General features: G+C 64.7%; 44 protein-coding genes. 21 read left to right on the top strand and 23 right to left on the bottom strand.

Annotated features, from left to right (window positions below; genetic code table 11):
* The first annotated feature begins 381 nt into the window (after positions 1-381).
* From ACNFG0_RS18140 to ACNFG0_RS18130, 3 genes are all read left to right on the top strand, one after another.
* Entirely contained in the window at positions 382-822 is a 441-nt protein-coding gene (locus tag ACNFG0_RS18140) for a YkvA family protein (protein WP_196167217.1), read from the top strand.
* Positions 823-921: 99 nt separating this feature from the next.
* A complete protein-coding gene (locus ACNFG0_RS18135) occupies positions 922-1260 on the top strand; it encodes a helix-turn-helix domain-containing protein (protein WP_196156349.1) in 339 nt (112 codons plus the stop codon).
* Positions 1257-1625, top strand: coding sequence for a hypothetical protein (locus ACNFG0_RS18130; RefSeq protein WP_084854862.1), 369 nt, complete (start codon positions 1257-1259; stop codon positions 1623-1625). Before ACNFG0_RS18135 ends, ACNFG0_RS18130 begins: the two co-directional genes overlap by 4 nt.
* A 168-nt stretch (positions 1626-1793) precedes the next feature.
* Here the strand turns inward: ACNFG0_RS18130 and ACNFG0_RS18125 are convergent, their stop codons facing one another.
* Positions 1794-3875, bottom strand: a complete 2082-nt coding sequence (locus ACNFG0_RS18125; protein WP_196146059.1) for a carboxy terminal-processing peptidase — start codon at positions 3873-3875, stop codon at positions 1794-1796.
* A gap of 142 nt (positions 3876-4017) precedes the next feature.
* Here ACNFG0_RS18125 and ACNFG0_RS18120 point away from each other — a divergent pair, with 142 nt between their 5' ends.
* Positions 4018-4980 carry an NAD(P)H-quinone oxidoreductase gene (locus ACNFG0_RS18120; protein WP_196156348.1) on the top strand — a complete coding sequence of 321 codons (963 nt, stop codon included), beginning with the start codon at positions 4018-4020 and terminating at the stop codon, positions 4978-4980.
* A 108-nt stretch (positions 4981-5088) separates the two neighbouring features.
* Here the strand turns inward: ACNFG0_RS18120 and ACNFG0_RS18115 are convergent, their stop codons facing one another.
* From ACNFG0_RS18115 to ACNFG0_RS18090, 6 genes are all read right to left on the bottom strand, one after another.
* Entirely contained in the window at positions 5089-5742 is a 654-nt protein-coding gene (locus tag ACNFG0_RS18115; RefSeq protein ID WP_196156347.1) for an HAD family hydrolase, read from the bottom strand.
* Positions 5743-5843: 101 nt separating this feature from the next.
* The gene (locus ACNFG0_RS18110; protein WP_416765901.1) at positions 5844-6833 is read right to left on the bottom strand and encodes an ABC transporter ATP-binding protein; all 990 of its coding nucleotides are present in this window, start codon (positions 6831-6833) and stop codon (positions 5844-5846) included.
* Position 6834: 1 nt separating this feature from the next.
* Positions 6835-7626 (bottom strand): ABC transporter permease, encoded by a 792-nt coding sequence (locus tag ACNFG0_RS18105; RefSeq protein WP_416765900.1) that lies wholly within the window; start codon positions 7624-7626, stop codon positions 6835-6837.
* Positions 7616-8455, bottom strand: a complete 840-nt coding sequence (locus ACNFG0_RS18100; protein WP_196146064.1) for an ABC transporter permease — start codon at positions 8453-8455, stop codon at positions 7616-7618. Before ACNFG0_RS18100 ends, ACNFG0_RS18105 begins: the two co-directional genes overlap by 11 nt.
* Positions 8452-9258, bottom strand: a complete 807-nt coding sequence (locus ACNFG0_RS18095) for an alkaline phosphatase family protein (protein ID WP_196146065.1) — start codon at positions 9256-9258, stop codon at positions 8452-8454. Before ACNFG0_RS18095 ends, ACNFG0_RS18100 begins: the two co-directional genes overlap by 4 nt.
* A gap of 144 nt (positions 9259-9402) precedes the next feature.
* Positions 9403-10467, bottom strand: coding sequence for an ABC transporter substrate-binding protein (locus ACNFG0_RS18090; RefSeq protein WP_416765898.1), 1065 nt, complete (start codon positions 10465-10467; stop codon positions 9403-9405).
* A gap of 324 nt (positions 10468-10791) precedes the next feature.
* Between ACNFG0_RS18090 and ACNFG0_RS18085 the strand changes: the two genes are divergently transcribed.
* Positions 10792-11505, top strand: a complete 714-nt coding sequence (locus ACNFG0_RS18085; protein ID WP_196146067.1) for a UTRA domain-containing protein — start codon at positions 10792-10794, stop codon at positions 11503-11505.
* Between the two features lie 114 nt (positions 11506-11619).
* Here the strand turns inward: ACNFG0_RS18085 and ACNFG0_RS18080 are convergent, their stop codons facing one another.
* The 7 genes from ACNFG0_RS18080 to minC form a co-directional block, all read right to left on the bottom strand.
* Entirely contained in the window at positions 11620-13773 is a 2154-nt protein-coding gene (locus ACNFG0_RS18080) for a mechanosensitive ion channel family protein (RefSeq protein ID WP_416765897.1), read from the bottom strand.
* Between the two features lie 47 nt (positions 13774-13820).
* The gene (locus ACNFG0_RS18075) at positions 13821-13985 is read right to left on the bottom strand and encodes a hypothetical protein (protein ID WP_196146069.1); all 165 of its coding nucleotides are present in this window, start codon (positions 13983-13985) and stop codon (positions 13821-13823) included.
* Between the two features lie 174 nt (positions 13986-14159).
* A complete protein-coding gene (locus ACNFG0_RS18070) occupies positions 14160-15449 on the bottom strand; it encodes a M18 family aminopeptidase (protein ID WP_196146070.1) in 1290 nt (429 codons plus the stop codon).
* A gap of 149 nt (positions 15450-15598) precedes the next feature.
* The gene (locus ACNFG0_RS18065; protein ID WP_416765896.1) at positions 15599-16234 is read right to left on the bottom strand and encodes an RluA family pseudouridine synthase; all 636 of its coding nucleotides are present in this window, start codon (positions 16232-16234) and stop codon (positions 15599-15601) included.
* 117 nt (positions 16235-16351) lie between these two features.
* Positions 16352-16606, bottom strand: coding sequence for a cell division topological specificity factor MinE (gene minE, locus ACNFG0_RS18060; protein ID WP_043206650.1), 255 nt, complete (start codon positions 16604-16606; stop codon positions 16352-16354).
* A 3-nt stretch (positions 16607-16609) separates the two neighbouring features.
* A complete protein-coding gene (minD, locus tag ACNFG0_RS18055) occupies positions 16610-17422 on the bottom strand; it encodes a septum site-determining protein MinD (RefSeq protein ID WP_028690866.1) in 813 nt (270 codons plus the stop codon).
* 98 nt (positions 17423-17520) lie between these two features.
* Positions 17521-18279, bottom strand: a complete 759-nt coding sequence (minC, locus tag ACNFG0_RS18050; protein ID WP_196146072.1) for a septum site-determining protein MinC — start codon at positions 18277-18279, stop codon at positions 17521-17523.
* 110 nt (positions 18280-18389) lie between these two features.
* Here minC and ACNFG0_RS18045 point away from each other — a divergent pair, with 110 nt between their 5' ends.
* Both ACNFG0_RS18045 and ACNFG0_RS18040 read left to right on the top strand, forming a co-directional pair.
* Positions 18390-19325 (top strand): lipid A biosynthesis lauroyl acyltransferase, encoded by a 936-nt coding sequence (locus ACNFG0_RS18045; RefSeq protein WP_196146073.1) that lies wholly within the window; start codon positions 18390-18392, stop codon positions 19323-19325.
* Positions 19326-19454: 129 nt separating this feature from the next.
* Entirely contained in the window at positions 19455-20603 is a 1149-nt protein-coding gene (locus tag ACNFG0_RS18040; protein ID WP_196146074.1) for a patatin-like phospholipase family protein, read from the top strand.
* 505 nt (positions 20604-21108) lie between these two features.
* Here ACNFG0_RS18040 and ACNFG0_RS18035 read toward each other — a convergent pair.
* Positions 21109-21921, bottom strand: coding sequence for a VacJ family lipoprotein (locus ACNFG0_RS18035; RefSeq protein WP_196156422.1), 813 nt, complete (start codon positions 21919-21921; stop codon positions 21109-21111).
* Positions 21914-23212: a serine/threonine protein kinase gene (locus tag ACNFG0_RS18030; RefSeq protein ID WP_084854880.1), complete on the bottom strand. Its 1299-nt coding sequence runs from the start codon at positions 23210-23212 to the stop codon at positions 21914-21916. The genes ACNFG0_RS18035 and ACNFG0_RS18030 overlap by 8 nt, the downstream gene beginning before the upstream one ends.
* Before the next feature lie 223 nt (positions 23213-23435).
* Here ACNFG0_RS18030 and ACNFG0_RS18025 point away from each other — a divergent pair, with 223 nt between their 5' ends.
* The gene (locus tag ACNFG0_RS18025; RefSeq protein WP_416765893.1) at positions 23436-23798 is read left to right on the top strand and encodes a hypothetical protein; all 363 of its coding nucleotides are present in this window, start codon (positions 23436-23438) and stop codon (positions 23796-23798) included.
* Between the two features lie 146 nt (positions 23799-23944).
* Here ACNFG0_RS18025 and ACNFG0_RS18020 read toward each other — a convergent pair whose 3' ends face one another.
* A complete protein-coding gene (locus ACNFG0_RS18020; protein ID WP_416765902.1) occupies positions 23945-25501 on the bottom strand; it encodes a beta (1-6) glucans synthase in 1557 nt (518 codons plus the stop codon).
* A 205-nt stretch (positions 25502-25706) separates the two neighbouring features.
* Here ACNFG0_RS18020 and ACNFG0_RS18015 point away from each other — a divergent pair, with 205 nt between their 5' ends.
* Positions 25707-26555 carry a glycine betaine ABC transporter substrate-binding protein gene (locus ACNFG0_RS18015; protein WP_196146078.1) on the top strand — a complete coding sequence of 283 codons (849 nt, stop codon included), beginning with the start codon at positions 25707-25709 and terminating at the stop codon, positions 26553-26555.
* A gap of 94 nt (positions 26556-26649) precedes the next feature.
* Here ACNFG0_RS18015 and ACNFG0_RS18010 read toward each other — a convergent pair whose 3' ends face one another.
* The gene (locus ACNFG0_RS18010) at positions 26650-27102 is read right to left on the bottom strand and encodes an REP-associated tyrosine transposase (protein ID WP_196156420.1); all 453 of its coding nucleotides are present in this window, start codon (positions 27100-27102) and stop codon (positions 26650-26652) included.
* 323 nt (positions 27103-27425) lie between these two features.
* Between ACNFG0_RS18010 and ACNFG0_RS18005 the strand changes: the two genes are divergently transcribed.
* From ACNFG0_RS18005 to csrA, 10 genes are all read left to right on the top strand, one after another.
* On the top strand, positions 27426-27737 hold the full coding sequence (locus ACNFG0_RS18005; RefSeq protein WP_196146079.1) for a DUF485 domain-containing protein: 312 nt from the start codon (positions 27426-27428) through the stop codon (positions 27735-27737).
* Positions 27734-29401 carry a cation acetate symporter gene (locus ACNFG0_RS18000; protein WP_416765890.1) on the top strand — a complete coding sequence of 556 codons (1668 nt, stop codon included), beginning with the start codon at positions 27734-27736 and terminating at the stop codon, positions 29399-29401. Before ACNFG0_RS18005 ends, ACNFG0_RS18000 begins: the two co-directional genes overlap by 4 nt.
* 270 nt (positions 29402-29671) lie before the next feature.
* A complete protein-coding gene (locus ACNFG0_RS17995; protein WP_416765889.1) occupies positions 29672-30883 on the top strand; it encodes a hypothetical protein in 1212 nt (403 codons plus the stop codon).
* A 163-nt stretch (positions 30884-31046) separates the two neighbouring features.
* A complete protein-coding gene (locus ACNFG0_RS17990) occupies positions 31047-31529 on the top strand; it encodes a CS1 type fimbrial major subunit (protein ID WP_416765888.1) in 483 nt (160 codons plus the stop codon).
* Between the two features lie 99 nt (positions 31530-31628).
* Entirely contained in the window at positions 31629-34130 is a 2502-nt protein-coding gene (locus tag ACNFG0_RS17985; RefSeq protein WP_416765886.1) for a TcfC E-set like domain-containing protein, read from the top strand.
* A gap of 162 nt (positions 34131-34292) precedes the next feature.
* On the top strand, positions 34293-35027 hold the full coding sequence (locus ACNFG0_RS17980) for a molecular chaperone (RefSeq protein ID WP_196156415.1): 735 nt from the start codon (positions 34293-34295) through the stop codon (positions 35025-35027).
* Positions 35028-35060: 33 nt separating this feature from the next.
* Positions 35061-35684, top strand: a complete 624-nt coding sequence (locus tag ACNFG0_RS17975; protein ID WP_196156414.1) for a response regulator transcription factor — start codon at positions 35061-35063, stop codon at positions 35682-35684.
* A 14-nt stretch (positions 35685-35698) separates the two neighbouring features.
* Positions 35699-38887, top strand: coding sequence for a transporter substrate-binding domain-containing protein (locus ACNFG0_RS17970; protein ID WP_416765883.1), 3189 nt, complete (start codon positions 35699-35701; stop codon positions 38885-38887).
* A gap of 100 nt (positions 38888-38987) precedes the next feature.
* On the top strand, positions 38988-39320 hold the full coding sequence (locus ACNFG0_RS17965) for a YnfA family protein (protein ID WP_416765882.1): 333 nt from the start codon (positions 38988-38990) through the stop codon (positions 39318-39320).
* Between the two features lie 117 nt (positions 39321-39437).
* Positions 39438-39614, top strand: coding sequence for a carbon storage regulator CsrA (gene csrA / locus ACNFG0_RS17960; protein WP_416765881.1), 177 nt, complete (start codon positions 39438-39440; stop codon positions 39612-39614).
* 11 nt (positions 39615-39625) lie between these two features.
* On the opposite strand, the gene ACNFG0_RS17955 is transcribed toward csrA, so the two are convergent.
* From ACNFG0_RS17955 to mnmC, 5 genes are all read right to left on the bottom strand, one after another.
* Entirely contained in the window at positions 39626-39853 is a 228-nt protein-coding gene (locus tag ACNFG0_RS17955; protein ID WP_196156410.1) for a YheU family protein, read from the bottom strand.
* 160 nt (positions 39854-40013) lie between these two features.
* Positions 40014-41195, bottom strand: coding sequence for an osmoprotectant NAGGN system M42 family peptidase (locus tag ACNFG0_RS17950; protein ID WP_416765879.1), 1182 nt, complete (start codon positions 41193-41195; stop codon positions 40014-40016).
* Between the two features lie 134 nt (positions 41196-41329).
* Positions 41330-43072 (bottom strand): N-acetylglutaminylglutamine synthetase, encoded by a 1743-nt coding sequence (ngg, locus tag ACNFG0_RS17945; RefSeq protein WP_196146091.1) that lies wholly within the window; start codon positions 43070-43072, stop codon positions 41330-41332.
* Between the two features lie 3 nt (positions 43073-43075).
* On the bottom strand, positions 43076-44863 hold the full coding sequence (locus ACNFG0_RS17940) for an N-acetylglutaminylglutamine amidotransferase (RefSeq protein ID WP_416765877.1): 1788 nt from the start codon (positions 44861-44863) through the stop codon (positions 43076-43078).
* Between the two features lie 239 nt (positions 44864-45102).
* On the bottom strand, positions 45103-47079 hold the full coding sequence (gene mnmC, locus ACNFG0_RS17935; RefSeq protein ID WP_416765875.1) for a bifunctional tRNA (5-methylaminomethyl-2-thiouridine)(34)-methyltransferase MnmD/FAD-dependent 5-carboxymethylaminomethyl-2-thiouridine(34) oxidoreductase MnmC: 1977 nt from the start codon (positions 47077-47079) through the stop codon (positions 45103-45105).
* 181 nt (positions 47080-47260) lie between these two features.
* Between mnmC and pap the strand changes: the two genes are divergently transcribed.
* Together pap and ACNFG0_RS17925 are read left to right on the top strand one after the other, a co-directional pair.
* On the top strand, positions 47261-48754 hold the full coding sequence (pap, locus tag ACNFG0_RS17930) for a polyphosphate:AMP phosphotransferase (RefSeq protein ID WP_416765873.1): 1494 nt from the start codon (positions 47261-47263) through the stop codon (positions 48752-48754).
* A gap of 283 nt (positions 48755-49037) precedes the next feature.
* A complete protein-coding gene (locus ACNFG0_RS17925) occupies positions 49038-50000 on the top strand; it encodes a DMT family transporter (RefSeq protein WP_196146095.1) in 963 nt (320 codons plus the stop codon).
* Positions 50001-50082 lie beyond the last annotated feature (82 nt).

The raw sequence follows: 50082 nt of genomic DNA, 5'->3' as shown, positions 1-50082 counted from the left end.
TACTCGATACGATCAACAGGCTTAGCCGCATAACCTGAACCGCCGTGTACGGAACCGTACGCACGGTGGTGTGAGAGGACGACGGGTGAGAGCCCGTCTCCTACTCGATCCCAAAACACTTCCCTCTGTAGGAGCGGCCTTGTGCCGCGATGGGCCGCAAAGCGGCCCCTTTGTCACGAACGAACCCCACACTTCCAATGGTGTCGGAGAAAGAGCAGCCCGCCGACGCAAAACGTTTGCGATTCTGAAACAGCTGTGTAAAAAACGCCCGATCTGAGCGAGACCCTTGCCCGGTGGGCACCTCGCGTCGGAAACTGCTCCCTGTTCACAAGGTTATCCACAATAAATGTGGATAACCTTCCCTGCCGATATGGAGGCCCCATGAGCGCACCCTGGAATTTCGCCCGCTTCCTGCCCCTGGCCGAGCGCCTGCTCAGCCGCGGTCGGCTGCCGGCCTTGCTGTTCGCCGTGGCCCGCAAAGGGCCCAAGCTCGGCAAGCTACGTGAGGACGTTCATCTGCTCCAGGGCTTGTGCCTGGCCTGGTGGCGTGGCGAATACCGCGCTATCAGCCCCAAGGCGCTGGTCACCGTGGTAGCGGGCCTGCTGTATTTCGTCAGCCCCCTGGATGCCATTCCCGACTGGCTGCTGGGCGTTGGCTTTCTGGACGACATCGCCGTATTGGGCTGGGTACTCAAGGCTGTGGGCGACGAACTGAGCCGCTTCAAGGCCTGGCGCGACAGCCAGGCACCCGAGCGCCTGCGGGTGGTCGAACGCTTGCCGGACACCCCTGAAACACTGCGCCTGGAGCGCGGAGCGCCCTGAAATTGCCCTGGCCTGCGCATACGCCCGCGCTTGGACATATAATTGGCATAAGGATTATGCCTATGGATTACATGCAGTAATCCTACGTAAGGGGGTTGTATGGGTATTCAGGTCATCAGCCGGGACGGTCAGCCCGAGTATGCCGTGGTTCCGTGGGAACAGTACCAGGCATTGCTCAAGGCCGCGGGGCAGGCACCTGCCGAGGCACCAACGAACGAACCTGCAGTCGCCGCCGAGGCCCCGGTTCTGGCGGCATTGAGCGAATTGACGCACTTGCGCCAGGCCAAGGGCCTGGCGCCCGAGCAATTGGCGCGCAGCGTCGGCATCAGCCCGGCCTACCTGGCGATGATCGAGGCTGGCGAGCGCCAGCCGGATGCGGCGATCCTGCGCAGCCTGGCCTGGCACCTGGGCATCGCTGGCTGGAGCGAGCCGTCATGAGCCAGGTCAGGATCAGCCGCCAACACTGGGACAACCTGTTGAACGAGCTCGATCTGGCTCGCCGCCAACGCCATTTGCTCACTTACCGGGCGCTGATCGAACGCCTGCAATTGCCCAGCCCGGCGATGCAGACCCTTACCGCAGCCCTGGAATACCTGGCCGTGCTCGATGCTCGTGCCGAGCAGCCGCTGCGCAGCTCGCTGGTGATCAGCCAGGGCGCCAGCCGCCTGCCGCGTACCGGTTTCTTCGAATGCGTCGAGCGCCTGGGGCGTTTCTCCGGCCCGGTGGACGGGCTCGAGGCGGCGTCCTGGCATGCTTCGGAAGTGGTGCGGGTGTTCGAGTACAGTTACCCGGAACAGGCCTGAGCCAGGGGCTGCTGCGCAGGCCGATCGCGGCACAAAGCCGCTCCTGCAGGCCGACGCTCAACCCTGTAGGAGCGGCCTTGTGCCGCGATGGGCCGTAAAGCGGCCCCCATACGAAAAAGGGGCGAACATCTCGATGTCCGCCCCTTTCCCTTACCGCTCGATGTGCCTTCAGTGCTTGGCCACCTGCGAGTTCAAGCTCAGGTAGTCGAGCAGGATGCGCCCGGTCTCGGCCAGGTAGGCGTCGTCCTCGGGCTTGGTGTCCTCGTCCTCGATCGGCAGGGCATCCTCGTCTTCTTTCTTCAGCTCCTTGAGCGGCTCCTCGCCCTTGGCCTTGCGGCGAACGTTCTCCAGCGCCAGTTGCTTGGCCTCGATCGCATCGTGGCGTGCACGGCGTTCCTGCTCGTTGAGGCTGACGGTCTTCTCGTTCATCAGCTTCTGAGTCAAGGCCAGGCGGTCACGGATGTAGGCGAACTCCGGGTCCTTGGCGCTGCGTGCGTCATGACGGGCCTTGAGCTCGGCCAGGAACGGCTTGAACGGGTCGACCGCAGGGCGTACCACCGGGCGGATGGTATCCCATGGCATGGCCTCGGGCAGGGCGCTCTCGCCGATTTCCTTGGTGTCGATGATCGACGGGTAGTCGATGTCCGGCAACACGCCCTGGTGTTGGGTGCTCTGCCCGGACACCCGGTAGAACTTGGCCAGGGTCAGCTTCAGCTCGCCATGGTTGAGCGGCTGGATGGTCTGCACGGTGCCTTTGCCGAAGGTCTGGCCGCCGATGATCAGCGCGCGGTGGTAGTCCTGCATGGCACCGGCGAAGATCTCCGAGGCCGAGGCCGAGAGGCGGTTGACCAGCAATGCCAGTGGGCCCTTGTAGAAGGCGCCGGGGTTCTCGTCCTCGAGCACGTCGACGCGGCCGTCGCTGTTGCGCACCAGCACCGTCGGGCCTTTCTCGATGAACAGGCTGGTCAGTTCGGTGGCCTCCTGCAGGGAGCCGCCGCCGTTGTTGCGCAGGTCGATGACCACGCCGTCGACTTTTTCCTTCTGCAGCTCGGTGAGCAGTTTCTTCACGTCGCGCGTGGTGCTCTTGTAGTCAGGGTCGCCCGCGCGGTAGGCCTTGAAGTCCAGGTAGAAGGCCGGGATCTCGATGATGCCCAGCTTGTAGTCGCGCCCGTCCTGCTTGAGCTTGAGCACCGACTTCTTGGCCGCCTGCTCCTCGAGCTTGACCGCTTCGCGGGTGATCGACACGATCTTGCTGGTCTGGTCGTTCGGCGCATTGCTGGCCGGGATGATTTCCAGGCGTACCACCGAGCCTTTCGGGCCACGGATCAGCTTGACCACTTCGTCCAGGCGCCAGCCGACCACGTCGACCATTTCCTTGTCGCCCTGGGCCACGCCGATGATCTTGTCGGCCGGTGCCACCTGCTTGGTCTTGGCGGCCGGGCCTGCCGGCACCAGGCGCACGATCTTGACCTGGTCGTTGTCGCTCTGCAGCACCGCACCGATGCCTTCGAGCGACAGGCTCATGTTGATGTCGAAGTTTTCCGCGTTGTCCGGCGACAGGTAGTTGGTGTGCGGGTCGTAGGACTGGGCGAAGGTATTGATATAGGCCTGGAAGATATCCTCGGCACGGGTCTGGTCCAGGCGCGACAGCTGGTTCTTGTAGCGCTTGGTCAGGGTTTCCTGGATCTGCTTGGGATCCTTGCCGGCGAGCTTCTGGCGCAGCACTTCGTCCTTGACGCGTTTGCGCCACAGGTCATCGAGCTCGGCCTCGTTCTTCATCCACGGCGCATCCTCGCGGTCGACCAGCAAGGTTTCCTTGGTGGTGAAGTCCATCTTGTCCACGCCCTTGGCCAGCTCGGCCAGGGCGAAGTCCAGGCGCGACTTCACGCGGTCCAGGTAGCGCTTGTAGATGGTGAAGCCAGGTTCGAGGTTACCACTCTTGAGGAAGTCGTCGAACTGTGTCTTCCACTTATCGAACTGGGCGATGTCAGCGGCGGTGAAATAGCTGCGCGAGGGGTCGAGCAGCTTGATGTAGCTGTCGTAGATGATGATCGAACGGGCATCGTCCAACGGCGGCTTGCTGTAGTGGTGGCGCTTGAGCAGCTCCACCACGTTCAGGCTGGCGACGATCTCGTCACGGTCAGGCTGCAGGCTGTCCCACTTGTTGGCGGCCGCCGCATTACCACCGAGCGTGAGGCTGCCGAGGCCGATCAGGAGGGCGAGGGCAGTGCTGGGCAGGAAATGCTTCATGCTGATTCGACGTAAAGGCAATTGATCACGCATAGTAGGCCGTCTTTTCCGTTCGCCGGTTCCACAAGAGCCGGACGCATACTGCAAAAAGCCCGGGACATGGCGATCCCGGGCTCAGTCATGACTCAACTATGGAGGCACTGTGAAGGCATTGCAAGGCGTTGACGGACATGTGGCCTGGGTCGAAGCCGAGCGCCCGACCTGTGACGCGGGCCAGGTGCGCATTCGTGTGGCTGCTGCGGGACTCAACCGCGCCGACCTGCTGCAGATGAAAGGTCTTTATCCACCGCCGCCAGGCGCCAGCCCCTACATGGGCCTGGAGTGCGCGGGGGTGATCGAGGAAGTGGGCGCCGGTGCCGACTGGCGCGTGGGCGACCGGGTCTGCGCGCTGCTGGCCAGTGGCGCCATGGCCGAGGAAGTGGTGGTCGATGCCCGTCACGTGCTGCCGGTGCCCGAGGGCCTGAGCTTGCACGAGGCGGCGGGGCTGCCCGAGGTGTATGCCACGGCCTGGCTGAACATCTTCCAGCTCGGCGCGGTGAAGGCCGGCGAGAAGGTGCTGGTGCACGCCGGGGCCAGCGGCGTCGGCTCGGCGGCGATCCAGCTGTGCAAGGCGTTCGGCAATCCGGTGTGGGTCAGTGTCGGCTCGCAGGATCGCCTGGCGTACTGCCAGGCACTCGGGGCTGCCGGTGGCGTGGTGCGCAACGAGAACCTGGACGACCTGAAAGCGTTCGGGCCCTTCGACGTGATCCTCGACCCGGTGGGCGCCAGCTACGGGGAGTTGAACCTCGAGCTGCTGGCCCGCGACGGGCGCTGGGTGATCATCGGCCTGATGGGCGGGCGCAAGTTCGAACTGGACCTGGCGCAAGTGCTGGCCAAACGCGCGCAGGTCACCGGCTCGACCTTGCGTAATCGCGATGATGCGTTCAAGGGCGAGTTGCTGCGCGAGCTGATGCAGCAGGTATGGCCGTTGTTCGGCGAAGGGCGGTTGTCGCCGCAGTTGGTCGACACCTACCCGGTGGCGTTTGCCGAAGCGGCGTATGCGGAGCTTGCGAGCAACCAGGTGTCGGGCAAGCTGGTGCTGGTGATCGACCAGAGCTTGGTTTGAGGCTGCGGGGGGCTGCTTTGCAGCCCTTTCGCGGCGCAAGGCCGCTCCTACAGGCGACCCCGCACTTTCTGTAGGCCGCGAATGGGGCGCAAAGCGCCCCCGGGAATCTCAGCTCCAGCTCAGAATCGGCCAGCCATTGATCTCGGCATGCTCGCGCAACACCGGGTCCGGGTTGACTACATGGGGGTAGTCCACCTTCAGCAGCAACGGCAGGTCATTGCGCGAGTCGGAATAGAAACTCGCCCCCTCCAGGTTCTCTTGCTCCTGGTCCAGCCATTCCATCAACCGGGTGATCTTGCCTTCGCGGTACGTCAGCACCCCATGGGTCTTGCCGGTATACACCCCGTTCACCGCCTCCAGTTCGATCGCCAGGTATTCATCCACCCCCAGCCGCGCCGCGATCGGCCCGACCAGGTGGGTGCCCGAGGCGGAAATGATCAGGATCCGGTCACCGCGCTTGCGGTGTTCGGCGATGCAGCGGCAGGCGTCACCGTAGATGATCGGCTCGATCACATCCTCGACCCAGGGTTCGACCAGGTGCTCCACCTCCTCGAGGGTGCGCCCAGCGATCGGCTCCAGGCTGAAGGCCATGTACTCCTCCATCTTCAGGTGACCCTTGCCGTAGGCCTCCATCAGCTCCTGGTCGCGGCGCAGGAAGTCCTTGCCGTCCACCCAGCCCAACTGGGCCATCTGTTTGCTCCACAACGAGGCGCAGTCGCCGTGGATGAGGGTTTCGTCCAGATCGAAAATTGCCAATGCCATTGCGTGTTCTCCTAATGCCCTGTCTTCTCTATTTGGCGAGTGACTTGGATGTTCGGCCAAGGCGCCGCCCAAAGTGAACAGCTTATTTCCGAGACAGGACACTAGGCCACTTCTCGTAGCGCCGTGGGGTCGATCGACAAGGATACCCGTTGCCCGTCGGCGTGCAGGTCGGCCGAGGAGCGATTGAGCACGTCCACGACCAGCTCCACGCCGCGTATTTCCACACGATAACGGATGACGTTGCCCAGCAGGCTGTGGCCGCGCACCTGGGCTTCGAGGTTGCCTTCCAGGTGCAGGCTGATGGCCTCCGGGCGGATCGCCAGACGGCTGGCCACGGGGCGCTGCAACAGGCGGCTGGCGGTGTCCGGCTCGAGCAGGTTGTAGTTGCCGATGAAGCCTGCGGCGAACAGGTCGACGGGCGCGGTGTAGAGGGTTTCGGCATCGCCACTCTGGACGATGCGGCCCTGGTTCATCAGGAAGATGCGGTCGGACATCGTCAGCGCTTCCTCCTGGTCATGGGTGACGAAGATGGTGGTCAGCCCCAGCTCGCGCTGGATGGCGCGGATCTGCTCGCGCAGGTGTTTGCGGATGCGTGCATCGAGGGCCGACAGCGGCTCGTCGAGCAGCAGCAGGCGCGGGCGGGTGACCAGCGAGCGGGCCAGGGCCACGCGTTGGCATTGCCCGCCCGACAGCTGGTGTGGGTAGCGCCCGGCGAAGCTGGACAGTTCCACCAGCTCCAGGGCTTCGCGCACCCGCGCCTGGCTCTCGTCGGCCTTGGTCTTCTGCATGCGCAGGCCGAAGGCGACGTTCTGCTCCACGGTCATGTTAGGGAACAGCGCATAGCTCTGGAACACCATGCCGATGCCGCGTTTCTGTGGGCTGAGCGGTACCAGGTCCTGGCCGTCGAGCAGGATGCGGCCGCTGTCCACCGGGGTCAGCCCGGCGATGCAGCGCAGCAGGGTCGACTTGCCGCAACCGGAAGGGCCGAGCAGGGTGACGAACTCGCCGCGTTCGATCTGGCAGTCGATGTCATGGAACACCGGGCTGCCGGCATAGCTTTTGTGCAGTTTCTGTACGCTGACGAAGCTCATGTCAGGATTTGTCCTTGTTCAGGCGATTGGCGACCCAGGTCAGCACCAGCACGAAGGAGAAGTAGGAGATTACCAGCGCGCTGTTGAAATGACCGCTGCTGTTGCGCATGTTGTTCAGGTACACCTGCAAGGTCTCGTAGCGGGTCCCCACCAGCAGGTTGGCGAAGACGAACTCGCCGAACAGGAACGAAAACGACAGCAGCAGCGCCACCATCAGGCCCTTGCGCAGGTTGGGCAGCACCACCAGCAAGGCTGCTTGCCAGGTGCTGGCGCCCAGCAGCTGGGCGGCGTCCATCAAGTCGCGCAGGTTGATCGCCTGCAGGTTATTGGTGATGGCCCGGTACATGAACGGCAAGGCGATGGTGAAGTAGCAGCCGATGAGGATCCACGGTGTGCCGACCATGGCCATCGGCCCGCTGCCGTACAGCTGCAAAAGGCCCACCGAGGACACCACCGGCGGCACCGCGAAGGGCAGCAGGATGAGGATGTTCATCAACGCGTCCAGGCGCGGGAAGTGGTAGTGCACCACGAACAACAGCGGCAGGATCAGCACCACCGACAGCACCAGCGCGCCGACGCATACCAGCAGCGACTGGCCGAAGGCCGCCAGGAAGCGCGGCTCGCTCCACAACGCCAGGTACCACTTGAAGGTCAGGCCGCTGGGCAGCAGGCTCGCCGACCAACTGGTGGCCAGGGAGTAGAGCAGGGTGCCGGCCAAAGGCAGCAGCAGGATGATGAACAGCAGGTACACCACCATACGGTGGTAGAGGCTGCCGCGAGGTTCAGCGCGCATGGTAGCTCCTCTTCAGCAACCATTGATGGACCACCGTGACCAGCGTCATCAGCCCCACCAGCACCATTGCCAGGGCGCTGGCCAGGTTCGGGTCGAGGGTGATGTCGCCGGCCACCAGGGCGGCGATGCGGATCGGCAGCACGTTGAAGTTGCCGGTGGTCAGGGCATAGACCGTGGCATAGGCGCCCAAGGCGTTGGCCAGCAGGATGACGAAAGTGCCCAGCAATGCCGGCGCCAGCACCGGCAGGCCGATATGCCGCCAGTACTGCCAGTGGCTGGCGCCCAGCAATGCCGCGGACTCGCGCCAGTCTTCACGCAGGGCATCGAACGCCGGGTAGAGCAGCAATACCCCCAGGGGGATCTGGAAGTAGGTGTACACCAGGATCAGCCCGCTCTTGGAATAGATGCTGAAGTCTTCCAGCAGGCCGGCCTGCTTGAGCAGCAAGGTCAGCGCGCCGTTGAAACCCAGCAGGATGATGAAGGCGAACGCCAGCGGTACCCCGGAAAAATTGCTGGTCATGTTGGCGAAGGCGCTGACGAAGTCGCGCAAGCGCGAGTCCACCTGGCGCAGGGAGTAGGCGCCGAGGGTGGCGATGACGATGCCGAACAGGCTCGACCAGAAGCTGATCTCCAGGCTGCGCTGCAGTGCCTGCAGGTAGAACTTGGAGGCGAACACCTTGCTGAAGTTGGCCAGCCCCCAGCCGCTGTCGCTCTGCAGGCTGTTGATGGCCACCCAGGCCAGCGGGGCGATCTGGAACACGAGGAAGAACAGGGCGAACGGCAGCAGGCAGAGCAGGGCCAGGTAGCGGCCGCGAGGGCGGGCATTCACTTGAGCAGCTCCCGGCAGACCGCTTTGTCGTGGGCAGCGCCCAGCAGTTCGCAGATCGTGCCGCACAGCTCGGTCTGCAAGGGCTTGGCCGCCGGGTCCAGGCTGAACGCCTCGCCGAACACGAACAGCGGCACTTCGCGCTCCTCGGCCAGCAGGCCGTTGTGCGAACGGTCGTTGTTCATGCCGTGGTCGGCGGTCACCAGCACCTGGTAGCCCTCTTCGAGCCAGCGCGGCAGGTAGTCGGCCAGAAGAATGTCGGCGCTGCGCGCGGCGTTGCGGTACTGGCTGCTGTCCAGGCCATGGCGATGGCCGGCGTCGTCGATGTTCATCGGGTGTACCAGCAGGAAGTTGGGGGCGTGGCGACGGCGCAGGTACTCGGCATCGGCCAACAGGTGCGAGTCGGGGTAGTGGTCGGCGTAGTAGAACAGCCCATGCTGGATGGGCAGCTTCGGCGCATGGGTGTGGCGGTCGCGCAGCGGGTCGAAGGGCGAGCGGTTGTACAGCTCGCTGATCCAGTGGTAGGCCGCTGCCGCAGTGCCCAGGCCCGCTTCGCGGGCATAGTGGAACACGCTGCGTTGGGTGGACAGGCGGCTGACGTTGTTGTGCACGATGCCGCTGTCGATGGGGGCCACGCCGGTGAGGATGCATTCGTACAGCGGCCGCGACAGCGAGGGTAGCTCGCATTCGACACGGTACAGCGCGGCACGGTCGGCCTCGACGTAGGCATGCAGATGGCCCATGGCGTGGTGGGCGACCTGGTGGTTGAGGCCATCGAGCAGGACCAGGATGACGTTGTGGTTCATGTATAGCTCCGAAGAACGTTTGTGGGGCCGCCGTGCGGCCCATCGCGGGACAAGCCCGCTCCCACAGAACAACGCATAACGGTTTGATGTTGCGGACCCTTGTGGGAGCGGGCTTGCCCCGCGATCGAGGGCGCAGCCCTCGCTTCATTCCATCTCGATGATCACTTGCTCCTGCCACATCTGCGGCAGTTTCTTCGATGTGGCCTCCCAAGCCTCGGCATTCTTGATCGGCTGCGCCGCGCCGTATTGCTCGTTGGGCAGCAGCTTGGCCTGCACCTCGGCCGGCAGCTTCAGGTGCTCGGCGCGGATCGGCCGGGCGTGGCCGATGGCCAGGTTGGTCTGGCCGGCGTCGCTGAAGATGTACTCGCGGGTGAGCTTGGCGGCGTTGGGGTGCTTGGCGTACTTGTTGATGATGGTGGTGTAGCCGGAGATCACCGAGCCATCGGAAGGGATCAGCACTTCGAAGCGCTTGGGATCGATCTGCTCGCGGTAGCTCAGGCCGTTGAAGTCCCACACCACGCCGACTTCCACCTCACCCTTCTCCAGGGTCTGGATGGTCGGGTTGGCCAGCGACAGGCGCTTTTGCTGGGCCAGTTTGGTGAACAGCTGCAGGCCCGGCTCGATGTTGCTTTCGTCGCCCTTGTAGGCAATGGCGGCGGCCAGCACGCCGTTGGCGGCCTGGGCGGCGGTGCCGACGTCACCGATGGCGACCTTGTACTTGCCTTTTTCCAGGTCGTGCCAGGTCTTCGGGCGTTCGCTTTCCTTGACCAGGTCCTTGTTGATGATGAAAGCGATGGTGCCGGTATAGGCCAGGGCCCAATGGCCATCCTGGTCCTTGGCCCAGGTCGGTACCTGGTCCCAGGTGCTGGGCTTGTAGGGCTGGGTCACGCCCTTGGCGGCGGCGATGGGGCCGAAGGCGGCGCCCACATCACCGATGTCGGCGCTGGCGTTGTCCTTCTCGGCGTCGAACTTGGCGATTTCCTGGGCCGAACTCATGTCGGTGTCGCTGTGCTTGAGGCCGTACTTATTGGCCAGGTCCGCCCAGGTGCCTTTCCAGTTGGCCCAGGCATCGGGCATGCCCACGCTGTTGATCACTCCTTCCTTGCGGGCGGCCTCTTCCAGGGCCTTGAGGTCGGTACCGGCGGCCATGGCCGAGGTGCACAGGGCGATGGTCGAACCGAGCAGTGACGCCATGAAGAACGTTTTCATCCGAAGCTCCTTTGTAGGGCCTTGCAATGGGTGATGAAGGAAACCTTTGCTTGCGAACGTTTGGTCTAGGTCAGCAAACCTCGAGCCAAGGTAGGCCGGTTGCGTGACAGTTTGATGTAAGGCCTGGGCGGACAGGCGCCTCCCGAGGCCCTGGAAGTACAGCGTAGACCAGATCCCAGGCCTTGATTCCCAAGGCCTTGCCCTGTCCTGGCTGGTGCTGGCACGAGGGCTTTGTCACAGGATGTTCATGGGCTGTGCCTAGGCTTGCGCTAATCTCCAATGGCCCTTTTCTGGGGCTGGACTAGTCCAGATAGGTAACCTTCGATGCAGTCGACGCCACCGCGCGCGGTAACAGCCATCTGCCATGCCTTGCAGGAGCAGATCGAACACGGCCTGCTGGCGCCGGGCGGTAAGCTGCCGGCCGAGCGCAAGTTGAGCGAGGTGTTCGATACCACGCGTATCACGTTGCGCGAGGCGCTGGTGCAGTTGGAGGCACAGGGGCTGATCTACCGCGAGGAACGCCGGGGCTGGTTCGTGGCGCCCGAGCGGCTGACCTACGACCTGGTCGAGCGCAGCCATTTCCATGCCATGGTGCGCGACCAGGGGCGGGTGCCCGGCACCGAGCTGTTGTCGGCGCGGTTGCAGCCGGCGCCGGCGGCGATCTGTGCGCGGCTGGGGTTGCCGGCGCTGTCGAGCGTGGTGCGTATCTGCCGCTTGCGGCGCATCGATGGGCGGGCGGTGCTGTATGCCGAGCACTACCTCAACCCGCGGTTTTTCCCCGGCATCCTGGAACAGGACCTGGGGCAGTCGCTGACCGAGATCTATGGGCGGGTGTATGGCATCCAGTATGGGCAAGTATGCTTCGAGATCTTGCCGACGGCATTGCCGGTGGAGGCGGCCAGTGCCTTGAAGGTGTCGGCGGGAAGCCCCGGGTTGCATATCACCCGAGTCAACAGTGACCAGCATGGGCACCTGATCGACTGCGACCTGGAGTACTGGCGGCATGATGCCATTCGCATCCGCGCCCAGGCGGGTTGATCAGGGTTTTTGGGGCTGCTTTGCAGCCCATCGCCGGCAAGCCCCACCACCCCGAACGCATCGGCCTAGCGTCATAGGCTATCCCTGTGGGAGCTGGCTTGCCGGCGATAGGCCCTAACTGGCGGAACCGGCTTCTGCCATCCCGCCACCCCCGGCCGTCACCACCTGCACCGACAACCGCGGGGTCGCCAGATCCAGCCCGGCTTCATCCAGCTGTCGCTTCAAGGCCAGGTTGAACGCCCGCGACACCTCCCATTGCTTGATCGGCGCTGTCTTGAACCGTGCCCGCAAGATCGCCGAGCCCGACTCGAAGCTCTCCACCCCCTGCAGTTCCAGCGGCGACCAGATATTGCGCCGCATCAGCGGGTCGTTGCGCAGCTTTTGCCCCACCTCGCGGATCAGCGTGATGGCCTGGTCGATGTTCATGCTGTGCGGGATCGCCACGCGGAAGATCGCGTAGCCGAACTCGCGCGAGTAGTTCTTGATGCTCTTGATCTCGCTGAAGGGAATGGTGTGCACGATCCCGTCGATATCCCGCAGGCGCACGGTGCGGATGGTCAGCCCCTCCACCGTGCCCAGGTGGCCGCCGACATCCACGTAGTCGTCGATGGCCAGGGAGTCCTCGATGATGATGAACAGCCCCGTGATCAGGTCCGCCACCAGCGACTGGGCGCCGAAACCGATGGCAAGGCCGATGACACCGGCACCGGCCAGCAGCGGCGTGACGTTCATGCCCATGTTGGCCAGGGCGACGATCACCGCGATGATGAAGATCGCCACGAACATCACGTTGCGAATCAGCGGCATCATCGTCTGCGCGCGGGCATTGGCCAGGCCGCGGCGCGAGCGCACCAGGGCATGGTGCACGGCGGTGTCGGCGAGGATCCACACCAGCCAGGCGGCGATCAAGGTCCCGGCCAGGCCCAGCACGCGCACGCTGACCTCATGCCCGCTGCCCTCGGCGAAATTGATCATCGACAGCCCCCAGACCCGCAGGCCCAGTTCGATGAATACCAGCCAGATGAACAGGTGCACCAGCGCATAGGCAAAGTTGCGCAGGCGTTCGGCATAGACTTCCTGGCGCCGGCTGGCCCGCTTCGGGTTGGCGGCGTGGCGGCGCACCAGGCCGTTGAGCACCATGCACACCACCACCAGCACCGTGCACATCAGCGACTGACGCAGGGCCGTGCTGGTGTCCCCGGCGGAGACGAAGGTGGCGAACAGCGAAATCGCCACCAGGATCAACGCCGGCACGAACCAGAAGCTGCCGAGGATCTCGATGGTGTCGCTCAGGGTGCGGCGGGTCAGGCGACGCGACAGCGGTTGGTTGCGGATCAGGTGGGCGATGGGCCGGCGAAAGCGCAGGATGAACAGGCCTGTGCATACCGCCGCCACCACGTTGGCCAGGGTCGCCAGGGCATGGGCCAGGTGGCTGCCCAGGGCGGTGGTCATGCGCGGGTCGCTCATCGCCTCGCCGAACGCGGCGAAGCTGCCGATCAACCACAACGGGCGGAATGCCTGGTGTCGCAGGATGTGCAAGGCCCGGTGGCGATGGGGGCCATCGAGCAGCGAGAAGGCGATCACGCAGATCGCCGAGAACAGCGTGCCCACCACCAGGGCATAGGCCAGCACCATGGCCAGCGACTTGCCCAGCGAGGAGGGCAGGGCGAAGCTCAGGTACACGGTGAACACCAGGGCAACCAGCCACGGGCCCAGCTTGCGCAAGGCGAAACGCACCAGGTCCCAGGTCCGCGGGTGCTGGGGCAGCTCTTCGGTGAGGCCGAAACGCAGGCGCACCCGATGGCCGATCCAGTTGAAGACATAGGCCAGCAGGCTCCAGACCGCGATGATCGCGGCAAAGCCGAACAGGATCGCCGGCCATTGATGCACCGGCACCACTAGCGCTGCCAACTCGTCCTGGGCCTGGTCGATTTCCATCGACCAGCGCCGGAACGGGCTGGCCTCGCCGCTGAACTGTTTCTCCAGGTCATGCAGTGCGCCGCCGATCAGCCCCAGCACGCCTTGCTCGGCGCTGGGCTGCGACTGTTTGGCGGCATCGCGCAGCTTCTTCAGGTCATTGAGCAACTGGGTACGCTGTTGGTCGTTCTCCAGGCTCTTGATCACCTCGTCCAGCGATTGGCCCAGAGGCTCCGTGGCCTGCGGCTGCGCAGGCTTGCCCGCACCGAGCAGGCCGGGCAGGCCGGCGGCCTGTACGGGGGCGATGAAGAGAAACAGCAACAGGGCAAGGCAACGCAGGAGGGCAGGCACCGAAAATCTACCTCAGGGCAAACGATTGCCGGAGTGTAGAGGATTTTTCAGGCCAGTTTCGCGAGGATCTTCCAGCACATGATGCCGAAGATGCCGAGGGTGCCGACCCACATCATCAGCACGCCGACATTGCGTTCGCGCAGGCTGAAGCCGATGGTCAGCAACAGCAGGCCGACGAACACCGGCAGGAACAGGGAAAGGAACGGCGACATGGACAGGCATCCTTCTGCATCAGGGCTATGTAACAAGCATAGCGGGTTGGGCTGCAGGAGGATTGATCAATGGCAGGGTTTGGCGTTTGCCTGGTCCGGCCCTATCGCCGGCAAGCCGGCTCCCACGGGTGGGGCAGCGGTGACGATAGGGCCCGGTCAGGCAAACCCAAAAGCTTACGGCAACTCGCGACTGCGATAGAACGCCGTCAACACCTTCACCAGATGCGCCAGGTCCTGGCTGCCGCACAGCTCGCGAATCGAGTGCATGGCGAAGGTCGGCAGGCCGATGTCGACGGTGCGCACGCCCAGGTGGCTGGCGGTGATCGGGCCGATGGTCGAGCCGCAGCCCATGTCGCTGCGCACCACGAAGCTTTGCACCGGCACTTCCTCGGCCATGCACAGGTGGCGGAAGAACCCGGCGGTCTCGCTGTTGGTGGCGTAGCGCTGGTTGTTGTTGACCTTGATCACGGGCCCGGCGTTGAGCTTGGGCCCATGGTTGCCGTCATGCTTGTCGGCGTAGTTGGGATGCACGCCGTGGGCGTTGTCGGCCGACACCAGCAGCGAACGCTGGATAGTGCGCACGTAGTCGTCGCCGTCGGGCAACAGGCGTTGCAGGGTCTGTTCGAGCATCGGCCCGTCGGCGCCACAGGCCGAGCAGGAGCCGACCTCTTCGTGGTCGTTGCACACCAGCACGCAGGTCTCGTCGCTGTCGGCGGTCAGCAGCGCCTGCAGGCCGGCGTAGCACGACAGCAGGTTGTCCAGGCGGGCACCGGCGATGAAGTCGCCGTTCAGGCCGATCAGTGCGGCGTCCTGGGTGTCGTAGAAGCTCAGCTCGTAGTCCAGCACCACGTCGGCATTGAGGTCGTGCTCGCGGGCCAGCTGCTCGGTGAGCAGGGCGCGGAAGTCGACCCGCTCGTCACCGGCGACCTGGGCCAGGATCGGCGGCAGCTCGGTCTGCGGGTTGATCATCCAGCCTTCGTTGGCGGTGCGGTTGAGGTGGATGGCCAGGTTGGGGATCACCGCGATCGGCAGCTTGAAGTCCACCAGCTGGCTTTCGACCTTGCCGTCGCGGCGGAAGGTGACCCGACCGGCCAGGGACAGGTCGCGGTCGAACCAGGGCGCCAGCAGGGCGCCGCCGTAGACTTCGACGCCCAGTTGCAGGAAGCCGTGGCGCTGCAACTCGGGCTGCGGCTTGACCCGCAGGCACGGGCTGTCGGTATGGGCGCCGACCATGCGGATGCCACCGAGCAGGGGCGATTGCTTGCCCAGCTTGATGGCGATGATCGAGGAGTCGTTGCGGGTGACGTAGTAGCGGCCACCGGGCACCGTGGCCCAGCTGTCGCGTTCGTCCAGGCGCTGGTAGCCGGCGGCCTCCAGGCGCTGGGCGAGGCTCGCGGTGGCATGGAAGGGCGTCGGGGAGGCCTTGAGGAAATCGATCAGGCCAGCATTCAGGGAATCGCGCATAACTCACTCCAGACAGCAGTGGCGCGAGTTTAGCGCAGTTGCCTGAAGATTTGTGTCGGCCTCATCGCGGGACAAGCGCCCACAGAGGAAGTGCTATCCCTCTGGGGGCCGGCTTGCCGGCGATTGGGCTGATGCAGGCCGCAGAAGCCTCAGAACGGCGCCGGGCACTCGAACTTCAGGCGCTCCCCGGATACCGGGTGGGTAAAGCTCAGCATCGAGGCATGCAGGCATAGCCGTTCATGGGCCGCCAGCGCCTCGGGGTTGGCATACAGCCGGTCGCCCAGCAACGGGTGGCCGATCGACAACATGTGCACGCGCAACTGGTGCGAACGCCCGGTGATCGGGGTCAGCTCTACTCGGCAGTGGTCGGCGCAACGCTCGAGCACACGCCAGAAGGTCAGGGCATGCTTGCCTTGTTCGTGGTCCACCACATGGCGAGGCTTGGTCGGCGGGTCGTAGCGCAGGGGCAGGTCGATGCTGCCGCTGTCCAACGCCGGCTGGCCCCAGCACAGGGCGGTGTAGGCCTTCTCGGTCTCGCGGTCATGGAACTGGCGCGACAGCTCACGATGGCTGTCGGCGTCGCGGGCCAGCAGGATGATGCCGGAGGTCTCCCAGTCCAGGCGGTGGACGATCAGGGCATCGGGGTAGCCGTTTTCCTGCAGGCGGGTGATCAGGCAGTCCTTGTTGTCTTCGGCGCGACCAGGCACCGACAGCAGCAGGGTGGGCTTGTTGATCACCAGGATGGCGGCGTCCTCGAAGAGGATCTGGATGTTCGACAACGGCATTGTGGCGTGTTCTCGATAAACACTGTGGGAGCGGGCTTGTCCCGCGATTGCGTCAGCCGGGGCTTGCGCAATCGCGGGACAAGGCTGCTCCCACAGGGGTGACCCGATATGGCTGGATCAGCGATCAGGCAGGGTGATGTTCAGCTCCAGGATCGAGCAGCTACCCTGGTTCTCGAGTTCGATATGCACGTCGTCGCTGCCGATGTTCACGTACTTGCGGATCACTTCCAGCAGCTCTTTCTGCAGGGCAGGCAGGTAATCCGGTTCGCTGCGCTGGCCGCGTTCGTGCGCCACGATGATCTGTAGACGCTCTTTCGCTACCGACGCGCTGCTTTGTTTCTGTCTGCCACGAAAGAAGTCAAAAAGGTTCATGGTTTACTTGCCTCCAAACAGGCGCGCGAAGAATCCTTGCTTCTGCACATCGATGAACCGCAGTGGCTTCTCTTTGCCCAGCAGGCGGTCGACGGTGTCGCTGTACGCCTGGCCGGCATCGCTCTGGTCGTCGAGGATGACCGGGATGCCCTGGTTGGAGGCCTTGAGCACGGCCTGGGATTCGGGAATCACACCCTTGAGCTTGATCGCCAGGATCTCTTCGACGTCGGCGATGCTGAGCATCTCGCCTTTCTCGACGCGCTCGGGGTGGTAGCGGGTGATCAGCAGGTGCTCCTTGATCGGCTCCTCGCCGTTCTCGGAGCGGCGCGACTTGCTCGACAGGATGCCCAGCATGCGGTCGGAGTCACGTACCGAGGACACTTCCGGGTTGGTCACCACGATGGCTTCGTCGGCGAAGTACATCGCCAGGTGCGCGCCTTTCTCGATACCGGCCGGGGAGTCGCAGATGACGTAGTCGAAGGTTTCCTTGAGCTCCATCAGCACCTTCTCGACGCCTTCCTGGGTCAGGGCGTCCTTGTCGCGGGTCTGGCTGGCGGCCAGCACGAACAGGTTCTCCAGGCGCTTGTCCTTGATCAGGGCCTGCTGCAGGTTGGCCTCGCCGTTGACCACGTTGACGAAGTCGTACACCACGCGGCGCTCGCAGCCCATGATCAGGTCGAGGTTACGCAGGCCGACGTCGAAGTCGACGATGACAGTCTTGTAGCCGCGCAGAGCGAGGCCGGTACCGATGGCGGCGCTGGTGGTGGTCTTGCCCACACCCCCCTTGCCGGAAGTAACCACGAGAATCTTGGCCAAGGTGTTTCACCCCTAAATAAAATGGGACAGCGGTCCCTGCAAATACGAAAAACGGCAACAAAGAAAAAAGTTGCGCTAAAAATGCCGGCAAGTATCCGTTAAAGACGGGTGATGTTCAACACATCGCCAGACAGGCTGATCTGCACGCCAGCTCCCCACAGCGGATCGCGACGCAGGTCCTCGCACACCTTGTACTGGCCGGCGATCGATACCATCTCCGCGGTCATCTGCTGGCAGAAGATGCGCGCCCGGGTATTGCCCTTGATGCCCGCCAGTGCGCGGCCACGCATGGCGCCGTACACATGGATGTTGCCGTCGGCGAGAAGTTCCGCACCTGGGCTGACCGAGGCGGTCACCACCAGGTCGCCGCCCTGGGCGTAGATCTGCTGGCCGCCGCGCACCGGCGCGGTGATGATGCGGGTGGGGCGCACTTCGGGTTCGACCGGTGGCGGCGGCGCGGGGGCGGGCTCGGGCTTCTTCACCTCGGGCTCCGGCTCCAGTGGTCGTTCGCGGGCACCGGAGGGCGGCAGCACCGGCAGATCGATGGCGATCGCCGCGGCGATGTCCTCGATGCGGCTGGCGCGCACGGCCAGGGTGCGCAGGCCGTGGTGGCGGCAAACGCGCATCAGGCCGGGCAGGTCGATGGCACCGCCGTCAGCCGACAGCTTGTCCAGCGCCAGCACCAACGGCGTGTTGCTGAAGAAATTGGGGGCCTGGGCCACTTTCGCCGCCAGTTGCAGGTCGAGGGCTTCGAGGTCGTTGCGCGCCAGTTCCAGCACGGTGATGGCAAGCATGCTGCCTTTGAGCTGGAATACGGGGGCGGTATCGGAGGTCTGGTTGAGGCTCATGGTCTGCATAGACGGCTTGTTGCGAAAAAAGTGCCCTGACTTATAACGATAAGACCCGTTGGCCGCAACCGCGGGCGAACCGATGTAGAATGCCCACCTTTGTCTTTCCGGAAGCTTCAATGGAACGCCCGCGTTTTCGTCTTTATTTCCTTCACCCACGGTTCTGGGGCCTGTGGCTGGGTCTGGGCCTGCTGTGGCTGGTGGCGCAGCTGCCGTACCGCGCGCTGCTGTGCCTGGGCCGCGCCCTGGGCGCGCTGATGTACCGGGTCGCCGGTGAGCGCCGGCGCATCGCCGCGCGCAACCTCGAGCTGTGTTTCCCTGAGCTTTCCGGCGACGAACGGCAGCGCCTGCTCAAGGAAAACTTTGCCTCCACCGGCATCGCCTTCTTCGAAATGGCCATGAGCTGGTGGTGGCCCAAGCCACGTCTGGCGCGCCTGGCCCACATCGAGGGCCTGGAGCACCTGCAGGCCGCCCAGCGCGAAGGGCAGGGCGCAATCCTCATGGCCGTGCACTTCACCACGCTGGAGATCGGCGCGGCGCTGCTGGGTCAGGCCCATACCATCGACGGCATGTACCGCGAGCATGGCAACCCGTTGTTCGACTACATCCAGCGCCGTGGCCGCGAACGTCACAACCTCGACTCGCTGGCGGTGGAGCGTGACGACGTACGTGGCATGCTCAAGCTGCTGCGCGGTGGCCGGGCGATCTGGTACGCCCCGGACCAGGACTACGGCGCCAAGCAGAGCCTGTTCGTGCCCCTGTTCGGCATCCCGGCGGCGACCGTCACTGCCACTACCAAGTTCGCCCGCCTGGGCAAGGCCCAGGTGATCCCCTTCACCCAGAAGCGCCTGGAGGACGGCAGCGGCTATCGCCTGGTGGTCCACCCGCCGCTCGAGGACTTCCCGGGCGAGACCGAGGAGGCCGACTGCCTGCGCATCAACCAGTGGGTGGAAAGTGTGCTGCGCGAATGCCCCGAGCAGTATCTGTGGGCGCACCGACGCTTCAAGTCGCGCCCGCCAGGGGAGCCGCGGCTGTATGACAAGAAAAAGCGCTGAGCGAGCTTGCCGGTGCCGGCTCCAACGCGGGGCAAGCCCGCTCCCACAGAGGCCTGGGTAGAACCCGTGGGAGCCGGCTTGCCGGCGAGAGAGCCTGGGTAGGCAGAACATCCCTTTCAGGAGAATTCCATGGCCCCACCCCGCACCACCGGCCTGATCCTCTCCGGCGGCGGTGCCCGCGCCGCCTATCAGGTAGGAGTGCTGGCGGGTATCGCCGAGCTGTTGCCGCCGGGTGCGGCCAACCCGTTCCCGGTGATCGTCGGCACGTCTGCCGGTGCCATCAACGCTGTCACCCTGGCCAGCGGCGCCACGCGCTTCACCGAGGCGGTGCAGCGTCTGACCACCTTCTGGCAGCATTTTCGCAGCCACCTGGTATTGCGCAGCGACTGGCCGGGGGTGATCCGCCAGGCCAGCCGCTTCGTCAGCCACAGCCTGCTGGGGGTCGGCGGCCAGGTGCCGGTGGCGCTGCTGGACAGCAGCCCGCTACGTGCCCTTCTGCAATCGCACCTGGACCTGGACGGCATCGCCCACTCCCTGGCGGCCGAGCAGTTGCGGGCAGTGGCCATCACCGCCTTCGGCTACGAGTCGGGCCAGGCGGTGACGTTCTACCAGGGGCGCGGTGCCATCGAGCCCTGGTTGCGCCATCGGCGCATCGGTGTGCCTACCTCGTTGACCATCGACCACCTGCTGGCCAGCTCGGCGATCCCGCTGCTGTTCGCCCCGGTCAAGCTCGACGAGGAATACTTCGGCGACGGTGCGGTGCGCCAATCGGCACCGATCAGCCCGGCGTTGCACCTGGGAGCTAGCCGGGTGCTGGTGGTCGGTGTCAGCGGCAACCCCCAGCGGCCTTCGGCGCCCATGCCGGCCCAGCGCGTGTTCAGCGGCCAGCAGCCGAGCCTTGCGCAGATCGGCGCTCACATGCTCAACAGCACCTTCATTGACAGCCTGGAAGACGACATCGAGCTGCTGCAGCGCCTCAATCACCTAAGTCATCTGATACCGGCGCACTTGGATGCCCGGCGCCTGGGGCTGGCGCCGATCGAGGTGCTGGTGGTGGCGCCCAGCCAACCGCTGGACGAAATCGCCGCCCGCCACCGGCGCGAGCTGCCGGCGGCGCTGCGCCTGTTCCTGCGCGGCCCGGGGGCGACCCGGACCAGTGGGGCCGGGGTACTCAGCTACCTGTTGTTCGAGGCCAGCTACTGCAGCGAGTTGATCGAACTGGGGCGCAAGGATGCCCTGGCCAAGCGGCGGGAGCTGTGCCAGTTCCTGGGATTATGAGGATGTTTTCGCGGGCCCAATCGCCGGCAAGCCGGCTCCCACAAGGATTGCGCCAGTTCTTGGACATTTCGCAAGACAGCGGGTTGCCTCGGCCCAATCGCCGGCAAGCCGGCTCCCACAAAGATCGCGCCAGTTCTTGGACATTTCGCAAGGCAGTTGCTTGCCCGGCCCAATCGCCGGCAAGCCGGCTCCCACAAGGATTGCGCCAGTTCTTGGACATTTTGCAAGACAGCTGGTTGCCTCGGCCCAATCGCCGGCAAGCCGGCTCCCACAAGGATTGCGCCAGTTCTTGGACATTTCGCAAGACAGCGGGTTGCCTCGGCCCGATCGCCGGCAAGCCGGCTCCCACAAAGATCGCGCCAGTTCTTGGACATTTCGCAAGGCAGTTGCTTGCCCGGCCCAATCGCCGGCAAGCCAGCCGCCTACAGGCGCGGCGGCATCTTTGAAAACAGCGCAGGACAGGTGGGAGCCGGCTTGCCGGCGATTGGGCCGCAGCGCGGCCCCATTACTCGGCAATCTGCAGCTTGCGCGCCTGGGTATACACGTACCGCACCTTCTCGTACTCGAACGGCGAATTGAGCTGCCCATAACGGAAGTTGGTGCTGTAGCGCTTGTCCACCGCCCGCAGCACGGTGATTTCCGGATGATCGCTACTGGCTTCGGCCACGTTGAGGAAGTTGGCCTCGCGCTCGCCCACGTAGTCCACCGCCAGCCCCGCGGTATCGCGCAGGTTCGAAGGCCCGAGGATCGGCAGCATGATGTATGGCCCGTCAGGTACACCGTAGAAGCCCAGGGTCTGGCCGAAGTCTTCGCTCTGGCGCGGCAGGCCCATCTTGGTCGCCGGGTCCCACAACCCGCCCACGCCAATGATGGTATTGAACATCAGGCGTGCGGTGATCTCCGCCGAACGCTTGGCCTTGAGCTGCAAGATACTGTTGAACAGGTTGGGTACATCGCCCAGGTTGTTGAAGAAGTTGGTCACCCCGGTACGCACGAAGCGCGGGGTGACGTAGCGGTAGCCGTCGACCACCGGCAGCATCACCCATTGGTCGAAGCGGTAGTTGAAGTGATAGATGCGCCGGTTCATCGATTCCAGCGGGTCGTACACGTTCAGCGCGGTGAGCGTCGAGCGCTCGAACTCGCGCTGATCCAGCCCGGGGTTGAATTTCAGCTCGCGCAGCGGGTCGAGAAAGCCGTCGGGTTCGGCCGTAGGCGCAGGCTTGTCGGCTTCGACCACGCTGGTGCGTGGCGCGGTTTCGGCCGCCAAGGCGTTGCCGGCGGCGAGCAGGGCGGTGACGAGCAGCAGTTTGTTAACCACGGAAGAACTCCAGCATCGCATCGCTATTGACGCGGTAGTTGAGGTTGCCGCAATGGCCGCCATGGGGGTACAGGGTCAGGCGATCGCCGAACACTTTGCGCAGGAAGCCGATGTCGCCAGGGCCGAGGATCACATCGTCAGCGTTGTGCATCACGGCGACCTTGGGGCTCTCGCGCAGGTAGTCGGCCAGGGCGTACAGGCTCACCTGGTCGATCAGCTGCAGCACGCTGCCGCCGTCGGTGCGGGCGCGCCACATGGGGATCACCTGTTCGGTGATGTAGCACTCGAAGTCGCATTGCAGGGCACGCTTGAAGAACGGCGTGAGGCTGCTGCCTTCGGTGATCGGGTACTTGGGCGGAGTGATCAGGCCGCGGTTGTTGACCAAGTCCGAGGTAAAGGCGATGTCGGCCGCCGAGAAGCGGAACGAGGTGCCGATGAGCATGGCCATCTGTTCGTTGGACAAATGCTGGCGGGACTTCTGGAAGTCGTACAGCAGCGCCTCGTTGAGGTCGATATAGCCCTTCTGCTGGAAGTACAGGGTCAGTTTTTCCAGCATCAGTTCGTAGAACGTGGTGCTGTGGTCGATGCCCTTGACGCGGGTCTGCACCAGTTTGTCCAGGTTGCTGACCGAGGTGTAGAGATTGACCGGTGGGTTGAGCAGCAGCACGCGCTTGAAGTTGAAGCTGCGCCGGGTTTCGTCCAGGTGGCTGACGAAGGCCGCATCGAGGGCACCGAGGCTGTAGCCGGTGAGGTGGAACTCGCTGACCGGCAGACGCGGGTGCTGGGCGCGCACGGCCTGCATCACGCGGTACAGGTCTTCGGCGTCGTCCTGGGTGATGCCGGGGGTGGCGAAGCGCGAGGCGGCGCTCATGAAGTCCCAGCTGGTGGGCGAGGACAACTGCACCACATGGAAGCCTGCCTGGTAGAACAGCTTCTTCAGGTATTCGTTGATGGTGCTGGAGTAGGGGGCTCCGGTGCCAGCGATGATGAAGATCAGCGGGGCCTCGTGGTCCTGGTAGGCCAGGCGGTACTTGAGTTTTTTCACCGGCCAGAAGTTGTCGGGCAGGGTGAAGGCGCGCTCCGGGCGCAGATTGAGGCTGTAGTCGGACTGGCTGATGTCCTCGTCGCTGGGCAGGGTAGGGCGCTGCTCCGGCGGCGTGGTGGCGATGGTCGCCTCGAACGGGTTGGTCAGTGGGTAGCCATAGCTCGCGGCGTCAATATCCTGCGCCGAAGCGGCCGCAGCCAGGAGCAGGCCACCGAACAGGGCAGCGAGGCGCAAGGGTCGAAGCATGGGATCCCCCAAAAATTACATAAGGCAAAGCGCTATCTAGGACCATGGTAAGGGCGGCAAAGTTGCCTGGTGTGCCTTTCTTTGTTACGCCAGATGTTGTCGCGAAGGTCTACGGCGCGGCAATGGAGCTTATTCGAACATAGCTGCAACTCACGGATTTTGCCTTGCATGGCGCTGCAGGCCGATTATGCTGGCGGCACGTTTCGACCTTCTGGAGGCTGTCATGTCCCGCGCGTTGCCCATCGTTGTCATGTTGCTGTGCCTGGCACTGTGGCTGGCGGCCAGTTATGGCGTGCGCTATGGGCTGATGGAAGATGGCCGTTGGGTGGGGCTGTGCAGCGTCCCAGGAGCCTATTGGCAATGCCAGGCCCGCTCGCTGTTGGGGCTGGGGATTCACCACCAGGTGCTGGGGTGGGCGGCGTTGGGCACCTCGCTGTTGGCCCAGGTGGTGCCGGGGCGTGGCGGTTGGTGGCTGGCGGTGCTGGGGCTGGTCTTCGGGGTGCCGGCGCTGGTGTTGTATACCGCGAGCCTGGCGGTATTCGCCATGGTGCTGGCGGGGTTGCGGTTGGTCAAGCACCCGGCCTGATGCCAGCACTGCCCCTCTGTGGGAGCCAACTGTCTTGAGTTGCTTGCCCCGGTCCTATCGCTGGCAAGCCAGCTCCCACAGGTACGGCGGTATCTCTGAAGACAGCGCAGGCCTGGTGGGAGCGGGCTTGTCCCGCGATTGCGTGCTCACGCCTTGCGCAAGCTGCGCCACAACGCCGCCACCATCATCGCGCTCACGATCGCCCACCCCCACGCCTGCTGGCTCGCCAGCCCTTCGATGAACAGCTGCGGCGCGATTCCCGCCCCGATGATGAACGCCAGCAAGGCCACCTCTGCCCGTGGCGCCGTCACCGGACGCAGCAGGTAGACCAACGCCGGCAGCACCAACGCCGGCGTGGGAAAGCTGCGATAGCGTGCATCGAACACCATCGCCAGCATGCTCACCGCTGCCGCGAAACCTGCGGCCAGCAACCACCACCCCGCCCGCTGCTCGAGCCAGGCGAACAGGCGCCGGCGCCAGCCATTACGCCCCGCCAGGGCCAGCGCCCCATGGGCCAGCACCACCAGGTTCAACCCGGCCAGCCCTGCCGCCCACACCCATTCGGCGGCAAAACGTGCGTGGGTGCGCATCAGCTCGCCCCACAGCCCCAGGCTGCCCGCGCCTACGGCCGCCAGCAGCGGCAACACCAGCGCTGCACGCCGGTTCGCAGGCTGGCCGGCCAGCAACAAGGTGACCACCATCAAGCCGGCGCCTGCCAGCCACCATTGGCGCCAGTAAGACAGGTTGCTCACCGGCCCTTCGAGCACGCCCTTGTCTTGCCGGTCGGCGTCGTACAGCCCCCAATAGCCGCCCACCGCACCTTCGCTGGCGCGCTTCCACGGCTGGTCGAAGGCCTCGATCAGGTTGTAGCGCCAGCCATTGGCCTCGGCCAGGGCGACGAAACCGCGAATGAACCGCGCCTCGTTGGCCCGGCTCGGCACGGCGGTCTCGCGCTGCCGGCCTTCGCTGGGCCAGCCGGTTTCGCCGATGAGGATGTCCTTGGGCGCGAAGCGCTGGCCGAACACCCGGCGCACCTCGGCCACATGGGCCAGGGCATCGTCGATACCGCGCGGGTCGTCCTCCCAGTAGGGCAGCAGGTGGATGGTCAGGAAGTCCACCGCCGGGGCTACCTGTGGATGCTGCAGCCAGAACTCCCAGACATCGGCGTAGGTCACCGGAACGTTCACCTGGCTTTTCACGCGGGCGATCAGGCCGGCCAAGCGTTCGCCGGTCACTTCCTTGCGCAGCAGCGCCTCGTTGCCGACGATCACCGCGGTGACCACGTCGGGGTTGGCGTTGGCCGAGGCGATCAGGGCGTCGATTTCCTTGTCGGTGTCCACCGGGTTGGCGTTGACCCAGGCGCCGAGCATCACCTTCAACCCATGTTTGCGGGCCAGGGCCGGGATGGCCTCCAGGCCTGTCATCGAGTAGGTGCGGATGCACTGGAATCGCTCAGCGAGCAGCGCCAAGTCGGCGTCCATGCGCGCCGGGCGCAGGCGAAACGGCTGGTCGAACGGCGATTGGTCCTTGTCGAATGGGGTGTAGGAGGCGCACTGCAGCTTGTGCGTCGGGCTCGCCGCGTCGGGCAGGTGCACCGGCCTGCCGAGCCCGTACCAGAGCGCACCGAGCCCGGCCAGGGCCAGCAGGCAGGCAAGCAGGTAGACAGACAGGAGGCGGGTGGCACGGGGCATCGGGCGGTCCATCATCGGCGGTAAAAGGCTAGATGATAGCCGCAAACGCTCTAGATCAAGCATCTACCATGCAAGGATCACGCAGGACCGGGAAAAGATGGCGCACTGATGGCGAAGTGCTGTCGCTGATCGTTCGATAAAGGTCGCGCACAGAGCAGGTGAGCTATTGTGTGAAGTTGATGATGCAACTTCCGAGACCTGACGAGGGGATGCTTTGATGAAAATGCGACGTTTCCTGGGAGTGGGTGCAGCCCTGGTATTGGCCATGAGCGCTGCGCAGGCAATGGCCAAAGAAGTAAGCATTGGTTATGTGGATGGTTGGTCCGACAGTGTGGCAACCACCTTCGTGGCCGCCGAAGTGATCAAGCAGAAACTCGGTTATGACGTGGACCTCAAGCCCGTCGCCACTGGCATCATGTGGCAGGGTGTGGCCACCGGCAAGCTCGACGCCATGCTGTCGGCCTGGTTGCCGGTCACCCACGGGGAGTACTGGAGCAAGAACAAGGACAAGGTGGTCGACTACGGCCCCAACTTCAAGGATGCAAAGATCGGCCTGATCGTGCCCGAATATGTGAAGGCCGCGAGCATTAGCGATCTGAAGACCGATGAAAGCTTCAAGCACAAGATCGTCGGCATCGACGCCGGCTCCGGCGTGATGCTCAAGACCGACCAGGCCATCAAGGACTACGCCCTGGACGGTTACAAGCTGCAGGCAAGCTCTGGCGCGGCGATGACTGCCGAACTGGGCCGTGCCTACGCCAAGCAGCAGTCCATTGCCGTGACCGGCTGGGTGCCGCACTGGATGTTCGCCAAGTGGAAACTCAAGTTCCTCGAGGATCCGAAGGGCGTCTATGGTGCCGCCGAGACCGTCAACAGCATCGGCAGCAAGGAGCTGGCCAGCAAGGCACCGGAAGTGGCCGAGTTCCTGAAGAACTTCCACTGGAACTCCAAGGATGAGATCGGCGAAGTCATGCTGGCCATCCAGGAAGGCGCCAAACCCGAAGCCGCTGCCAAGGACTGGGTCGCCAAGCACCCTGACCGCGTGAAGGAGTGGACCGGCAAGTAATCGCCGCATAACCCAATCGCGGGACAAGCCCGCTCCCACAGGCCTTGCGACTGCACCGGCTCTGTGGGAGCGGGCTTGTCCCGCGATTATGGCCTCAAAGCCACACTGCGTCCCAATGGGAGTACGCTCCAACCCGTCTGACCAAGCCTGCCCTGATGGGATTGGCAATGATGTAGCGCGCCACCCTCCGCACATCGTCGTCCCTGCGCAACGCCCTGTCCTGGTACCCAGGTTGCCAGATCCGTTCACGGTATCCCGCCTCGTACAGCCCACGACTGCTTCGCGACTTGAACCGGCGCATCAGCGCAGACAATGTCCCCGTACGCAGTTCGATAAGCCAATGGATATGATCGGGCATGATCACCCAGGCCAACGAGTGACAGGCTTTTTCCTCTTCGGCCTGGCGCAATTGGTGTATTGCCAAACGCGCGTAGTGAAAGTTCAAGAACAATGGCTTTCGTTGCAGGGTAGCGGTGGTCAGCAGGTAGAGCCTACCCGGCTCGGAGTAGCGGCCACAGCGCAGTAGCCTGGAGTGGGGGCGTTCCATGTCGGTTCCTTCGAGCAATGGTTATCCGAAAGATAGTTGCCAGGGGGGGCAATGACCGATCCGAATTTATTGCTGAATGTGCTGACGCAATCGCGGGGCAAGCCCGCTCCCACAGGTCCACCATTCCACAGGTCCACCATTGCCCTCAGGAGCGGCGGGGCACCCCTGTGTGCGGGCTTGTCCCGCGATTGGGCTATTGGGGTTGTTACCAATCCTGCAAAACACTTTCTCATCTAAGACTAAGGTCGTCTGGTTGGCAGCCTTCGGCGGCATAAAGTAAGGGCGGGTTCTCCCTTATTTGTGCTGCTGCTAGGACAACAACAATGAACGACAGCATCTACCAGTCGATACAGAACAGCCCCCGCTTCAAGGAGCTCGTCACCAAGCGCGAGCGCTTCGCCTGGATCCTCTCGGCGATCATGCTCGGCCTCTACTGCGCCTTCATCCTCCTCATCGCCTATGGCCCACAGGTACTGGGCGCCAAGCTCAGCCCCGACTCGTCGATCACCTGGGGCATCCCCCTGGGCGTCGGCCTGATCGTTTCGGCGTTCATCCTCACCGCCATCTACGTGCGCCGTGCGAACGGCGAGTTCGATGAGCTGAACAAGGCCATCCTGAAGGAGGCGCAGCAATGATCCGCCGCTCAGCCAAAGCCCTGGCCGTCCTGGCCTGCGGCGCTTTCGCACCCGCCGTGTGGGCCGCCGATGCCCTGACCGGCGAGGTGCACAAGCAGCCGCTCAACGTCTCGGCGATCGTCATGTTCGTGGCCTTCGTCTGCTTCACCCTCGGCATCACCTACTGGGCCTCCAAGCGCAACAAGTCGGCTTCCGACTACTACGCGGCCGGTGGCCGTATCACCGGCTTCCAGAACGGCCTGGCGATTGCCGGTGACTACATGTCGGCGGCCTCCTTCCTGGGTATTTCCGCCCTGGTGTTCACCTCCGGCTACGATGGCCTGATCTACTCGATCGGCTTCCTCGTCGGCTGGCCGATCATTCTCTTCCTGATCGCCGAGCGCCTGCGCAACCTGGGCAAGTACACCTTCGCCGACGTTGCCTCGTACCGCCTCGGGCAGAAAGAGATCCGCACCCTGTCGGCCTCCGGCTCCCTGGTGGTGGTGGCGTTCTACCTGATCGCCCAGATGGTCGGTGCCGGCAAGCTGATCCAGCTGCTGTTCGGCCTGGACTACCACGTCGCGGTGATCCTGGTGGGTATCCTGATGTGCCTGTACGTACTGTTCGGCGGCATGCTGGCCACCACCTGGGTACAGATCATCAAGGCCGTGCTGCTGCTCTCCGGTGCCAGCTTCATGGCGCTGATGGTGATGAAGCATGTGGGCTTCGACTTCAACACCCTGTTCTCCGAGGCGATCAAGGTGCACGCCAAGGGTGAGGCGATCATGAGCCCGGGCGGCCTGGTCAAGGACCCGATCTCGGCGTTCTCCCTCGGGTTGGCATTGATGTTCGGCACCGCGGGCCTGCCACACATCCTGATGCGCTTCTTCACCGTCAGCGACGCCAAGGAAGCGCGTAAGAGCGTGCTCTACGCCACCGGCTTCATCGGCTACTTCTACATTCTGACCTTCATCATCGGCTTCGGCGCGATCCTGCTGGTCAGCACCAACCCCGACTTCAAGGACGCTGCCGGCGCCCTGATCGGCGGCAACAACATGGCGGCGGTCCACCTGGCCAATGCCGTGGGTGGTAGCGTGTTCCTGGGCTTCATCTCGGCCGTGGCGTTCGCCACCATCCTGGCGGTGGTCGCGGGCCTGACCCTGGCCGGTGCCTCGGCGGTGTCCCATGACCTGTACGCCAGCGTCATCTGCAAGGGCAAGGCCAACGAGAAGGACGAGATCCGCGTGTCGAAGATCACCACCATCGCCCTGGGCGTGCTGGCGATCGGCCTGGGGATTCTGTTCGAGAAGCAGAACATCGCCTTCATGGTCGGCCTGGCGTTCTCCATTGCCGCCAGCTGCAACTTCCCAGTGCTGCTGCTCTCGATGTACTGGAAGAAGCTGACCACCCGTGGCGCCATGATCGGTGGTTGGCTGGGCCTGGTCAGCGCAGTGGGCCTGATGATCCTCGGCCCGACCATCTGGGTGCAGATCCTCGGTCACGAGCAAGCCATCTACCCGTACGAGTACCCGGCGCTGTTCTCCATGCTGATCGCCTTCGTCGGCATCTGGTTCTTCTCGGTCACCGACAAGTCCAAGGCCGCCGAAGACGAGCGCGCGCTGTTCTTCCCGCAGTTCGTGCGTTCGCAAACCGGCCTGGGCGCCAGCGGAGCGGTGTCTCACTGAGGCGTCGTGCCTGAAACGAAAACGCCGGGGCCGCTGTGCGGTCTCGGCGTTGATGACCTGATTTTCAACCTGTCAAGGGCAGGTCACGGTCGTGTTCGATGTTTCGATCTGTTGATGGATGGCTAGATCGCCATAGCCTGTAGCGTGCCGTAGCGCTTTAGGAAATTTCGACAAATTCCCAAGAATTATCTGATTTAAATTCGCTTGCCTAGCCCTCACGCTTGGCCATTTGGCATGAATCGACATGCCTGAAGCTACGTGGGGACAACAATGAAAACCATGAAATTCCACTCGGCTCGCCCCCCGTCGGCAGTGGCGGGCGGGCGTCGGGCGCTGCTGTGGTTGCGCGGCCTGCTGATGCTGCTGCTGATAGGTGCACCAGGGCTTGCCCAGGCTGCGCAAGTGCATATCAAGGCAACCTACCTCAATGGTCAGTTGCAGATCCAATCCCAGTCGGCACCCTACTGCACGACATGGCCCGAGCTATGCCGTTCAGTCCATACCCTGCCACTGCCGTTCACCTACACCAAGCACTTCGACCCCAACGGTGCACAGACCGATCGGCTCTTTCTCAAGGTTCCGCGATCATGGGCGGGAACGCTGACCAGCGACGCGGGCAATACCTATCCTTTCGATTTCAAATTCCAGGCCTTCGGCCTGATGGTGCGTTCGGCCTATTCAAAGTACAACCCGGTCAGTTTCCCTTTTTACGGCAACTGTTCGGTGCTTCGCCGTCGCCTTCCGCCTGTGGATGGCGACTGGGGCGCGATCGCGCTGCAGTTCAACGGCTCTGGATGGCCGTGTTATTCGGATCGCAGTGCGTTCAACAGCTACTACAACGTCTATGTAAAGGAAATGGGGGCTGCCTACCTGCTGGGGTTGCCTTCACTGAGCAGCATGAAGCCCGGACGCTACAGCGGCATGCTGTCGTTGCGCGTCGGTGAGGGCGGCGACCTCGACCTAGGGCGGCGGCTGAAGGATCTCAACGACACGGTGCTGGACATTTCGATCGAGCTGACGGTCAGTCGCGACATCAGCGTTGAATTCCCCCCAGGGTCCGAGCGGGCGATATTGGAGCCGGTGGGCGGTTGGCAGATCTGGTCGGGCGGCAAGCCGCCCAAGCAGCTGGTGCGCGACCTGCCGTTCCGCATCTCGATCGATGGCCCCTTTGGTGTCTATCTCAAATGCCAATACACCACGGCCGTAGACCGCTGTGGCCTGCGCAACCCGCGCGGCGATGAAGTGCCGGTGTCCACGCGTTTGACCTTGCGCAGCGCCACCTCCGGGGGCAGCAGCGCCGTCAAGGTCCCGCTGCCGACCTCCGAGCACGACAAGCGCGTGCTGACGCCCTTGCAGCCATTGCTCAACCAGCCTGGCACGCTGCACTTCAGTGTGGAAAGCGAGGAGATCAAGCGCATGCTCGAAAACCCAGGTAGTACCTATCAGGGGCAGGTCACCGTGGTGTTCGATGCCTGGATCTGAACGGCCGGTTGTAGGAGCGGGCTTTGGGAAATTTCAACAAGTCGCTCGGAGCGGTCCTGTATTTCCTGGATTGGGTATGGCGAATAATTCTCTGGTCGGCGGCGAAAAGCCTGCTTGACACTTTTTTGCTGACGTTGTCGGCCTTTTTCAAGGAGATTGATTCGTGAAAGCAGTTTATTTAGCCATTCCCTTCCTTGCGCTCACCGCAGGCGCTGCCGTTGCCAATGACACGATCGAGAAACAGGTCGTGGTGACCGCCACGGTCCCGACCGACAAGTTCTACGTTGAACCTGTAGGCGGTAACTGGATGAACGAACCGCAGGACATGGCCTGGAACTCTTTTCAGGGCACCCTTGAGCCGATTCGCAAGCAACTTCAGGCCAAAAGCACGCTAGGGCCGATCAGTGCGCACCTGCTGTACCCGGCCCAGATTTCCAGCGGCGTGGACGCTATCCCGTTGAACGTGAAGGTGGGCACCACCTTGCTCTCTACCACCTCTACCGAAGTGATCGGCAAAGACCAGGCCGGCGCCGGTGTCGTGGTCGACTTCGAAGTGGCAGCCGCGCCCCTGGCTGGCGGCGGTGACTACAAGCCCGGCAACTACCAGGGCCTGGTCAGCATGATGTTCGAAACTCCGGCGCCTTGATCGAAAAACCCTACGCAGTATTTCCCTTCGTAATCCGCTCCTCCTCGCTCTCGGGTTTCGCCCCGAGGGTGGGGCAGGGCATTGCCTGCAGACAGGGTCATGGTCGTTTTTCCAACTTTCACGTACATGCGCGCCTGCCTGGCGTTCATGCTGGTATTTGGGTTGTCGCCGGCCTGGGCCTCTGCGAGCACTGAGGTAATGGGGTCGCTGATCCCGACCGAGGGCTTGCCAAAAGAGTTCGAAGCCCACTTCTTCGATGTGCCCCTGGCGGTGCGTGTGGACCTGGACGGTCGCTACCTGGGGGACGCGATGGTAGTGCTTGGCCGTGACGGGCAGGTGCAACTGCTCGAGTTCACCGATGCTCAGGACAGCCGCGAGTCGGCCGCCGTGCGGCGTCGCTGGCAGGAGCGCCTGGAAAAGGGAAGGCCGTTGGGTGAGTGCCAGAGCGACTGCATGGACGGGCTGCGTGCGATCCACTACAGCCTGGTCAATTCCCAGCTTTCGCTGTTGACCGATCATGCCGAGAACGAAGCCGTTGCCCAGCGCTATCACGCGCTCCCCGAGCAGGGCAGCTATGGCCTGCTGATGCGCAACCAGCTCAACCTGGTGAACAGCGGCAACGATACCAGTGGTGCCTACTTCCTCCAGGGCCAGGGCAGCCTGGGCAACTGGACGACCCTCGCCGATGCGCGGTTCGACCGTTCCGGCGACAGCCAGGCGACCACCCGCTATCGCATGGAGCAGCTCTATGCCGAGCGCCTGTACGATGAGCACTTTTTCCGCCTGGGGTATTTCACCCCGGGCGCCCAGGGGCTGACCCGCCAGCCTCGATACATGGGCAGCAGTGCGGGCAGCACCTTGGGGCTGATGTTCGGCAGCAGCGACAGCCTGCTGGTGGACAACGGCCAGGCCAGTTCCACACCGGTCTATGTCACGCCCAACCGCCCTGGCCTGGTGGAGATCTACCGCAACGGTGTGCTGATCAACAGCCAGGCGGTGCAGCCCGGGCTGCAAGCCCTCGATACCCGTGTGCTTCCCGGCGGAATCTACGAGGTCGAAGTGCGCCTGCTCGAAGACGGCCAGGAAACATCGCGCAGCCAGGCCTTCATCTACAAGCCGAGCAACTGGAGCAACCTGGAGAACCGCTGGCGCTACAACGTCTTCCTGGGCCAGCAGCAAACCTTGCTGGGCAACTGGGAAGACGCCTATGACGGTACGCTCAGCGCCGGTGTCCTGGCCAACTACCTGTTGCATCCCCGTGCCGTGGTGGGCATGTCCGTCCAGCAGGTCAACGATGCGACCCAGTACGGCACTTCGCTGGACTGGGACGTGCTCGACCGCCTGAAGGTCTACGGCAACCTGTACCGCGCCGAGGGCCAGGGCGATGGCTTCGACGTCCAGGTGATCCACAACCATGACCTCGGGTCGCTGGTCTTGAGCCACAGCCGCTCCTGGCTCGATGACAACCGCTTCGCCGGCAGCCATCGCGGCACGCGCGAAACCAGCCAGACCTCGGTGATGCTCAACCATCGGCTCGATACCCGCAGCAGCGCGACCTTGCGGCTGTCGCACGACAGCGGTACGAGTGATGGCCTGGGCGTGGACCTGGGCTGGTCGTATTACGGCAAGCTTTTTGGGTCCGACACCAGCTGGCGTGTATCGCTGTTCGACCGCCCGGGTTCAGGCAGCAGCGGCGATGCACGCAGCCGTGGGGTCAACGTCGCCATGAGCATGAGCCTGGGCAAGCCCGGCCAGCGCATCTATGCGAGCCTGGGCAGCCGCACCTCGCGTGACGGTGGTCGAGATCAGAACGCCTCGCTGGGCTACCAGCAGGACGTCGACCTGGGGCCGGTCCGTAGCCTGGGCGCCAACGCCACGGTCGACCGTTACGGCGTGGGCCTCGGCGGGAACGCACAATTCGAAAACCAGCTGCTGCACGGCGATGCCTATGTCCAGAGCTCTTCGTACAACAGCGAGGTCTCAGGTGGCCTCAACCTGCAGAGCATTGTTGCCCTGGGCGGCGGCAAGCTGGCCATGACCGGGCAGTACTTGCCCCATGAGGCGGGCTTGATCGTCGATGTCGACAGCGACATGCAAGGGCTGCAGTTGCGTGCCGATGATCAGTCAGGCCTGAGCGCCACTTTGCGCCCTGGACGCAACATCATCCCGGTCAGTGCCTACAAGGCGGGCTATGTGCAGTTCGATTTCGATGGCGATCGCGACCCGGCGGCGGTGATCCAGCCTTCGAGCCTGGACTACCACCTCAACCGTGGTGGTGTGGAGTATCGCCAGTTGCGGGTAATGCGCACCGTCACCGTGCTGGGGCGCCTGCTCGATCGCCAGGGGCAGGTCCTGTCGGGCGCTTTGGTGATCAACCACGCCAGCCGCAGCGTCAGCGAAGCAGGCGGGCACTTTGCGGTGGAGATGAGCGAGTCCACCCCCACGCTGGAAATACGCCAGCAAGGCAAGACCCTCTGCTTGCTGTCACTGGACCCGGCGCGCCTCGAGCGTGAGGGCGATGTGCTGCTGGCAGGCGATGTGACCTGTCAACCGGGCGGGTTGGCCCAGGCTCAGGCGACGCGGTCTGCAGAGCGGTCGTGAGCCATGGCGGTTCCCGTTGCATTTGGCAACAGTGGCTCAGGTGTCTTTAGGAATTTTCCTAGTTTTTGTTGGGAGGTGTCTGACTTCCAGCGCTCGGAAAACCAGCCGAACATGAGCTGGGTGATATTGATTGGCTATTACGGATGATCGCGAGGATATGCAATGAACCCTTGGAAATCCCTGTGTCTGGCACTGTTGCTGGCACCCCTGACGCTCCAGGCGGCGCCTGAGCTGAACGTCGGAGCACTGTACGACTACCTGGGCGAGGACAAGAGCACGGTGCTCAAGCGCGTGCGCAATGGCGGCGATACCACCGCGTTCGTCAAGATCTCGCTGGTCGAGCTGGTGTACGACGAGAACGGCGTCGCCCGCGAAGTCGACCTCGAAGGGCTGCCACTGGAGCAACGTGGCCTGGTGGCCAGCCCGGCGCGCCTGATCGTGCCGGCCCGCGGCATGCAGGCCGTGCGCTTGCTGTACCGTGGCAAGCGCGACCGGGAGCGCTACTTCCGTCTGCGTTTCATCCCGGTACTTCCCGAGCAGGGCGATGGCTTCGCCGTCAGTGAAAAAGAGGCCAAGGACTACCGCGAGTCCCTCACCGCCGGGGTCAACCTGCTCGCGGGCTACGGCACCTTGTTGTTCGTGCGCCCCACCGGCACCCAGTTCAAGACCCCCGTGCGCGAGGAAGGCGGGCGCGTGGTGGTGACCAACCAGGGCAACGCCACGGTGGTGCTCGACCAACTGCGCCTATGCGCGGCAGACGGCCAGGACTGCTCCAACGCCACCAAGCAGCACCTGCTGCCAGGGCGCACCCAGGCGCTCGATGGGCAGCCGGGGCGCCATTACCGCTTCGAGCTCCAGGAAGGTGACCAGCGCCAGGAAATGGCTTTCAACGGTTGAGCCTGGAGCCTGACCAGTAAAGGACGACACACCATGAAAGTTCTTGTCGTGGATGATCACCCCTTCATCCGCTCCAGTGTCTGCATGCAGCTGTGCCATGACGGCCATGAGGTAGTGGGGCAAACGGACAACGGCATCGATGCCGTGCGCCTGGCCCGGGAATGCATACCGGACCTGGTGCTGCTCGATATCATCCTGCCTGGCCTGGACGGCTTGCAGGTGCTGGCCCGGACCCGCGAGATACAGCCGCCGCCGAAGGTGCTGGTGCTGACCTCGCAGACCGCCGATTTCTTCTCGCTGCGCTGCCTGAAGGCCGGGGCCTCGGGATTTTTATGCAAGAGCGATGACCTGGGCGAGCTGAGCAAGGCCGTGCGCGCCCTGCGCTCGGGCTACAGCTATTTCCCGGATGTCTCGCTCAGTTCGGTGAAGCACGAGGACCTCGCCTTCAGCGAGCCCCAGCGCCTGGCCATGCTCAGCAACCGGGAGATCATCATCCTCCAACACCTGGCCCGGGGCCTGTCCAACAAGGCCATCGGTGAAAAGATGCTGTTGAGCAACAAGACGGTCAGTACCTACAAAGGTCGCCTGCTGGAAAAACTCCGGGTGGGTTCATTGATCGAACTAGCGGACCTCGCTCGCCGCAACCTGATGATCTAGACCTTCCCGTGCTCATGCGTTTCTTGCTTGCGGCGGTGCTGTATGGCGCCGTTGCGGCGCAGGTCCTGGGTGCCCCGCGACTTTATCCACCTGACTGGCCAGGGGCTGCTCATCCGGAACTCGACGACAGGCAGCTACGTTGGCTGTGGGCGCATCGCCAGCTGCGCCTGGGGGCGATCGACCGGGAAAACCCGCCGTTCGACATCCTCGGTACGGGCCTGTCCTTCGAAGGCATCACGGCCGACTACGCTGGGCTGCTGGCCAAGCACTTGCGCCTGCAACTGGAGATAGAGCTCTTCGCCTCCTACGAGGAGGCCATCGCGGCGTTACGTGACGGGCGGATCGACCTGCTCGGTTCGGTGACGTCTCGGCAGGCCCTGGAGGCTGGTCTGCGGCTGTCGCGCCCCTATGCCGAGGATGAGCCCCTGCTGCTCCAGGCCGACAGGCCCGGGGCCTCGGTGGACGCCCGCCAGCCCGTGCGCCTGGCGATACTCGACGGTTACCGCTCGCTGGAACAGATCCGCGCGCATTATCCGCAGGCCCAGGTGCAGTCGTATCCGGCACCGGCCAGTGCCCTGGCAGCCCTGACGTTGAACCAGGCCGACCTGTTCCTCGGCAATGCCCAGGGCATCCGCTATGTTCTGGGGCGAAACCAGTCGGGCGGTTGGACGGAGGTTGGCCGTGCCGGCTTGCCGACCCAGCAGATCGGCTTTGCCATGGCCGATGACGGCAGCCCGCTGAGGGAGCTGGTCGACGTCGTGCTGGGCAGCCTCAGCACCGCCCAGCACGAGCAGGTCGGCAAGCGCTGGCGCTCCATCGTGACGCAAACCCATGTCTCCCCGCCATTGCAATTGACCGAGGACGAGAAACGCTGGCTGCACGACAACCCCAGGGTCACCGTGCTGCTGGACGAGCAGTTGCTGCCGTTGAGCTATCGCGATGGCAATGGGCAGTGGCGCGGCTTGAGCCTGGACATCCTGCAATTGATCAGCCGGCGGACCACCCTGCATTTCGACGTGCGCAGCGGCGGTACCCTCGAGCGGATGATCGAGCAGCTGCGCACTGGCCAGGCGCAACTGATCGGTGGGCTCCCCGACAGCCCGTCACGCCGGCGCACCCTGGACTTCAGCCGCGCCTACCTCAGTGCCTCTCGGGTGCTGGTGACCCGTGACGAGGCCAGGGCGCCCACGGACCTTGCGCAACTGGACGGCCAATCGGTGGCGGTGGTGGCTGACAGCCTGTCGCTGAATGATGTGCGCCTGCGCTATCCGAAGATTCGTGCGCGGCCGGTGGACGGCCCGCTGCAGGCCCTGCGCGCCGTGGCGCGCGGGCAGGTCGAGGCAGCGATACTGACCTTCGACGATGCCCGGCCGATGATTGCCCGCTGGTACCCCGGGCGCCTGAAGATCAGTGCCAGCCTGGCCCTGGCGCCGGTGCATTTCGCCTTCGCCAGCGTCCGTGGGGCGACGGAGCTGCAGGGCATCATCAACAAGGCCTTGTTGACCTTGGCCCCGCAGGAAATCGACAACCTGGTGCGGCGCTGGCGCAACCCGATGATCGTTGCCGACGGCGTGTGGCCGCGCTACAAGGCCAGGATCCTGCTGGGGTTCGCCGCCGTGCTGTTGCTGTTGGCCCTGACCTTGCTCTGGGTGCGCTACCTGCGCCGGCTGCAACTGAAGCTGCGCCGGGCCACGCGCAAGGCCGAGCAGGCGAACCAGGCCAAGACCGATTTCCTGGCGACCATGAGCCATGAAATCCGCACCCCCTTGCATGCGGTCCAGGGCATGCTCGAACTGGCCCAGCGCAAGGCTGCCCAAGGCGTGCTCGACCGCCTGGCCATCGACGTGGCCAGCGATGCCGCCCATGGCTTGCTGGAGCTGATCGGCGACATCCTCGACATTACCCGTATCGAGGCAGGGCACCTGCACCTGGCGCCGGAACGGGTAGGCCTGCATGAACAGGTCACCCGGGTCGTGCAGTTGTTCGAGCAGCAGGCCAATGCCAAGGGTATTGCCTTGCAGCTTCAGGTCCGGGGCGAAGTGGAGGCACGGGTGATGCTCGACCCGTTGCGCTTCAAGCAGGTGCTGGCGAACCTGCTGAGTAACGCCATCAAGTTCACCCGCCAAGGGCATGTCCGGGTGTGCCTGGATGCCCAGCGACGCGGCGCACGGCTGAGCGTGGAGCTGAAGGTCGAGGATACCGGGATCGGCATCGCCGCCTCGGAACTGCACGCGCTGGGCCAGCTGTTCCGCCAGGCCAGCAACCAACGCCAGTCGCCCCGTAGCAGTGCCGGCCTTGGGCTGGGCATCAGCCGCAGCCTGTGCGAGATGATGGGGGGAAGCCTGCAACTGCACAGCGTGCTCGGCAAAGGCACCCAGGTCCATGTACGGCTGGACCTGGCATTGGCCCCGGACGAGGAACCCTTCGTGCCGCCCCCGGTACCGCTGCAGGCGGCCCGCCAGGCCCGCCTGCGTGTACTGGTGGCCGACGACTATCCGGCCAATCGGCTGTTGCTCGCGCAGCAGCTCGATTTCCTCGGCCACCAGGCCCGGGTCGCCGAGGATGGTTCCCAGGCGCTGCGCCTGTGGCTCAAGGAGCACTTCGACGTGGTGATCAGCGATTGCAACATGCCACGGCTCAACGGTTATGCCCTGTCCCGGGCGATTCGCGAACACGAGCGGCGCAGCGGTCGGCCACCCTGCCGGCTGGTGGGCCTGACGGCCAGCGCGCAGGAGCGAGAGCGCCGGCGTTGTCGTGCAGCGGGAATGGACGATTGCCTGTTCAAGCCGCTGGGGCTGGACAGCCTTACCCAGGCGCTGGCCAATTGCGAACAGCGCGCAGCGGACCCGGAACCGCCCATGTTCGACCTGACCCACCTCGAATACCTGGTCGGTCGTGACAACGCCGCGCTCAAGGCCCTGCTGTGTGACCTGCGCAGCAGCAACCGGGACGATCTCGAGCGGCTGGAGGCGCTCAACGACGATCCTGCGGGCTTGGCGGATCTGGCGCACAGGGTCAAGGGCGGCGCCCGGATCGCCCGCGCCACCCGCCTGCTGGACCTGTGCGAAAAGCTCGAAGCCACCTGCGCGGCCAGGCCCGTGGTGCAGGTGAACCTGCGCCAGGACGTGCAGGCGCTGCGCCAGGCGATGTTGCGCCTGGAGCAGCAACTGGAGCGTGAAGCCACCCACGGTGGCCTGGGTTGAGCTTCGGTCATCGCACGGGAGGGCGAACTGGCAGGATGTTCGCTGTAGAGCGTGCAGCGCTCGGTTATGCTGGCCGTCTTTTCATCGGCGAGGGCTGGGTGTGGTCAATTATCTGTGGTTCTTCATGGCCGCGTTGTTCGAAATCGGCGGGTGCTACGCGTTCTACCTGTGGCTGCGCCTAGGCAAGAGCGCCTGGTGGGTGGTGCCGGCGCTGCTCAGTCTGACCGTCTTCGGCCTGATCCTCACCCGCGTCGAGGCGGCCTACGCCGGTCGCGCCTATGCCGCCTACGGGGGGATCTACATCGTTTCCTCGTTGCTCTGGCTGGCCCTGGTCGAGCGTGCCCGCCCCCTGGGCAGCGACTGGGTCGGGGCCCTGCTGTGCGTACTGGGAGCGACCGTCATCGTGTTCGGACCCCGCCTGCAACAGGGCTGAACTTACAGGAAAAGTTACCGATGCCTGTAGGAAGCATCTAATTGCCGGTCGATGCATTGTGCGGCCGAATGTACCGCAGGCAGTCTCTGGTTTTCCGTTGGTTTGGAGGCACAGAGCATGTTGGTGATCGGACGCGAAATCGGGCAGGTGATCATGATCCGGGACGATATCCACATCAAGGTGGTGTCGGTCCGTGACGGCGCGGTGCGCTTCGGTATCAGCGCGCCGCGGAATGTGCAGGTGCACCGGGAGGAGGTGTACCGGCGAATCAAGGCCAAACAGACCAAAGGCTGATGGCGGTGTAGCTACTCGAGCAACTCGCGCGGCACTTCATGCTTGGCCAGCAGTTGGCACTGTTGGCTTTCCAGGTCGAAGAGGATGAACGCCTGCCCCTTGGCCAATGCCTGGCGCACCCGCAGTACGCGGGTTTCCAGGGGCGTATCGTCGCCATTGTCGGTGCCGTCGCGGGTGACGAAGTCTTCGATCAGGCGGGTGAGGGTGTCGGCTTCGAGTTGGTCGTAGGGGATCAGCATGATTCACGGTCTTGGCTGGAAGAGGGCATGCTCCCACAGATTGACGCAAAGCTGTAGCGGGGTTGTTTTATGACGGGGTAAAGGATCGCCTCAGTTGCTTCGGCGCCAGTGTTATGGCGGCCCGCCCCCCCCGGGGGCGATATCACACGCCGCCACCATCTCAAGGCCTCCCCACCAGGGTGTCCACCGGCGGCACCCGTGTTTCGCTTTCCATCTGCGCTTCATGCTCCAACTGATGGCTGAAGCGCTCCAGGGAGGTATTGGCCGGGTGCGAGTCGCTGGCGAACACCGGTGGGCTGAGCAGGTAGCTGGCCAACAGCTTGCTCAGGGCGGCCAGGCTGTCGATATGGGTACGCTCGTAGCCATGGGTGGCATCGCAGCCGAAGGCCACCAACGCGGTGCGGATATCGTGGCCTGCGGTCACGGCCGAGTGGGCATCGCTGAAGTAGTAGCGGAACAGGTCGCGGCGTACCGGCAGGTCATGGTCGCCGGCCAATTTCAGCAGATGGCGCGAAAGGTGATAGTCGTAGGGCCCGGAGGAATCCTGCATGGCCACGCTCACCGCATGTTCGCTGGACGCCTGCCCTGGCGCCACCGGCGCGATGTCGATACCCACGAATTCGCTGACATCCCACGGCAGCGCCCCGGCGGCGCCGGAGCCGGTTTCCTCGGTGATGGTGAACAGTGGGTGGCAGTCGATCAGCGGCTGGCGGCCGCTTTCCACCACGGCCTTGAGCGCCGCCAGCAGCGCCGCCACGCCGGCCTTGTCGTCCAGGTGGCGGGCGCTGATGTGGCCGCTTTCGGTGAACTCCGGCAGCGGGTCGAAGGCCACGAAATCACCGATGGCCAGCCCCAGGGCTTCGCAGTCGGCGCGGGTGGCGCAATAGGCGTCCAGGCGCACCTCCACGTGTTCCCAACTGACGGGCATCTGGTCGATGGCGGTGTTGTAGGCGTGCCCGCTGGCCATCAGCGGCAACACGCTGCCGCGGAACACGCCGGTGTCGGTGAACACGCTCACCCGGCTGCCCTCGGCGAAGCGGCTGGACCAGCAGCCCACCGGCGCCAAGGCCAGGCGGCCGTTGTCCAGTAATTGGCGCACGCTGGCGCCGATGGTGTCGACATGCGCCGAGACGGCGCGGTCCGGAGAATTCTGCCGGCCTTTGAGGGTGGCGCGGATGGTGCCGCGGCGGGTCAGCTCGAACGGGATGCCCAGCTCCTCCAGGCGTTCGGCCACGTAGCGCACGATGGTGTCGGTAAAGCCGGTGGGGCTCGGGATGGCGAGCATTTCCAGCAGCACGCGCTTGAGGTAGTCGAGATCGGGTTCGGGATGTCGGTCGGACATGTCCTGGCCTCCGTTCTGGGTCAATGAATGTATTGGCATGGCCTCGAGGGCCCAATCGCCGGCAAGCCGGCTCCCACCTGTCCTGCGCTGTCTTGCACAGTTTGCGATCCCTGTGGGAGCCGGTACGGCGTCGCTCAGGCCAGCGCCCGGCTATGGGGAAACAGCAGGTCGATGAAGCGCTCGGCCGTGGGTTGCGGTTCGTGGTTGGCCAGGCCGACTCGCTCGTTGGCCTCGATGATCACGTAATCTGGGTGCTCGGCATCGCGCACCATCAGGTCCAGGCCGACCACCGGGATATCCAGCGCCCTGGCTGCGCGCACCGCTGCATCGGCGAGTACCGGGTGCAACCGCTCGGTGACGTCTTCCAGGGTGCCGCCGGTATGCAGGTTGGCCGTGCGGCGCACCGCCAGGCGCTGCCCGGCCGGCAGTACGCTGTCGTACGCCAGCCCCGCAGCGCGCAGGGTGCGCTCGGTTTCCTCATCCAGCGGGATACGGCTTTCGCCACCCGTGGCGGCCTGGCGCCGGCGGCTCTGGGCCTCGATCAGCGCCTTGATGCTGTGCTCGCCATCGCCCACCACCTGGGCGGGGTGACGGATCGCCGCGGCCACCACCTCGAAGCCGATGACCACGATGCGCAGGTCCAGCCCTGGGTGGAAGCTTTCCAGCAGCACCCGGCTGTCGAAGCGCCGGGCCTGTTCGATCGCCTGGCTGATCTCTTCATGGGTGGTCAGGTTGACCGCCACACCCTGGCCTTGTTCGCCGTCGACCGGCTTGACTACCACCGCGCCGTGCTCTTCGAGAAATGCCAGGTTATCGTCGGCATTGCCGGCCAGCTGCTGCACCGGCACCCTCAGCCCGGCGTTGTGCAGGGCATGCTGGGTGAGGCGCTTGTCCTGGCACAGGGTCATGGTCACGGCGCTGGTCAGGTCGCTCAGCGATTCGCGGCAGCGCACCCGTCGCCCGCCCAGGCTGAGGGTGAACAGGCCCGCGGCGGCGTCGTCCACCTGCACCTCGATGCCACGCCGCAAGGCCTCGTCGACGATGATACGGGCATAAGGGTTGAGCTCGGCTTCTGGCCCTGGGCCGAGAAACAGCTGCTGGTTGATGCCGTTCTTGCGCTTGACGGCGAAGGTGGGCAGGTTGCGAAAGCCCAGCTTCTTGTACAGGCGCTTGGCCTGGCGGTTGTCGTGCAGCACCGACAGGTCCAGGTAGGCCAAGCCACGGCTCATGAAGTGCTCGACCAGATGGCGCACCAGCACCTCGCCGACGCCTGGCCGGCTGCATTGCGGGTCCACCGCCAGGCACCACAGGCTGCTGCCATGCTCAGGGTCGTCGAAGGCCTTGCTGTGGTTCAGGCCCATGACACTGCCGATCACTGCGTTGGTGTCTTCGTCCTCGGCCAGCCAGTACACCGGGCCACCCAGGTGGTGGGGCGTGAGCAGCTCAGGGTTGACTGGCAGCATGCCGCGGGCCTGGTACAGGGCGTTGATCGCCTGCCAGTCGGCCTCGGCCTGGGCGCGGCGGATACGAAAGCCGCGGAACACCCGTTGCGCCGGGCGGTAGTCGGTGAACCACAGGCGCAAGGTGTCCGAGGGGTCGAGGAACAGCTGCTGCGGCGCCTGGGCCAACAACTGTTGTGGCGCGGCCACGTAAAGGGCGATATCCCGCTCGCCGGGGCACTCGTCCAACAGCGCCTCGGCCAGCACCGCCGGGTCCGGGTAGGTGTGGCCGATCAGCAGGCGGCCCCAGCCGCAGTGCACGGCGCGCGGCTGGTCGTGGGGTTCGCTGCCGTCGCCTGCCAGGCGGGCCTGCAGGCGCTCGTAGGAAGGCGCTTGTCCACGTAGCAGGCGTTGGCCATAGGCTGTTTGGGCTTTCATCGGTCAGATTCCTTGTTCGCTGAGCCACAGGTTCAGGGCTGCCAGCTGCCACAGCTTGGAGCCGCGCAGCGGCGTCAGCTGGCCATGGGGGTTGCTCAGCAGGCGGTCGAGCATCGCCGGGTTGAACAGGCCGCGGTCTTGGCTCGGGTCGGTCAGCAGTTCGCGCACCCAGTCCAGGGTGGCGCCTTGCAGGTGCTTGAGGCCGGGCACCGGGAAGTAGCCCTTCTTGCGGTCGATCACCTCATGGGGGATGACCCGCCGTGCCGCGGCCTTGAGCACCTGCTTGCCGCCGTCGGGCAACTTGAAGCGCGCCGGGATGCGTGCCGACAGTTCCACCAGGCGGTAGTCCAGGAACGGCGTACGCGCTTCCAGGCCCCAGGCCATGGTCATGTTGTCGACGCGCTTGACCGGGTCGTCCACCAGCATCACCGTGCTGTCCAGGCGCAGCGCCTTGTCCACCGCCTCGCCGGCGCCGGGGCGGGCGAAGTGCTCGCGGACGAACTCGCCGGCCACGTCGGTCTCCAACAGCCAGGGGGCCTGGACGGTGTCGCGGTATTCGGCGTGGCTGCGGTCGAAGAAGGCGTCGCGGTAGGCGCTGTAGGCATCCTCGGCGCCATCGACCTGCGGGTACCAGTGGTAGCCGGCGAACAGCTCGTCGGCACCCTGGCCGCTCTGCACGCCCTTGCAGTGCTTGGCCACTTCCCGCGAGAGCAGGTAGAAGGCGATGCAGTCGTGGCTGACCATCGGCTCGCTCATGGCGCGGAACGCCGCCGGCAGCTGTTCGATGATCTCGCGCTCGTCGATGCGCAGTTGGTGGTGGCGGGTGCCGTAGTGGCGGGCGATCAGGTCCGAATACTGGAACTCGTCGCCGCGCTCGCCGCCGGCATCCTCGAAGCCGATGGAGAAGGTCGAGAGGTCGTCCACGCCTACGTCACGCAGCAGGCCTACCAGTAGGCTCGAGTCGACGCCGCCGGAGAGCAGCACGCCGACGTCCACTGCGGCCCGTTGGCGAATGGCCACGGCGTCGCGGGTGGCGTCGAGCACGCGGGTGGTCCAGTCGTCCAGGCCTAGCTGTTGTTCGTCGGGGTGTGGGCCGTAGTGCAGTTGCCACCAGGTTTCGCGCTGCACCTCGCCATGGCGATCGATGCGCATCCAGGTGCCTGGCTCGAGCTTCTGCACGTTGGCCAGCAGGGTGCGCGGTGCGGGGACCACGGCATGGAAATTGAGGTAGTGGTTGAGCGCTACCGGGTCGATCACCGGGTCGATGTCGCCGCCCTTGAGCAAGGCCGGCAGGCTCGAGGCGAAGCGCAGGCGCTCGCCGTTGCGCGACAGGTACAGCGGCTTGACCCCGAGGCGGTCGCGGGCCAGGAACAGGCGCTGGTTGTCGCGCTCCCAGATGGCCAGGGCGAACATGCCGTTGAGCTTGGGCAGCAGCGCCGCACCCCAGGCGTGATAGCCCTTGAGCAGCACTTCGGTGTCGCCGTCGGAGAAGAAGTTGTAGCCCAGGCCCTGCAACTCTTCGCGCAGCTCGGGGAAGTTGTAGATGGCGCCGTTGAAGGCCAGCGACAGGCCCAGGGTGTTGTCGATCATCGGCTGGGCCGAGCCGTCGGACAGGTCCATGATCTTCAAGCGTCGATGGCCGAGGGCGATCGGGCCCTGGCTATGAAAACCCCAGGCGTCGGGGCCACGGGGCGCCAGGTGGTGGGTGATGCGCTCCACCGCGGCGAGGTCCGCCGGGCGAGGGGCTTGGTTGATGGGGGTGAAACGTAACTCTCCTGCTAATCCGCACATAGGTCCTTACCGGTTTTGCCGTTGGGGAATATGTGCCCCCGAAATGAGGCACATAAGGAACTGACCCATGGGGTTTGCGAGAGTTTTAGATCGATCTGTTATATAGGCGTGGCAATGCTGGCCCAATCGCGGGGCAAGCCCGCTCCCACAGGGGCTGTTGCAGTCGAAAGACCTGTGGGAGAACGAGTGGCAAGCGCTGACCTCTGTGGGAGCGGGCTCGCCCCGCGATTGGGCCTGGATTATTTACCGCGAATCAACCGGCGCAGCGCAAACCGGTTCGGATGGCATGCTTCTGCCACCGCACGGGGCACCGGCAGTGGTTCGCCACACACCCAGGCCGCCACCAATTCCCCGCATAGGGGCGCGGTAATCAGGCCCCGTGAGCCATGCCCGCTGTTCACATACAAACCGTCGAGCCACGGGCAAGGGGTGTCTGGCACCTGCCGGGCATCCTTGGCCAGCACCGCATACGCCTCGGCGAACGCCTGAGCATCGGCCACCGGCCCGACGATCGGCAGGTAGTCGGGGCTGGTGCAGCGAAATGCCGCCCGGCCCTGCAACTGCTCAGGGTCAAGCGCGGCGGTGTGCAGCCGCTGGGCCAGGTCCGTGGAGATCTCCTCCAGCAAGGCCAGGTTGCCCTGGTGTTCGGCGCTGGTCGGGGTCAGGTCGTCGTTATGGAAGTCGAAGCTTGCACCCAGCGTGTGCTCATCGCCCCGAGGCGGTGCCACGTAGCCCTCTGCGCAGACCACGGTGCGCAACGCCCGGCTGGCCTCGGTGGCCGGCAGGCGGGTGATCTGCCCGCGAATACGCTTGAGCGGCAGCGCGGCGCAGGCGTCGAAGCGGCGTACCTCGGCGGCGCCGGCCAGTACCACCACGGGCGCGCTGGCCAGCAGCCGTTCGCCGTCCCAGGCCTGCCACTGGTCGTCGGCCTTGCGCAGCTCGATCACCTCATGATGCGCCAGCAAACGGATGTTCGAATGGTGCAACTGCGCCTGGCACAAGGCGGGTGGATGCACCCAGCCACCTTCGGGATAGAACAGCCCACCGGCCGGCAACGCCACGCCGGCGACAGCTTCTGCCTGGGCCTGGTCGAGCACTTGCAGCAGGCTGCTGTCGAAGGCTTCGGCCAGCTTGGCCTGGCGCTGGGCTTCCTGGTCGTCGAAGGCCAGCTGCAGCACGCCGCAGGCGTCCCAGGCCTGGCCGGGTTGCAGGCGTTGCAGCCAGCGCCGGGTGTAGCCGAAGCCGGCGAGGATCATCTGCGACAGCGCCGTGCCATGGGCCGAGAGCTTCAGGTACAGCACGCCCTGAGGGTTGCCCGAGGCTTCACGGGCCGGGGCGTCGTGGCGCTCCAGCACGCTGACCTGCCAGCCACGGGTGGCCAGGCTCGTGGCGGTGGCGCTACCGGCCAGGCCCGCGCCGATCACCAAGGCATGACGTGGGCCTTGGGGCAGGGCGGGGCGGGCATACCAGGGCGCGATGCCCGGTGGCAGCGGTTGCTCGGCCGGCCAACCCTGGAACTCGCCGTGCATCACCTCCCACTTCTTGCCGATACCGGGCACCTTGCGCATGGCAAAGCCTGCGGCGATCAGGCCCCGGCGCACCCAACCGGTGGTGGTGAAGGTGGCGAGGGTGGTGCTTGGCCGCGAAAGCCGGGCCAACTGCGTGAACAGCTCCGGCGTCCACATGTCGGGGTTCTTCGCCGGGGCGAAGCCGTCGAGGAACCAGGCATCGATCGGGGCGTCGAGCTGGGGCAACTGTTCGAGCACGTCGCCCACCAGCAGGGTAAGGGTGACGCGGCCGCCGTCGAAGGTGAACTGTTGGAAGCCCCCATGTACCGCCACGTATTGCTCCAGCAGCGGTTGCCAATAGGGCGCGAGGTCCGGCCATAGCTGCACGGCGCGGGCAAGGTCCTCGCGGGTCAGCGGGTATTTCTCGACGCTGACGAACTGCAGGCGCGCTTCGGGGTGGGCCTGTTCGGCGAACAGCTGCCAGGCGCAATAGAAGTTCATGCCGGTGCCAAAACCCGTTTCGCCGATCACCAGGCAGGCGTTGGGCGCCAGGTCGGCGAAGCGCTCGCGCAGGCGGTTCTGTTCGAGGAAGACATGCTCGGTCTCTGCCACGCCTTCGTTCTTCGAGAAGTAGACGTCGTCGTATTGGCGCGAATGGGGGCGGCCTTGGTCGTCCCAGTCGATCTGGGCGTGGGTGGTGGCAGGCATGGGTGGCTCGGGTTGCGGTGAAAGGCGGCGATTTTAAGGCATCTGTCGGTTTTTCGCTGGCTGTACCGGCCCAATCGCCGGCAAGCCGGCTCCCACAGAGATCCACCCGCTGCGATCGGGGCCTGAAGCCTGGCGCGCAATCCGCTAGTCTTGCTTATCCATTGAAGGAGCAAGGCCACCCATGTTCGAATCCGCCGAAATAGGACACAGCATCGACAAGGACGCGTACGAAGCTGAAGTGCCCGCATTGCGCGAGGCGCTGCTCGAGGCCCAGTACGAACTCAAGCAGCAGGCGCGCTTCCCGGTGATCGTGCTGATCAACGGCATCGAGGGTGCCGGCAAGGGCGAGACGGTCAAGTTGCTCAACGAATGGATGGACCCGCGCCTGATCGAGGTGCGCACCTTCGACCAGCAGACCGACGAAGAACTGGCCCGACCACCGGCCTGGCGCTACTGGCGGGCCCTGCCGCCGAAAGGGCGGATGGGCGTGTTCTTCGGCAACTGGTACAGCCAGATGCTCCAGGGACGGGTGCACGGCCTGTTCAAGGACGCCGTGCTCGACCAGGCCATCACCGGTGCCGAGCGCCTGGAGCAGATGCTCTGCGACGAAGGCGCGCTGATCATCAAGTTCTGGTTCCACCTGTCCAAGAAACAGATGAAGGCCCGGCTCAAGGCGCTCAAGGACGACCCGTTGCACAGCTGGCGCATCAGCTCGCTGGACTGGCAGCAGTCGCAAACCTACGACCGTTTCGTGCGTTTCGGCGAGCGTGTGCTGCGCCGCACCAGCCGTGACTATGCGCCCTGGCACGTGATCGAGGGGGCCGACCCGTACTACCGCAGCCTGGCGGTGGGGCGCATTCTGCTGGAGAGCCTGCAGGCCGCGCTGGCCAGCGCGCCGAGCGCCAAGCACCAGGGCAACGTCGCCCCGTTGGGCCGCAGCATCGACCAGAAGAGCCTGCTCGGTGCCCTGGACCTGAGCCGGCGCCTGGACAAGGCCGACTACCAGGAGCAACTGGTGACCGAGCAGGCGCGCCTGGCCGGCCTGCTACGTCACAAACAGATGCGCCGGCATGCCCTGGTGGCGGTGTTCGAGGGCAACGACGCGGCCGGCAAGGGCGGGGCGATCCGCCGCGTGGCGGCTGCGCTCGACCCCCGCCAGTACCGCATCGTGCCGGTGGCCGCGCCCACCGAGGAGGAGCGCGCCCAGCCGTACCTGTGGCGTTTCTGGCGACATATCCCGGCGCGCGGCAAGTTCACCATCTTCGACCGTTCGTGGTATGGCCGGGTGCTGGTGGAGCGGGTCGAGGGGTTCTGCACCCCGGCCGACTGGATGCGCGCCTATGGCGAGATCAACGACTTCGAGGAACAGCTGACCCGTGCCGGTGTGGTGGTGGTCAAGTTCTGGCTGGCGATCGACCCGCAGACCCAGCTGGAGCGCTTCGAGGAGCGCGAACAGATCCCCTTCAAGCGCTACAAGATCACCGAGGAAGACTGGCGCAACCGCGACAAGTGGGATGTGTATGCCGAGGCGGTGGGGGACATGGTCGATCGGACCAGCACCGAGATCGCACCCTGGACATTGGTGGAAGCCAATGACAAGCGCTGGGCACGGGTGAAGGTGCTCAGAACGATCAACGAGGCGCTGGAGGCGGCGTTCGCGAAAAACAAGAAGTGAAGCGTTGACTGTGCTGAGCTCTGTGGGAGCGGGCTTGTCCCGCGATTAGGCCGGGCCCGATATCACCGTCGCCTGGCAAGGGCTTTGCCCTTGATCGCGGGACAAGTCGGACCGCCGCACCGCCGCTCCTACACGAGAATGCGCCGGTTTGACTGGGCCGGCACAGGCACCCATGCCTTCCGGGAATGACCAGATGAATTCTTTTCGCGCCACTTTCTCTCAGTGCGGCACTCCAAGCCCTTAGAATTTGCCCACCCTTTCCATGGGCTTGATCGAGGACGCTATGCACATTTCTTCCGGACGCTGGGTCTATGGCCTGTTCCTGGCACTTCTGACCGCGCTGCTCTGGGGCATCCTGCCGATCAAGCTCAAGCAGGTGTTGCAGGTCATGGACCCGGTGACCGTCACCTGGTACCGCCTGCTGGTGTCCGGCGGCCTACTGTTCGCCTGGCTCGCGGCCAACCGGCGCCTGCCGGCGTTCGACAAGCTGGGGCGCAAGGGTTATGGCCTGGTGGCGGTGGCCGTATGCGGTCTGGTGGGCAACTACGTGCTGTACCTGGTCGGGCTCAACCTGCTCAGCCCCGGGACCGCGCAACTGGTGGTACAGCTCGGCCCGGTATTGTTGCTGGTGGCCAGCGTGTTCGTGTTCAAGGAGCGCTTCAGCCTGGGGCAGGGCATGGGCTTGCTGGTACTGCTGGCCGGTTTCGGCCTGTTCTTCAACCAGCGCCTGGAAGAGCTGCTGACCTCGCTGGGCACCTACACCACCGGCGTGCTGACCATCATCCTGGCCACCAGCATCTGGGTGTTCTATGCCCTGAGCCAGAAGCAACTGCTGACGGTGTGGCATTCGCAGCAGGTGATGATGGTGATCTACCTGTGCTGCGCGGTGCTGCTCACTCCTTGGGTGCACCCGCTGGAAGCGTTGCAGTTGAGCCCGCTGCAGGGGTGGCTGTTGCTGGCATGCTGCCTCAATACCCTGGTGGCCTATGGCGCCTTCGCCGAGGCACTGGCCCATTGGGAGGCTTCGCGGGTGAGCGCGACCCTGGCGCTGACGCCACTGGTGACCTTCGTCGCGGTGGCTCTGGCGGCCTGGCTGTGGCCGGCGTACGTGCATGCCGAGGACATCAATGCCCTGGGGTATGTGGGAGCGGTGACGGTGGTGCTGGGTTCGGCGCTGGTGGCCCTGGGGCCCTCGCTGGTGGCCGGGTGGCGCGCCCGGCGGGCGCGGTTGGCCCGGGCTCATTGATAACCGGTACCGGGCCGAGACCCCGGCCGCCCCGGCCCCCCGCGGGGGGGGGGGGGCCCGCCCGGGGGGGGGCGCGCGGGCC

Origin of the sequence: Pseudomonas sp. NY15372 (assembly GCF_048068215.1) — a bacterium.
Taxonomy (GTDB): Bacteria; Pseudomonadota; Gammaproteobacteria; order Pseudomonadales; family Pseudomonadaceae; genus Aquipseudomonas; species Aquipseudomonas guariconensis_A.
Note: the sequence above shows the minus strand (reverse complement) of the source record. Positions and strands in the feature narration are given on the sequence as shown.

Excerpts from the sequence above, each read along its gene's own strand:
- ACNFG0_RS18140 (WP_196167217.1), top strand. The coding sequence starts at position 382 with ATGAGCGCACCCTGGAATTTCGCCCGCTTCCTGCCCCTGGCCGAGCGC.
- ACNFG0_RS18135 (WP_196156349.1), top strand. The coding sequence starts at position 922 with ATGGGTATTCAGGTCATCAGCCGGGACGGTCAGCCCGAGTATGCCGTG.
- ACNFG0_RS18130 (WP_084854862.1), top strand. The coding sequence starts at position 1,257 with ATGAGCCAGGTCAGGATCAGCCGCCAACACTGGGACAACCTGTTGAAC.
- ACNFG0_RS18125 (WP_196146059.1), bottom strand. The coding sequence starts at position 3,875 with ATGAAGCATTTCCTGCCCAGCACTGCCCTCGCCCTCCTGATCGGCCTC.
- ACNFG0_RS18115 (WP_196156347.1), bottom strand. The coding sequence starts at position 5,742 with ATGGCATTGGCAATTTTCGATCTGGACGAAACCCTCATCCACGGCGAC.
- ACNFG0_RS18110 (WP_416765901.1), bottom strand. The coding sequence starts at position 6,833 with ATGAGCTTCGTCAGCGTACAGAAACTGCACAAAAGCTATGCCGGCAGC.
- ACNFG0_RS18105 (WP_416765900.1), bottom strand. The coding sequence starts at position 7,626 with ATGCGCGCTGAACCTCGCGGCAGCCTCTACCACCGTATGGTGGTGTAC.
- ACNFG0_RS18095 (WP_196146065.1), bottom strand. The coding sequence starts at position 9,258 with ATGAACCACAACGTCATCCTGGTCCTGCTCGATGGCCTCAACCACCAG.
- ACNFG0_RS18090 (WP_416765898.1), bottom strand. The coding sequence starts at position 10,467 with ATGAAAACGTTCTTCATGGCGTCACTGCTCGGTTCGACCATCGCCCTG.
- ACNFG0_RS18085 (WP_196146067.1), top strand. The coding sequence starts at position 10,792 with ATGCAGTCGACGCCACCGCGCGCGGTAACAGCCATCTGCCATGCCTTG.
- ACNFG0_RS18075 (WP_196146069.1), bottom strand. The coding sequence starts at position 13,985 with ATGTCGCCGTTCCTTTCCCTGTTCCTGCCGGTGTTCGTCGGCCTGCTG.
- ACNFG0_RS18070 (WP_196146070.1), bottom strand. The coding sequence starts at position 15,449 with ATGCGCGATTCCCTGAATGCTGGCCTGATCGATTTCCTCAAGGCCTCC.
- ACNFG0_RS18065 (WP_416765896.1), bottom strand. The coding sequence starts at position 16,234 with ATGCCGTTGTCGAACATCCAGATCCTCTTCGAGGACGCCGCCATCCTG.
- minE (WP_043206650.1), bottom strand. The coding sequence starts at position 16,606 with ATGAACCTTTTTGACTTCTTTCGTGGCAGACAGAAACAAAGCAGCGCG.
- minC (WP_196146072.1), bottom strand. The coding sequence starts at position 18,279 with ATGCAGACCATGAGCCTCAACCAGACCTCCGATACCGCCCCCGTATTC.
- ACNFG0_RS18045 (WP_196146073.1), top strand. The coding sequence starts at position 18,390 with ATGGAACGCCCGCGTTTTCGTCTTTATTTCCTTCACCCACGGTTCTGG.
- ACNFG0_RS18040 (WP_196146074.1), top strand. The coding sequence starts at position 19,455 with ATGGCCCCACCCCGCACCACCGGCCTGATCCTCTCCGGCGGCGGTGCC.
- ACNFG0_RS18030 (WP_084854880.1), bottom strand. The coding sequence starts at position 23,212 with ATGCTTCGACCCTTGCGCCTCGCTGCCCTGTTCGGTGGCCTGCTCCTG.
- ACNFG0_RS18025 (WP_416765893.1), top strand. The coding sequence starts at position 23,436 with ATGTCCCGCGCGTTGCCCATCGTTGTCATGTTGCTGTGCCTGGCACTG.
- ACNFG0_RS18020 (WP_416765902.1), bottom strand. The coding sequence starts at position 25,501 with ATGGACCGCCCGATGCCCCGTGCCACCCGCCTCCTGTCTGTCTACCTG.
- ACNFG0_RS18015 (WP_196146078.1), top strand. The coding sequence starts at position 25,707 with ATGAAAATGCGACGTTTCCTGGGAGTGGGTGCAGCCCTGGTATTGGCC.
- ACNFG0_RS18010 (WP_196156420.1), bottom strand. The coding sequence starts at position 27,102 with ATGGAACGCCCCCACTCCAGGCTACTGCGCTGTGGCCGCTACTCCGAG.
- ACNFG0_RS18005 (WP_196146079.1), top strand. The coding sequence starts at position 27,426 with ATGAACGACAGCATCTACCAGTCGATACAGAACAGCCCCCGCTTCAAG.
- ACNFG0_RS18000 (WP_416765890.1), top strand. The coding sequence starts at position 27,734 with ATGATCCGCCGCTCAGCCAAAGCCCTGGCCGTCCTGGCCTGCGGCGCT.
- ACNFG0_RS17995 (WP_416765889.1), top strand. The coding sequence starts at position 29,672 with ATGAAAACCATGAAATTCCACTCGGCTCGCCCCCCGTCGGCAGTGGCG.
- ACNFG0_RS17985 (WP_416765886.1), top strand. The coding sequence starts at position 31,629 with ATGGTCGTTTTTCCAACTTTCACGTACATGCGCGCCTGCCTGGCGTTC.
- ACNFG0_RS17980 (WP_196156415.1), top strand. The coding sequence starts at position 34,293 with ATGAACCCTTGGAAATCCCTGTGTCTGGCACTGTTGCTGGCACCCCTG.
- ACNFG0_RS17975 (WP_196156414.1), top strand. The coding sequence starts at position 35,061 with ATGAAAGTTCTTGTCGTGGATGATCACCCCTTCATCCGCTCCAGTGTC.
- ACNFG0_RS17970 (WP_416765883.1), top strand. The coding sequence starts at position 35,699 with ATGCGTTTCTTGCTTGCGGCGGTGCTGTATGGCGCCGTTGCGGCGCAG.
- csrA (WP_416765881.1), top strand. The coding sequence starts at position 39,438 with ATGTTGGTGATCGGACGCGAAATCGGGCAGGTGATCATGATCCGGGAC.
- ACNFG0_RS17955 (WP_196156410.1), bottom strand. The coding sequence starts at position 39,853 with ATGCTGATCCCCTACGACCAACTCGAAGCCGACACCCTCACCCGCCTG.
- ACNFG0_RS17950 (WP_416765879.1), bottom strand. The coding sequence starts at position 41,195 with ATGTCCGACCGACATCCCGAACCCGATCTCGACTACCTCAAGCGCGTG.
- ngg (WP_196146091.1), bottom strand. The coding sequence starts at position 43,072 with ATGAAAGCCCAAACAGCCTATGGCCAACGCCTGCTACGTGGACAAGCG.
- ACNFG0_RS17940 (WP_416765877.1), bottom strand. The coding sequence starts at position 44,863 with ATGTGCGGATTAGCAGGAGAGTTACGTTTCACCCCCATCAACCAAGCC.
- mnmC (WP_416765875.1), bottom strand. The coding sequence starts at position 47,079 with ATGCCTGCCACCACCCACGCCCAGATCGACTGGGACGACCAAGGCCGC.
- pap (WP_416765873.1), top strand. The coding sequence starts at position 47,261 with ATGTTCGAATCCGCCGAAATAGGACACAGCATCGACAAGGACGCGTAC.
- ACNFG0_RS17925 (WP_196146095.1), top strand. The coding sequence starts at position 49,038 with ATGCACATTTCTTCCGGACGCTGGGTCTATGGCCTGTTCCTGGCACTT.